General features: G+C 51.1%; 59 protein-coding genes, 1 tRNA gene and 1 pseudogene (2 of these 61 only partly in view). 37 read left to right on the forward strand and 24 right to left on the reverse strand.

Annotated elements, in window-relative coordinates:
- Positions 1-261, reverse strand: partial view of a phosphate-starvation-inducible PsiE family protein gene (locus ACIDE9_RS01470; protein WP_194753171.1) — the 5' portion only. It extends 195 nt beyond the left edge of the window; only the first 261 of its 456 coding nucleotides appear in the window; it begins with the start codon at positions 259-261; the stop codon falls past the left edge of the window.
- 36 nt (positions 262-297) lie between these two features.
- The gene (locus ACIDE9_RS01475; RefSeq protein ID WP_194753172.1) at positions 298-1,215 is read right to left on the reverse strand and encodes a LysR family transcriptional regulator; all 918 of its coding nucleotides are present in this window, start codon (positions 1,213-1,215) and stop codon (positions 298-300) included.
- A gap of 104 nt (positions 1,216-1,319) precedes the next feature.
- On the opposite strand from ACIDE9_RS01475, the gene ACIDE9_RS01480 reads away from it, so the two are divergent.
- From ACIDE9_RS01480 to ACIDE9_RS01590, 23 genes are all read left to right on the forward strand, one after another.
- A complete protein-coding gene (locus ACIDE9_RS01480; protein ID WP_411992170.1) occupies positions 1,320-2,030 on the forward strand; it encodes a pirin family protein in 711 nt (236 codons plus the stop codon).
- Positions 2,031-2,063: 33 nt separating this feature from the next.
- Entirely contained in the window at positions 2,064-2,636 is a 573-nt protein-coding gene (locus tag ACIDE9_RS01485) for a flavodoxin family protein (protein ID WP_411992172.1), read from the forward strand.
- 39 nt (positions 2,637-2,675) lie between these two features.
- Positions 2,676-3,248: a YceI family protein gene (locus ACIDE9_RS01490; protein ID WP_411992173.1), complete on the forward strand. Its 573-nt coding sequence runs from the start codon at positions 2,676-2,678 to the stop codon at positions 3,246-3,248.
- Positions 3,249-3,351: 103 nt separating this feature from the next.
- Positions 3,352-4,431: an alkene reductase gene (locus ACIDE9_RS01495; RefSeq protein WP_411992175.1), complete on the forward strand. Its 1,080-nt coding sequence runs from the start codon at positions 3,352-3,354 to the stop codon at positions 4,429-4,431.
- Between the two features lie 141 nt (positions 4,432-4,572).
- Positions 4,573-5,367, forward strand: coding sequence for a triose-phosphate isomerase (tpiA, locus tag ACIDE9_RS01500; protein WP_411992177.1), 795 nt, complete (start codon positions 4,573-4,575; stop codon positions 5,365-5,367).
- A gap of 53 nt (positions 5,368-5,420) precedes the next feature.
- Entirely contained in the window at positions 5,421-5,765 is a 345-nt protein-coding gene (gene secG / locus ACIDE9_RS01505; protein ID WP_411992179.1) for a preprotein translocase subunit SecG, read from the forward strand.
- Between the two features lie 6 nt (positions 5,766-5,771).
- Positions 5,772-5,856, forward strand: a tRNA-Leu gene (locus ACIDE9_RS01510).
- Positions 5,857-6,001: 145 nt separating this feature from the next.
- Complete coding sequence (locus ACIDE9_RS01515) at positions 6,002-6,331, forward strand: NADH-quinone oxidoreductase subunit A (RefSeq protein ID WP_019881811.1); 330 nt, start codon at positions 6,002-6,004, stop codon at positions 6,329-6,331.
- A 6-nt stretch (positions 6,332-6,337) separates the two neighbouring features.
- Positions 6,338-6,817, forward strand: coding sequence for a NuoB/complex I 20 kDa subunit family protein (locus tag ACIDE9_RS01520; protein WP_018985714.1), 480 nt, complete (start codon positions 6,338-6,340; stop codon positions 6,815-6,817).
- Between the two features lie 48 nt (positions 6,818-6,865).
- Complete coding sequence (locus tag ACIDE9_RS01525; protein WP_194740846.1) at positions 6,866-7,462, forward strand: NADH-quinone oxidoreductase subunit C; 597 nt, start codon at positions 6,866-6,868, stop codon at positions 7,460-7,462.
- Positions 7,455-8,708, forward strand: coding sequence for an NADH-quinone oxidoreductase subunit D (locus tag ACIDE9_RS01530; RefSeq protein ID WP_411992182.1), 1,254 nt, complete (start codon positions 7,455-7,457; stop codon positions 8,706-8,708). The genes ACIDE9_RS01525 and ACIDE9_RS01530 overlap by 8 nt, the downstream gene beginning before the upstream one ends.
- Before the next feature lie 57 nt (positions 8,709-8,765).
- The gene (gene nuoE / locus ACIDE9_RS01535) at positions 8,766-9,245 is read left to right on the forward strand and encodes an NADH-quinone oxidoreductase subunit NuoE (RefSeq protein WP_194753179.1); all 480 of its coding nucleotides are present in this window, start codon (positions 8,766-8,768) and stop codon (positions 9,243-9,245) included.
- A gap of 9 nt (positions 9,246-9,254) precedes the next feature.
- The gene (nuoF, locus tag ACIDE9_RS01540; protein WP_194753180.1) at positions 9,255-10,589 is read left to right on the forward strand and encodes an NADH-quinone oxidoreductase subunit NuoF; all 1,335 of its coding nucleotides are present in this window, start codon (positions 9,255-9,257) and stop codon (positions 10,587-10,589) included.
- A 26-nt stretch (positions 10,590-10,615) separates the two neighbouring features.
- Positions 10,616-13,048, forward strand: a complete 2,433-nt coding sequence (nuoG, locus tag ACIDE9_RS01545) for an NADH-quinone oxidoreductase subunit NuoG (RefSeq protein WP_411992185.1) — start codon at positions 10,616-10,618, stop codon at positions 13,046-13,048.
- 1 nt (position 13,049) lies between these two features.
- Entirely contained in the window at positions 13,050-14,078 is a 1,029-nt protein-coding gene (gene nuoH / locus ACIDE9_RS01550; RefSeq protein ID WP_194740850.1) for an NADH-quinone oxidoreductase subunit NuoH, read from the forward strand.
- Positions 14,079-14,117: 39 nt separating this feature from the next.
- Positions 14,118-14,609 carry an NADH-quinone oxidoreductase subunit NuoI gene (gene nuoI / locus ACIDE9_RS01555; protein WP_194753182.1) on the forward strand — a complete coding sequence of 164 codons (492 nt, stop codon included), beginning with the start codon at positions 14,118-14,120 and terminating at the stop codon, positions 14,607-14,609.
- Positions 14,610-14,626: 17 nt separating this feature from the next.
- Positions 14,627-15,253 (forward strand): NADH-quinone oxidoreductase subunit J, encoded by a 627-nt coding sequence (locus ACIDE9_RS01560; RefSeq protein ID WP_411992186.1) that lies wholly within the window; start codon positions 14,627-14,629, stop codon positions 15,251-15,253.
- Between the two features lie 2 nt (positions 15,254-15,255).
- Positions 15,256-15,561, forward strand: a complete 306-nt coding sequence (gene nuoK / locus ACIDE9_RS01565; RefSeq protein ID WP_019881823.1) for an NADH-quinone oxidoreductase subunit NuoK — start codon at positions 15,256-15,258, stop codon at positions 15,559-15,561.
- 5 nt (positions 15,562-15,566) lie between these two features.
- Complete coding sequence (gene nuoL, locus ACIDE9_RS01570; RefSeq protein ID WP_411992188.1) at positions 15,567-17,639, forward strand: NADH-quinone oxidoreductase subunit L; 2,073 nt, start codon at positions 15,567-15,569, stop codon at positions 17,637-17,639.
- Positions 17,639-19,147: an NADH-quinone oxidoreductase subunit M gene (locus tag ACIDE9_RS01575; protein ID WP_194753185.1), complete on the forward strand. Its 1,509-nt coding sequence runs from the start codon at positions 17,639-17,641 to the stop codon at positions 19,145-19,147. Before nuoL ends, ACIDE9_RS01575 begins: the two co-directional genes overlap by 1 nt.
- A 16-nt stretch (positions 19,148-19,163) precedes the next feature.
- Positions 19,164-20,609, forward strand: a complete 1,446-nt coding sequence (nuoN, locus tag ACIDE9_RS01580; RefSeq protein WP_194753186.1) for an NADH-quinone oxidoreductase subunit NuoN — start codon at positions 19,164-19,166, stop codon at positions 20,607-20,609.
- A gap of 2 nt (positions 20,610-20,611) precedes the next feature.
- Positions 20,612-20,893, forward strand: a complete 282-nt coding sequence (locus ACIDE9_RS01585; protein WP_194753187.1) for a DUF2818 family protein — start codon at positions 20,612-20,614, stop codon at positions 20,891-20,893.
- 109 nt (positions 20,894-21,002) lie between these two features.
- Positions 21,003-21,536: a phosphatase PAP2 family protein gene (locus ACIDE9_RS01590; protein WP_194740857.1), complete on the forward strand. Its 534-nt coding sequence runs from the start codon at positions 21,003-21,005 to the stop codon at positions 21,534-21,536.
- A 71-nt stretch (positions 21,537-21,607) separates the two neighbouring features.
- Here ACIDE9_RS01590 and ACIDE9_RS01595 read toward each other — a convergent pair whose 3' ends face one another.
- Complete coding sequence (locus ACIDE9_RS01595; RefSeq protein ID WP_194753869.1) at positions 21,608-21,877, reverse strand: DUF2798 domain-containing protein; 270 nt, start codon at positions 21,875-21,877, stop codon at positions 21,608-21,610.
- Positions 21,878-21,993: 116 nt separating this feature from the next.
- On the opposite strand from ACIDE9_RS01595, the gene ACIDE9_RS01600 reads away from it, so the two are divergent.
- The 3 genes from ACIDE9_RS01600 (at position 21,994) to infA (ending at position 23,687) form a co-directional block, all read left to right on the forward strand.
- A complete protein-coding gene (locus tag ACIDE9_RS01600) occupies positions 21,994-22,911 on the forward strand; it encodes a LysR family transcriptional regulator (protein ID WP_411992192.1) in 918 nt (305 codons plus the stop codon).
- Between the two features lie 245 nt (positions 22,912-23,156).
- Positions 23,157-23,363 carry a cold-shock protein gene (locus ACIDE9_RS01605; protein ID WP_018985697.1) on the forward strand — a complete coding sequence of 69 codons (207 nt, stop codon included), beginning with the start codon at positions 23,157-23,159 and terminating at the stop codon, positions 23,361-23,363.
- Between the two features lie 87 nt (positions 23,364-23,450).
- Positions 23,451-23,687 carry a translation initiation factor IF-1 gene (infA, locus tag ACIDE9_RS01610; RefSeq protein ID WP_018985695.1) on the forward strand — a complete coding sequence of 79 codons (237 nt, stop codon included), beginning with the start codon at positions 23,451-23,453 and terminating at the stop codon, positions 23,685-23,687.
- A gap of 10 nt (positions 23,688-23,697) precedes the next feature.
- On the opposite strand, the gene ACIDE9_RS01615 is transcribed toward infA, so the two are convergent.
- The 5 genes from ACIDE9_RS01615 to ACIDE9_RS01635 form a co-directional block, all read right to left on the reverse strand.
- Positions 23,698-24,177 carry an arsenate reductase ArsC gene (locus ACIDE9_RS01615; RefSeq protein ID WP_411992399.1) on the reverse strand — a complete coding sequence of 160 codons (480 nt, stop codon included), beginning with the start codon at positions 24,175-24,177 and terminating at the stop codon, positions 23,698-23,700.
- 1 nt (position 24,178) lies between these two features.
- Positions 24,179-25,216, reverse strand: coding sequence for an ACR3 family arsenite efflux transporter (gene arsB, locus ACIDE9_RS01620; RefSeq protein ID WP_411992194.1), 1,038 nt, complete (start codon positions 25,214-25,216; stop codon positions 24,179-24,181).
- Positions 25,216-25,551 (reverse strand): ArsR/SmtB family transcription factor, encoded by a 336-nt coding sequence (locus ACIDE9_RS01625; protein ID WP_411992196.1) that lies wholly within the window; start codon positions 25,549-25,551, stop codon positions 25,216-25,218. Before ACIDE9_RS01625 ends, arsB begins: the two co-directional genes overlap by 1 nt.
- Before the next feature lie 133 nt (positions 25,552-25,684).
- Positions 25,685-25,933: a DUF2798 domain-containing protein gene (locus ACIDE9_RS01630; protein ID WP_411992198.1), complete on the reverse strand. Its 249-nt coding sequence runs from the start codon at positions 25,931-25,933 to the stop codon at positions 25,685-25,687.
- Entirely contained in the window at positions 25,927-26,670 is a 744-nt protein-coding gene (locus ACIDE9_RS01635) for an SDR family oxidoreductase (RefSeq protein ID WP_411992200.1), read from the reverse strand. Before ACIDE9_RS01635 ends, ACIDE9_RS01630 begins: the two co-directional genes overlap by 7 nt.
- A gap of 133 nt (positions 26,671-26,803) precedes the next feature.
- On the opposite strand from ACIDE9_RS01635, the gene ACIDE9_RS01640 reads away from it, so the two are divergent.
- Positions 26,804-27,433 carry a TetR/AcrR family transcriptional regulator gene (locus ACIDE9_RS01640; protein ID WP_411992202.1) on the forward strand — a complete coding sequence of 210 codons (630 nt, stop codon included), beginning with the start codon at positions 26,804-26,806 and terminating at the stop codon, positions 27,431-27,433.
- Positions 27,434-27,494: 61 nt separating this feature from the next.
- Here ACIDE9_RS01640 and ACIDE9_RS01645 read toward each other — a convergent pair whose 3' ends face one another.
- Both ACIDE9_RS01645 and ACIDE9_RS01650 read right to left on the reverse strand, forming a co-directional pair.
- Entirely contained in the window at positions 27,495-28,049 is a 555-nt protein-coding gene (locus ACIDE9_RS01645; RefSeq protein ID WP_411992204.1) for a TetR/AcrR family transcriptional regulator, read from the reverse strand.
- A 58-nt stretch (positions 28,050-28,107) separates the two neighbouring features.
- On the reverse strand, positions 28,108-28,878 hold the full coding sequence (locus tag ACIDE9_RS01650) for a hypothetical protein (RefSeq protein ID WP_411992206.1): 771 nt from the start codon (positions 28,876-28,878) through the stop codon (positions 28,108-28,110).
- A 186-nt stretch (positions 28,879-29,064) separates the two neighbouring features.
- Here ACIDE9_RS01650 and ACIDE9_RS01655 point away from each other — a divergent pair, with 186 nt between their 5' ends.
- The 6 genes from ACIDE9_RS01655 to ACIDE9_RS01680 are packed head-to-tail and all read left to right on the forward strand — an operon-like array spanning position 29,065 to position 34,383.
- The gene (locus ACIDE9_RS01655) at positions 29,065-30,111 is read left to right on the forward strand and encodes an AAA family ATPase (protein ID WP_411992208.1); all 1,047 of its coding nucleotides are present in this window, start codon (positions 29,065-29,067) and stop codon (positions 30,109-30,111) included.
- Positions 30,108-30,968 carry a DUF58 domain-containing protein gene (locus ACIDE9_RS01660; protein WP_411992210.1) on the forward strand — a complete coding sequence of 287 codons (861 nt, stop codon included), beginning with the start codon at positions 30,108-30,110 and terminating at the stop codon, positions 30,966-30,968. The genes ACIDE9_RS01655 and ACIDE9_RS01660 overlap by 4 nt, the downstream gene beginning before the upstream one ends.
- A gap of 46 nt (positions 30,969-31,014) precedes the next feature.
- Positions 31,015-31,926 (forward strand): hypothetical protein, encoded by a 912-nt coding sequence (locus ACIDE9_RS01665; RefSeq protein ID WP_411992401.1) that lies wholly within the window; start codon positions 31,015-31,017, stop codon positions 31,924-31,926.
- A complete protein-coding gene (locus tag ACIDE9_RS01670; RefSeq protein WP_411992212.1) occupies positions 31,926-32,891 on the forward strand; it encodes a vWA domain-containing protein in 966 nt (321 codons plus the stop codon). Before ACIDE9_RS01665 ends, ACIDE9_RS01670 begins: the two co-directional genes overlap by 1 nt.
- A complete protein-coding gene (locus tag ACIDE9_RS01675; protein WP_411992214.1) occupies positions 32,891-33,427 on the forward strand; it encodes a hypothetical protein in 537 nt (178 codons plus the stop codon). The genes ACIDE9_RS01670 and ACIDE9_RS01675 overlap by 1 nt, the downstream gene beginning before the upstream one ends.
- Complete coding sequence (locus tag ACIDE9_RS01680) at positions 33,427-34,383, forward strand: vWA domain-containing protein (protein ID WP_411992217.1); 957 nt, start codon at positions 33,427-33,429, stop codon at positions 34,381-34,383. The genes ACIDE9_RS01675 and ACIDE9_RS01680 overlap by 1 nt, the downstream gene beginning before the upstream one ends.
- Before the next feature lie 9 nt (positions 34,384-34,392).
- Here the strand turns inward: ACIDE9_RS01680 and ACIDE9_RS01685 are convergent, their stop codons facing one another.
- Together ACIDE9_RS01685 and ACIDE9_RS01690 are read right to left on the reverse strand one after the other, a co-directional pair.
- On the reverse strand, positions 34,393-35,550 hold the full coding sequence (locus ACIDE9_RS01685; protein ID WP_411992219.1) for a metallophosphoesterase: 1,158 nt from the start codon (positions 35,548-35,550) through the stop codon (positions 34,393-34,395).
- 85 nt (positions 35,551-35,635) lie between these two features.
- Positions 35,636-36,493 (reverse strand): zinc dependent phospholipase C family protein, encoded by an 858-nt coding sequence (locus ACIDE9_RS01690; RefSeq protein ID WP_411992221.1) that lies wholly within the window; start codon positions 36,491-36,493, stop codon positions 35,636-35,638.
- A gap of 131 nt (positions 36,494-36,624) precedes the next feature.
- Between ACIDE9_RS01690 and ACIDE9_RS01695 the strand changes: the two genes are divergently transcribed.
- Positions 36,625-37,824 (forward strand): glycosyltransferase, encoded by a 1,200-nt coding sequence (locus ACIDE9_RS01695; RefSeq protein ID WP_411992222.1) that lies wholly within the window; start codon positions 36,625-36,627, stop codon positions 37,822-37,824.
- Between the two features lie 122 nt (positions 37,825-37,946).
- Positions 37,947-38,312 (forward strand): putative quinol monooxygenase, encoded by a 366-nt coding sequence (locus ACIDE9_RS01700; RefSeq protein WP_411992223.1) that lies wholly within the window; start codon positions 37,947-37,949, stop codon positions 38,310-38,312.
- 66 nt (positions 38,313-38,378) lie between these two features.
- On the opposite strand, the gene pstB is transcribed toward ACIDE9_RS01700, so the two are convergent.
- The 6 genes from pstB to ACIDE9_RS01730 all read right to left on the reverse strand — a co-directional run bounded on the left by pstB (position 38,379) and on the right by ACIDE9_RS01730 (position 44,053).
- On the reverse strand, positions 38,379-39,158 hold the full coding sequence (pstB, locus tag ACIDE9_RS01705) for a phosphate ABC transporter ATP-binding protein PstB (RefSeq protein ID WP_019881850.1): 780 nt from the start codon (positions 39,156-39,158) through the stop codon (positions 38,379-38,381).
- Positions 39,159-39,183: 25 nt separating this feature from the next.
- A complete protein-coding gene (pstA, locus tag ACIDE9_RS01710) occupies positions 39,184-40,122 on the reverse strand; it encodes a phosphate ABC transporter permease PstA (protein WP_019881851.1) in 939 nt (312 codons plus the stop codon).
- A gap of 79 nt (positions 40,123-40,201) precedes the next feature.
- A complete protein-coding gene (gene pstC / locus ACIDE9_RS01715) occupies positions 40,202-41,128 on the reverse strand; it encodes a phosphate ABC transporter permease subunit PstC (protein WP_194741132.1) in 927 nt (308 codons plus the stop codon).
- A 138-nt stretch (positions 41,129-41,266) separates the two neighbouring features.
- Positions 41,267-42,262, reverse strand: a complete 996-nt coding sequence (locus ACIDE9_RS01720; RefSeq protein WP_411992226.1) for a PstS family phosphate ABC transporter substrate-binding protein — start codon at positions 42,260-42,262, stop codon at positions 41,267-41,269.
- Between the two features lie 123 nt (positions 42,263-42,385).
- Entirely contained in the window at positions 42,386-43,387 is a 1,002-nt protein-coding gene (locus ACIDE9_RS01725; protein ID WP_411992228.1) for an inorganic phosphate transporter, read from the reverse strand.
- 9 nt (positions 43,388-43,396) lie between these two features.
- A complete protein-coding gene (locus tag ACIDE9_RS01730) occupies positions 43,397-44,053 on the reverse strand; it encodes a DUF47 domain-containing protein (RefSeq protein ID WP_194740879.1) in 657 nt (218 codons plus the stop codon).
- A gap of 170 nt (positions 44,054-44,223) precedes the next feature.
- Between ACIDE9_RS01730 and prfB the strand changes: the two genes are divergently transcribed.
- A protein-coding gene (gene prfB / locus ACIDE9_RS01735) for a peptide chain release factor 2 (protein ID WP_194753212.1) occupies positions 44,224-45,328 on the forward strand; the annotation gives its coding sequence in 2 pieces (ribosomal slippage) (positions 44,224-44,304 and positions 44,306-45,328; 1,104 coding nt in all).
- 54 nt (positions 45,329-45,382) lie between these two features.
- On the opposite strand, the gene ACIDE9_RS01740 is transcribed toward prfB, so the two are convergent.
- The 4 genes from ACIDE9_RS01740 to acs all read right to left on the reverse strand — a co-directional run bounded on the left by ACIDE9_RS01740 (position 45,383) and on the right by acs (position 49,952).
- On the reverse strand, positions 45,383-45,763 hold the full coding sequence (locus tag ACIDE9_RS01740) for a YchJ family protein (protein ID WP_411992230.1): 381 nt from the start codon (positions 45,761-45,763) through the stop codon (positions 45,383-45,385).
- 3 nt (positions 45,764-45,766) lie between these two features.
- Positions 45,767-46,243: a hypothetical protein gene (locus ACIDE9_RS01745; RefSeq protein ID WP_411992232.1), complete on the reverse strand. Its 477-nt coding sequence runs from the start codon at positions 46,241-46,243 to the stop codon at positions 45,767-45,769.
- Between the two features lie 23 nt (positions 46,244-46,266).
- A complete protein-coding gene (locus ACIDE9_RS01750; RefSeq protein ID WP_194740885.1) occupies positions 46,267-47,841 on the reverse strand; it encodes a peptide chain release factor 3 in 1,575 nt (524 codons plus the stop codon).
- Between the two features lie 134 nt (positions 47,842-47,975).
- Positions 47,976-49,952, reverse strand: a complete 1,977-nt coding sequence (gene acs, locus ACIDE9_RS01755; RefSeq protein ID WP_411992234.1) for an acetate--CoA ligase — start codon at positions 49,950-49,952, stop codon at positions 47,976-47,978.
- 109 nt (positions 49,953-50,061) lie between these two features.
- Here acs and glnE point away from each other — a divergent pair.
- Positions 50,062-52,794 (forward strand): annotated as a pseudogene (gene glnE / locus ACIDE9_RS01760) (bifunctional [glutamate--ammonia ligase]-adenylyl-L-tyrosine phosphorylase/[glutamate--ammonia-ligase] adenylyltransferase); the annotation flags it as partial.
- Positions 52,795-52,812: 18 nt separating this feature from the next.
- Here the strand turns inward: glnE and ACIDE9_RS01765 are convergent.
- Both ACIDE9_RS01765 and dhaK read right to left on the reverse strand, forming a co-directional pair.
- Positions 52,813-54,765 (reverse strand): diguanylate cyclase domain-containing protein, encoded by a 1,953-nt coding sequence (locus ACIDE9_RS01765; protein ID WP_411992236.1) that lies wholly within the window; start codon positions 54,763-54,765, stop codon positions 52,813-52,815.
- Between the two features lie 358 nt (positions 54,766-55,123).
- Positions 55,124-55,859: the 3' portion of a dihydroxyacetone kinase subunit DhaK gene (dhaK, locus tag ACIDE9_RS01770; RefSeq protein WP_411992238.1), read on the reverse strand. The gene runs 263 nt beyond the window's last position; 736 of the gene's 999 nt are visible here — the last part of the coding sequence; its start codon lies off the right edge, out of view; the stop codon is at positions 55,124-55,126.

Consider the following 55,859-nt stretch of genomic DNA (forward strand, 5'->3'; position numbering starts at 1 on the left):
GTAACGGATTTCTGCCGAGATCAGTGCCGAGATCGACCACAGCAACATCAGCGTGCCCAGTGCGCGCAAAAAGCCATGCACCAGGTTGTGTGCGTAAGCGGCTTCTTTCACATCCAGAAAAAACAGCCAGGTAAACATAATGACCGAGGTGGCCAGTGCCAGGCCGATGATAATGTGCGCCAGGCCGTTGAGCCAGAGCATGGCTTTGATGGCGATACGGTTAAGCGGTTCGAATTCTTCAGGCAGTTGTTCTTGCGACATGTGGCGTCCATTTCATCATACTTTGATGATGATAAATCATTTGCTCAGTAATTGCTCCAGCGGCAGTTGCGTACATTGTTTGAGCAACCATTGCATGGCTTTGCCCATTTCAGGTGGGCGTTGCTGCCGCCAGGCAATAAAAATGGGGGCGAGTGGTTTGGGCTCAGACACTTGCTTGATTAGTAGCTGCCCCTGGTTGGCAGCAGTCTGCGCCAGAAACTTGGGCAAGTAGCCAATGGCGATGCCAGAAATTTGCGCCTGCAACTTGGTGTGCATATCTGGCACCGTCAGGATGTCCTGGCCGGTGAGAATGCCTGAGGTCCGCGGCGGCAAGTTGCGTGAGCTGTCTGCGGCAGCCACGACGCGGTGCTGCACAATGTCACTGGCACTTAAAGGTTCTGGCAAAGCAGCCAGTGGATGATGGGGGGCAACTGCAAATACAAATTCCAGTTGACCGAGCAAGTGCGTGGAAAATACGCCGCCAGGCGGCGCGTCACCGGGCGCGCCGATGGAGATGTCAGCCCGGCCGGATTGCAAGGCGTCCCAACTGCCGCCATAGACTTCGCGCAGCAGTTTGACGCGGGTGCCAAAGCCTTGCTGGTAAAAGTCCTGCAGGATATGGAGAATGGGTTTGAAGTCGAACAGGTCGCTGATCGCAATGGTGATATCGGTTTCTACCCCCGTCGCAATGCGTTGCACGCGTTGCTCAAGGGTGTGGGCTGCGTCGAGTAAATAGCGGCCTTCTTTCAGTAGCTCAGCCCCGGCCGCAGTCAAGGTGGCGCGGTGGCCGCTGCGGTCAAATAGCTCCAGTCCCAGGTCTTCCTCAAGTCTGCGAATCGTATAGGTGAGGGCGGAAGGCACGCGATAAAGAGATTCGGCCGCTGCGGCGAAGCTGCCTTTACGGTCTATGGCGTCAATGACTTCGAGGGCTTCCAGGCTAAGTTTAATCGTCATGAGTGGTTAATCAAAAAAACTGAACAAGAAATGCAAAATGTTTTGCTATCAAAAGATTAAGTGTTTTTTTATCATACATTTAATCTTTCAAATGGAGTGAATAAATGTTACATGTTCGCCCTTCAAATGCCCGTGGTTACGCGAATCATGGCTGGCTGGAAAGCTTTCACAGTTTTTCTTTCGCCAGTTATTACGATCCTCAACATATGGGCTATTCCGTGTTGCGTGTGATCAATGATGACAAAATCGCGCCGACGACAGGCTTTGGTATGCATGGCCATCAGGACATGGAAATCATCACCTATATGCTGGCAGGCGAGTTGCGCCATACCGACAGCATGGGCCACAGTGAAGTGATTCGCGCCGGGGATGTGCAGCGCATGACGGCGGGCACGGGTGTGCGCCATAGCGAGATGAATGCCTCCGCAGAAACGACCGCACATTTGTTGCAGATATGGATTACGCCAGACACCTTGGGGCTGCCGCCCGGTTATGAAGACAAAAGCATTTCGCTCAAAGATAAGCAAAACCGCTGGGCGTTGATTGCCTCGCCCGGTGCGCAGGCAGGGTCATTAAAAGTACATCAGGATGTGTCACTGTATGCCACTGTGCTGACTGCTGATGCGGCATTGCCTGTTCATGTCATGGCCGGTCGCTCCGCTTATCTGCATATTGCCCGAGGCGAAGTAGAGATTGATGGCCAGCGCCTGCAAGCGGGGGATGCACTCATGGTGGATGCCGCGAGCGAGTTAAGTATGCGTGCGGTGAGCACGAGTGAAGTGTTGTGGTTTGATTTGCCGCAGGCAAGCGAATAATGTTTTTTTGAATTGTTGATAAGGAGCTAGAAAATGACTCAGGTTTCAATTGTTTATCATAGTGGTTATGGACACACGGCCGAGCAGGCCAAGGCAGTGGCGCGTGGTGCGCAAAAAGTGGCAGGCGTGACGGTGAACCTGCTAACCGTGGATGAAGCCCAGCAACAGTGGGAGGTGCTCAAAGCCAGCGATGCCATTATTTTTGGCAGCCCAACCTATATGGGCTCGGCTTCTGCGCAATTTAAAGCCTTTATGGATGCCAGCTCCAAAGCCTGGTTTACCCGCGATTGGCAAGACAAGATTGCAGCAGGCTTCACCACCTCAGCCAGCCAGAGTGGCGATAAATTGAGTACTTTGTCGCAACTGTCAGTGTTCGCCGCCCAGCACGGCATGATCTGGGTCAGCTTGGGTTTAATGCCGGGGAACAATCACAGCAATGGTTCGGTCAACGACTTAAATCGTTTGGGTAGCTTTTTGGGTGCCATGGCACAAGCTAACTCTGACCAGGGGCCAGACCTGGCACCGATTCAGAGTGATTTGCTGACCGCTGAACACTTGGGTGAGCGCGTGGCTACGCTGACTAAACGATTCGCTAAAACCGCATAACGCAGCGGCTTTACCTTTTGAAAACTAAGGAGACAATAAGTGAAAAAAATGATTCTTGCGCTGGCTTTGTTAACAGCTTCACAGGCCTGGGCAGCCACCGATACCTACAATATTGATGCGACCCATAGCTTTGCCAATTTCAGCATCCGTCATGTGGTGTCCAAAACCACTGGGACGTTTAACGATGTGACTGGCGTGGTAACACTGGATCCCACCAACCTGAATATGGCGACTGTACGTGCGGCGATTAATGTCAGCAGCGTGAATACCGGTTTTGGCAAACGTGATGAACATATCAAGGCGGATAAATACCTGGATGTGGGCAAATACACGCAAATTCTGTTTGAAAGCACCAAGTTTACCGCTAGCAGCCAGACGCAAGCTGTGATGCAAGGCAAATTGACCATGCATGGCGTGACCAAGATGGTTGATATCCCGGTGAAAGTGCTGGGTTATGGCGCAGACCCATGGGGCGGCCAACGTGCTGGTTTTGAAGGTCATTTGACCATCAAGGCTTCAGATTATGGTTTTGGTTGGGCAGCAGGTGCGAACTCGCCTGTGGGGGATGATATTGAAATCACCTTGCTCATTGAAGGTGTCAAGGCCAAATAATTGTTGCCATTTTAGATGGTCATTGCTGTGCGGATCTGGGCGGAAATGCCCAGGTCCGCACAGCTGTTTTCGCGCTCAATTTAAATAGATGATGGAGATGAGTATGGCATTGGATTTGTTTTCCCCAGTCAAGCTAGGCGGTATTGCCCTGCAAAACCGTGTGGTCATGGCGCCGTTAACACGTAATCGTGCGGGCGAGGGCGGTGTGCCGCAGGCAATGAATGTGACTTACTACGAACAGCGTGCAACAGCCGGATTGATTATTACCGAAGCCACGCCGATTTCACCCATGGCGCATGGTTATCCGGCATTGCCAGGCATTTATACCGATGCGCAAGTGGCTGGCTGGAAGAAAATCACTGATGCCGTGCATGCTAAGGGCGGCAAAATTGTGATTCAGTTATGGCATGTAGGCCGTATTTCGCATCCTAGCCTGTTGCCTAACCAGGCGACGCCTGTCGCGCCTTCGGCCTTGAAGCCTGCTGGTCAGGCGTTTACTTATCAGGGCTTGCAAGATTACGTCACGCCACGGGCGTTGGATGTTTCAGAATTGCCAGCGATTGTGCAGGATTATGTGCATGCCACTCGCTGCGCGATCGCCGCCGGGTTTGATGGCGTAGAAGTGCATGCGGCTAATGGTTATCTACTAGACCAGTTTTTGCGCGACGGTACGAATCAGCGCCAGGACCAATATGGCGGCTCACTTGAAAACCGTACGCGCTTGTTGATCGAAGTGGTGCAGGCCGTGGTGGATACCATAGGTGCTGACAGGGTGGGTGTGCGTTTATCCCCAGTGAATCCATTCAATGACATGCGAGACAGTCAGCCGCAGCAGACGTTTAATTATGTAGCGCAGGCATTGAATCAATTCAATCTGGCTTACCTGCATGCGGTGGAAGGTGGCATTCATGGCGGTGGCGAGTCCGAGCCGTTTGATTTTGCGGCGTTCCGTCAGTTGTTTAACAACGGCTATATTGCCAACCTCAGTTATGACAAGGCGCGCGGTGACGCGGCGATTGCCAGCGGCCATGCCGATGCGGTGGCTTACGGCGTACCGTTTATTGCCAACCCTGACCTGGTGGCGCGCTTTGCCAACAATGCACCACTCAACGCTGCAGACTCGGCCACCTTCTATGGTGGTACCGAACATGGTTATACCGATTATCCATTTTTGACCGCTTAATCAATGGGGGTGTCGCGCGAATGCCACTGATTCGTTGCGATATGCCCTGTTGTGCTTGCCGCTCACAGTGTGCGGGCGTAAAATTCGCGCAACGCGAATTCAATCGAGCTAATGCTCCGCACATTGTGAGTTAATTTCTGCATGTCCTGCCCTGAGATCACCCCCTTATCCCCACACAAAGTTGTTGTTGCCAACTGGAAAATGCATGGCAGCCTTGCCCGCAACCAGGTGCTGCTTGATGGCTATCTGCAAGGCTTGCAATCCTTGCCGCAAACCGATGTGGTGGTGTGTGTGCCTTACCCTTATCTGGCACAAATGCAATCCTTGTTGACCGGCACATCTGTGGCCTGGGGGGCGCAAAATATTGCCAAGTATGAAGAGGGTGCATACACCGGCGAAGTGAGTGCCGAAATGTTGCGCGATTTTGGTGCGCGTCATGTGATCATCGGCCATTCAGAGCGTAGTACTGCCTATTGCGAATCGGATGAAAACATTGCCGAAAAATTCATGATGGCCAAGCGCCATGGCTTGACGCCGATTTTGTGTGTCGGTGAAACCTTGCTGGAGCGTGAAGCAGGCGTGATGGAGCGTGTGGTTGGTAAGCAGCTTGAGACTATTATCCGCCTGTTTGGTGGTGAAGCGTTTGCGCATACCATAGTGTCTTATGAGCCGATATGGGCCATCGGTACCGGCCTGGCAGCTTCAGCTGAGCAAGCCGTGGCCATGCACCAGTTTATTCGTGACACCGTCGCCGCCGCAGATAAAACCGCGGCGGATAGCTTAAAAATCCTCTACGGGGGCAGCGTAAACCCACAAAATGCGGTACAATTATTAAATCAGAAGGAAATAGACGGCGCGCTGGTCGGTCGTTGCTCGCTAGATGTGGAGCAATTTATAAAAATATGTCAGGCCGTTCCTGAAAATAGCGTCATCTAGATAGCGAAGATGCCAAAAGCTTAATCGTTATTCAATCAATGGATTAAAGAAATATGGAAAATGTCATTCTCGTCATTCATGTGTTGGCAGCCGCTGCCGTGATTGGCTTGGTCTTATTACAGCATGGCAAGGGCGCCGATATGGGTGCCGCCTTTGGAAGTGGTGCCTCCGGCAGTTTGTTCGGGGTGTCCGGCTCTTCTAACTTGCTCAGCAAGCTGACATCGATTTTTATTACAGTGTTTTTTGCAACTAGCTTGACGCTGGCATTTATGTCCAGCCATAAAGCGGGTTCTGGCAGCGTGGTTAAATCTGCGTTGACACAACAGGCTCCGGCCAAAGGTGAGGCAGATGAAGCTGCTAAGCCAGTTGAAAATACACCCAAAGATATTCCTAATTAATACTTAGCCGTCGTGGTGGAATTGGTAGACACGCTATCTTGAGGGGGTAGTGACGAAAGTCGTGCGAGTTCGAGTCTCGCCGACGGCACCAGTCCCATGTTGTTTTGCGACGTGGCTGGATGGGAATTGGTTATTTGGGAGTATTTCAATGTGCTGTTGGGCAGGATGCATTGAAATAACTTGTTAACATGATCGATTAAGGCAAATCAGTGTTAGAAAACTATTTCCCAATTCTGATGTTTATCCTGGTCGGCCTGGGCGTAGGCTTGGGGCCGCTGATTGCAGGTAAAATTCTCTCTCCGCACAAACCTGATGCGGAAAAAAACTCTCCTTATGAGTGCGGCTTTGAAGCGTTTGAAGATGCCCGCATGAAATTCGATGTGCGCTACTATCTGGTCGCCATTCTGTTTATTCTGTTTGATCTCGAAATTGCATTTCTTTTCCCGTGGGCGGTGGTGATTCAGGAAATTGGATCCGCTGGCTTCTGGGCAATGATGGTCTTTTTGTTTGTATTGGTGGTCGGCTTCATCTTTGAATGGATGAAGGGCGCCCTTGAATGGGATTAATGCAAAATGAGCATTGAAGGCGTATTGGAAAAAGGGTTTGTCACTACCACGCTAGACACAGTGATTAACTACACGCGGACGGGTTCCTTGTGGCCGATGACATTCGGTCTGGCCTGTTGTGCGGTGGAAATGATGCACGCTGGTGCCTCGCGTTACGATCTGGACCGCTTTGGTATTGTGTTCCGTCCTAGTCCGCGTCAGTCAGATGTGATGATTGTGGCCGGCACGCTGGTGAATAAAATGGCGCCGGCTTTGCGTAAAGTGTATGACCAGATGGCTGAGCCGCGCTGGGTGATTTCCATGGGCAGCTGTGCCAACGGCGGCGGCTATTATCATTATTCTTATGCGGTGGTGCGTGGCTGTGACCGCATCGTACCAGTAGATGTCTATGTGCCTGGTTGCCCGCCAACCGCTGAAGCCTTGCTGTACGGCATTATTCAGCTGCAAAAGAAAATCAAGCGCACCAATACCATCGCCAGAACCTGATTCTTAAGCCATCCAGATCAAAAAACATTAAGCCCAAGAAATTAAACTATGTCCGCAAAACTCGAACATTTGTCCGCACAGCTCAAGTTGGCCTTGGGTGATGGTGTGGTCAGGCTAGAGCAGAAGCTGGGTGAGATCACAGTAGAAGTGCATGTGAAACACCTGCTAGCTGTCGCAGAAAAACTCAAAACACATGCCGAGCTTAAGTTTGAACAGTTGATTGATTTGTGTGGCGTCGATTATTCCGATTACGGGGATGGTCGCTGGGAAGGTCAGCGCTATGCTGTCGTGTTGCATTTGCTGTCTGTGAGCCTGAACCAGCGAGTACGTATCCGCGCGTTTGCCGCAGATGATGATTTTCCAGTATTCCCAACCTTGGTCGATATCTGGCCAGTAGCGAACTGGTTTGAGCGTGAAGCATTTGACCTCTATGGCATCATGTTTGAAAACCACCCTGATTTACGCCGCTTGCTGACAGACTATGGCTTTGTTGGCCATCCTTTCCGCAAAGATTTCCCCATGATTGGTAATGTTGAAATGCGTTATGACCCGGTGCAGCAGCGTGTGATTTATCAGCCAGTGTCTATTGATCAACGGAACAATGTGCCGCGCGTGATTCGTGACGAAGGGGCGCATCATGGCTGAAATTAAAAACTATACGATGAACTTTGGCCCGCAGCACCCTGCGGCGCACGGAGTGTTGCGCCTGGTGCTGGAGCTGGATGGTGAAGTGATTCAGCGTGCTGACCCGCATATTGGATTGTTGCATCGCGGCACAGAAAAGCTGGCCGAAAACCGTACTTATCTGCAAAGCGTGCCTTATATGGATCGCCTGGATTATGTGTCCATGATGGCCAACGAGCATGCTTATGTGATGGCGATTGAAAAAATGCTGGGCATAGACGTGCCTGTGCGTGCACAGTATATCCGCGTCATGTTCGACGAAATTACCCGTATCCTCAACCACTTGTTGTGGCTAGGTGCACATGCGCTGGACGTTGGTGCCATGACGGTATTCCTGTACGCATTCCGCGAACGTGAAGATTTGTTTGATGTCTATGAGGCCGTGTCTGGCGCGCGTATGCATGCAGCGTATTATCGTCCAGGCGGTGTTTATCGTGACCTGCCGGAAAAAATGCCGCAGCACGAAACTACCAAATTCCGCAGCGCAGACGAAATCAAAAAACTCAATGAAAACCGCCAGGGTTCCATGCTGGACTTCATTGAAGACTTTACCAACCGTTTTCCGACCTATGTCGATGAATATGAAACCTTGTTGACGGATAACCGTATCTGGAAGCAGCGTACGGTGGGTATTGGTGTGGTCACGCCTGAGCGTGCGCTGGCACTCGGTTTGACTGGCGCCATGTTGCGCGGCTCCGGGATTGCTTGGGATTTGCGCAAGAAGCAGCCGTATGAAGTCTATGACAAAATGGACTTTGATATCCCGATTGGTGTGAACGGTGACTGTTATGACCGTTACCTGGTGCGCGTAGAAGAAATGCGCCAGTCCAACCGTATCATCAGGCAATGTATAGACTGGCTGCGCAAGAATCCAGGCGCAGTCATCACTGATGATAACAAGATTGCGCCGCCAAACCGCGAAGGCATGAAAACCAATATGGAAGACTTGATTCACCACTTCAAGTTGTTCACCGAAGGCTTCCACGTGCCAGCAGGTGAGGCCTATGCGGCAGTAGAACACCCCAAAGGCGAGTTTGGTATCTATATGGTCTCGGATGGCGCCAATAAGCCATACCGTTTGAAAATCCGTGCGCCGGGTTTCCCGCATTTGGCCGCATTGGATGAAATGACACGTGGTCACATGATTGCTGACCTGGTGGCGATTATTGGGACACAGGATATTGTGTTCGGCGAGATCGACAGATAAGCCGAACGCATCAACGGAACGAAGAGATAGCACGGATCGAAAAGACAAGGTACAAGCATGCTCAGTGCAGAATCTATTGAAAAGATTGAATACGAACTGTCGAAATATCCAAAAGACAGACGTCAGGCGGCCGTGATGTCGGCCTTGCGGATTGTACAAATGGAACGCGGCTGGTTGTCTAAGGAAAGTATTTCCGAAGTCGCCAAGTATTTGCGTATTCCGGAAATCGCTGCGCTGGAAGTGGCGACTTTCTACAATATGTATGACCTGGAGCCAGTCGGCCAGCATAAGATTACAATCTGTACCAATATTTCCTGCATGCTGCGCGGCTCGGACGAGATCGTGGAACACTTGCAGCATAAACTGGGTGTTGGTTTTAACGAAGTCACACCAGACGGCAAGTTCTGCCTCAAAGAAGGCGAATGCATGGGCTGTTGTGGCGGTGCACCGTTATTGCATGTGAATAACAGCGAGATGCACGAATTCTTGACCACTGAAAAAGTGGATGCCCTCATTAACGAGTTGAACAAGGGCTAAGGAACTGACATGGCAAAGACTTCAAACGCGACAGTGAGCACTAAACCTGTGGTCAAAACCGAGTTGGCGGGTCAGACCCTGGTGACCTTGCGTACGCTGGCAGAAGACAATCCAGCCTCACTGGCAACTTATGAAAAACTGGGCGGCTATGTGCAGCTCAAGCGTCTGGTGGCTGAAAAAGTCAAAGCGCCTGAGATTATCAGCCAGGTCAAAGTCTCCAATTTACGTGGTCGCGGTGGTGCAGGTTTCCCCACAGGCCTCAAGTGGAGCTTTATGCCGCGTTATTACGACGGCACCAAATACCTGGTGTGTAATACCGATGAAGGCGAGCCAGGCACCTTTAAAGACCGCGATATTATCCGCTATAACCCGCACCAACTGATTGAAGGCATGGCCATTGCCGCCTATACCTTAGGTGCACGCGTCGGTTATAACTACATTCACGGTGAAATCTGGCAAGACTACGAGATTTTTGAAGCGGCGCTGGCCGAAGCACGTGAAGCTGGTTATCTGGGTGAAAACCTGTTTGGCTCCGAGTTCAGCTTTGATCTATATGCCGTGCATGGCTATGGCGCTTATATCTGCGGTGAAGAAACGGCACTGATTGAGTCGATCGAAGGCAAAAAAGGCCAGCCACGCTTCAAGCCCCCATTCCCGGCCAGTTATGGTGTGTTTGGCAAACCAACCAACGTCAATAACACCGAAAGCTATGCGTCTATCCCCTGGATTATGCAGCATGGCGGCCAAGCCTTTGCTGATCTCGGTGTGCCTAACTCCGGCGGTAGTAAATTGTTCTCGGTGTCTGGCCATGTTGAAAAGCCGGGCAACTATGAAATCAAAATGGGCACGCCTTTTAAAGACTTGCTCGATATGGCGGGTGGTATCTGGAAAGGTCGTAAGTTAAAGGCCGTGATTCCAGGCGGCCCGTCCACTGCGGTGATGCCAGCCAGCGCCATTGAAAATGCCACCATGGATTATGATGGCCTGAGCAAAGCAGGTTCCAGCCTGGGCGCGGGCTCCATGATTGTGATGGACGAAACGACCTGCATGGTGAAAACGCTCAAGCGTCTGAGCTACTTTTTTTATGAAGAAAGCTGTGGCCAATGTACGCCATGCCGTGAAGGCACGGGTTGGGTTTACCGCATTATTGAGCGCATCGTAGACGGCAAAGGCAAAATGGAAGATCTGGACCTGCTGACAGATTTAAGCAATAACATTTCTGGCCGCACCATTTGTGCACTGGGTGATGCGGCAGCGACGCCTGTATTGAGCTTTATCAAGCACTTCCGTCCCGAATTTGAATATTACATCCAGCATGGCAAGTCCATGGTCGATGGTAAATAAACGCTATCAAGCTTAACGGTAATCACATGCTAAACATCGAAATTGACGGCAAACCACTAGAAGTCGAACACGGCAGCACCATTATTGATGCTGCGGATACGGCAGGCATCGCCATCCCGCGCTTTTGTTACCACAAAAAATTGTCCGTGGCTGCCAACTGCCGTATGTGCCTGGTGCAGGTAGAAAAATTCAACAAGCCACTGCCAGCCTGTGCAACGCCGGTGGCCGATGGCATGAAGATTTATACCCGCAGTAAATCGGCGGTGGAAGCACAGCAAAGCGTGATGGAATTTTTGCTGATTAACCATCCGCTGGATTGCCCGATTTGCGATCAGGGTGGTGAGTGTGATTTGCAGGATATTGCCGTGGCTTACGGTGCCTCTGGCTCTCGCTATACCGAAGAAAAACGTGTGGTGTTCAATAAAAATATCGGTCCGCTAGTGAGCACCGATATGACACGTTGTATTCAATGTACACGCTGTGTGCGCTTCCTCAAAGAGGTTGGTGGCATGCAAGAATTAGGTCTGGTAAACCGTGGCGAGCATGCTGAAATTACCGCTTATGTTGACCAGTCTGTGAATTCAGAGCTCAGCGGTAACATTATCGATTTGTGCCCGGTGGGCGCATTGACCAGCAAACCGTTCCGTTATTCTGCCCGTAGCTGGGAGCTGGTACGCAGACCTTCGATTGCCCCGCATGATGGCTTGGGTTCACATATCGAAGTGCATGTTAAAGACAACAAGGTCATGCGTGTGTTGCCGCGTGAAAAAGAGTCGATTAACGAATGCTGGTTATCTGACCGCGACCGTTTCTCTTACGAAGGCTTGAACAGTCCTGACCGTCTTAAAGTGCCGATGATCAAGCACAACGGCCAGTGGCAGGAAACTGACTGGAAAACCGCACTGGAGTTTGCTGCAGGGCAACTCAAAGATATCACCAAGGAATACGGCGGCGATGCGCTGGGTGTATTGGTTTCACCAAACAGTACGATGGAAGAGGGTTACCTCATCAAGCAACTGGCTGAGGGATTGGGCAGTGGCAACGTTGATTACCGCCTGCGTCAGACCGATTTTCGCCTGGATGGTAAACGGACAGGCACGCCATGGATGGGCTGCAATATCCAGGAAATCGAAGAGCTGGATCGTATCCTGCTGATTGGTTCGAACCTGCGCAACGAGCATCCATTGCTGGCACAGCGTATCCGCAAGGCGGTGGCGAATGGTGCTGAGCTGTGCATTGTCAGCCCGCTGGATAACGACCCATTGATGGATATCGCGCATAAGGTCATTGTGCGTCCTAACGATATGGTGAATGTTCTGGGCCAGATTCTGAAAGCCATGTCCGGCTTGCAAAAGCTGTCACTGTGCTTGCCACCGACTCTGAATACATTGCTGGAAGAAATCCAGGTTCGTCCAAACACACAAAAAATTGCCGAATGCCTGGCTGGTATCAGTGAAGAGCTGATCCTGATCGCGCCTAAAGTCGGTATTTTCCTCGGCAATATGGCCTTGAGTGATCCCCGTTTTACCGAGATGTACAGCATGGCTGAAGCCATCGGTGGTATCACAGGCGCCAAAGGCGGCATTTTGCCACCAGCGGCCAACAGTACTGGTATGCATATGATGGGCGTAATGCCCTCCGCTACCGGTATGCATGCGCGTGCCATGATTGAAGTGCCACGCAAGGCCTACCTGCTGCTGAATATCGAGCCTGAGCTGGATTGCCAGCATGCGGCGTTGGCGAGTGAGGCAATGGCGAAAGCCGAGTGCGTGATTGCACTCACGGCTTATAAATCTGCTGCGCTGGATAACGCTGACATTTTGTTGCCGATTGCACCGTTCACTGAAACCTCTGGTACGTTTATGAGTATGGAGGGCCGCGTACAAAGCTTCCAGGCCGTGACTCGCCCACTGGGTGAAACCCGCCCTGGCTGGAAAGTCCTGCGTGTATTAGCCAATACCCTGGGTTTGCCTGGCTTTGACTACAACAGCTCAGAAGAAGTCAAAAACGCTATTTTCAATGGTGAAAAACCTTCTGCCGTGGTTTGGCGTAGCCTGAACAACAACTTGAAAGAGTTGGTAGAGATTCAAGTCAATATCAAAAAAGACGGCCTACAACGGATCGGTGAAGTGCCGCAATACGAATTTGACCCGATCGTACGTCGTTCTGCCCCGTTGCAAAAGACCAAATACAACATTCGCCCGATGGCGCGCATGCGTGCTGAGCAGTTGGCTGAGCTGGGCTTGCAGGATGGCGATATTGTGGTTGCCAGACAGGACAAGGGCAGTGCAGTACTCAAGGTGCGTGTAGATAACCATGTGGCCAAAGGCTGCGTGCGTGTCGCCGCGGCCCATCCGTTAACCGCGGGTCTGGGTGACCTCATGGGCGACATCACCATTGCTAAAGCCACGGCTGATCAAGTGGCGCTTTACGAAAAACAACTGACCGAGATGGCATAACATGCAATTCTTTGCTGAATTATTTGGATCCTACTGGGCAGACGTGCAACTGGTAGTGTGGACGCTGATCAAAATCGTGGCCATTGTATTGCCGCTGATGATCGGCGTGGCTTACCTGACCCTGGCAGAGCGTAAAGTGATTGGTTTTATGCAGGTACGTATCGGCCCTAACCGTGTGGGTTATTTTGGCCTGTTGCAACCATTGGCGGATGGTTTAAAACTGCTTTTTAAAGAAATTATCCTGCCAACCGCCTCTAACAAAGCGCTGTTTTTTATTGGGCCGGTGTTGGCAATTGCACCTGCGTTTGCGGCATGGGCTGTGATCCCGTTTGATGCAACCTTGGTGTTAGCCAATGTGGATGCTGGCCTGTTGTATATCCTGGCCATGACTTCAGTCGCGGTATATGGCGTGATTATTGCGGGTTGGGCCTCCAACTCAAAATATGCTTTCTTAGGTGCGTTGCGTTCAGCGGCTCAAATTGTGTCTTACGAGATTGCCATGGGTTTCACCCTGGTGGGCGTACTGATGTGTGCCAACTCCTTGAATCTGGGCAATATCGTAATGGGCCAGGAGGGCGGTTTCTGGCACTGGTATTTCTTGCCACTGTTCCCGCTGTTTGTGGTGTATTTCATTAGTGCCGTGGCCGAAACCAACCGTGCGCCGTTTGACGTCGCCGAAGGTGAATCGGAGATTGTGGCTGGTTTCCACGTCGAGTATTCCGGCATGGCGTTTGCCGTCTTCTTCCTGGCGGAATACGCCAACATGATGCTGGTTTCCATGCTGGCGGCGCTGATGTTCCTTGGTGGTTGGTTGTCACCAGTGCCTTTCCTGCCAGACAGCATTTTGTGGTTGCTGGCAAAAGTTGCTTTCCTGCTGTTCCTGTTTTTATGGTTCCGCGCGACCTTTCCGCGCTATCGCTATGACCAGATCATGCGTCTGGGCTGGAAAGTATTTATTCCCATCACACTGGTCTGGATTGTTGTGGTTGGGGCGATGATGCAGACGCAATGGGCTTATTTGTTCCACTAAACCGGGCGATGCACAAACAGGGATTTTGGAAACCTTACCATGTTGAATTCGATTAAAAATACATTAGGCAGTTTGATGTTAGTGGAAATGCTGAAAGGCATGGCCCTGACCGGACGCTATTTCTTTGCCAAGAAAATCACGATTCAGTATCCGGAAGAGCGGACGCCGCAATCGAACCGTTTTCGTGGCCTGCACGCATTGCGTCGCTACCCGAATGGCGAAGAACGCTGCATTGCCTGTAAATTGTGCGAAGCCGTTTGCCCGGCAATGGCAATTACGATTGAGTCTGACCAGCGTGAAGATGGCACCCGTCGGACCACACGCTACGATATTGACCTGACCAAGTGTATTTTCTGTGGCTTTTGTGAAGAGTCCTGCCCGGTAGACAGCATTGTGGAAACGCGGATTTTTGACTACCACGGCGAGCAGCGCGGTGACCTGATTTACACCAAGCAAATGCTGCTGGAAGTGGGCGATAAGTACGAGGCACAGATTGCAGAAGACCGTGCCCAGGATAAAGTCTATCGATAAGCGCAGACAGGATAATCATGTTATTTACCGATATTGTTTTTTACGTACTGTCAGCCATTTTGCTGTTCTCGGGTATCCGTGTGATTACTACACGCAACCCGGTGCATGCGGCGCTGTTCCTGGTGTTGGCTTTTTTTACGGCAGCCGGTATCTGGCTGCTGCTAGAAGCTGAGTTCCTGGCCATTGCCCTGATTCTGGTCTATGTTGGCGCCGTCATGGTGTTGTTCCTGTTTGTGGTGATGATGCTGGATATCAACCTCGACAAATTGCGCGAAGGGTTCTGGGAGTATCTGCCCATGGCGGGCCTGATCGGCGTGCTCATGGTGGTCGAGATGACCATGGTGCTGGCGGAGAAAAACCTGCATCCAAGTGAGGCCGTAGAGCTACCCGCCAATTACAGCAATACCGCTGCCTTGGGTAAGGTGTTGTATACCGATTATCTGCTGCCATTTGAGCTGGCTGCCGTGGTGTTGCTGGTAGCGATGATTGCAGCCATTGTGCTCACCTTGCGTGAACGCAAAGATAACAAGTCCATGAACCCGGCCGAGCAGGTCAAAGTGAAGCGCAACGACCGTCTGCGCATTGTGTCTATGCCTGCCGAAGTAGAAGAAGCCCCGGCAGAGCCGACAGAGGAGAAAAAGTAATCATGGTCGGTTTGTCACATTACCTGATTTTGGGCGCACTGATGTTTGCCATCAGTGTGATTGGGATTTTCCTCAACCGCAAAAACGTAATTATTTTGCTGATGGCCATCGAATTGATGCTGCTGGCTGTGAATCTCAACTTTATCGCCTTTTCACATTACCTGAACGATATCGCTGGCCAGGTGTTTGTGTTCTTTATCCTGACCGTGGCCGCTGCAGAGTCTGCGATTGGCCTCGCGATTCTGGTGGTGTTGTTCCGTAACTTGCGCACCATCAATGTCGACGATCTCGATCAGTTAAAAGGTTAAGCATAATGACAATAAAACAAATCTTGATGTTGATTCCGGTGCTGCCATTATTGGCCGCCGCCATCGTCGGTATTTTCCGCAACTTCCTGCCGCGCTGGGCCGGCCATGTGCTGACCATTGCGGGTGTCGGTGCTGCGTTTGTGTTGTCTGCCTATATTTTTAACCAGACCCTGAGCGGTTTTACCTTGAATGAAGCAATTTATACCTGGTTGGATTCAGGTGACGTGCATTTCGAGGTGGGCTTTCTCATCGACAACCTGAGCGCGATGATGATGGTTGTGGTGACCTTTGTCTCGCTCATGGTGCATATCTACACCATAGGCTATATGGCAGAAGACCCAGGCTATAGCCGCTTCTTTAGCTATATTTCATTGTTTACCTTCTCCATGCTGATGCTGGTCATGAGCAACAACTTTATGCAGTTGTTCTTTGGCTGGGAGGCGGTAGGTCTGGTGTCATACTTGCTGATTGGTTTCTGGTTTACGCGTCCAACCGCGATTTACGCCAACCTGAAAGCGTTCCTGGTCAACCGGGTAGGGGACTTTGGTTTCTTGTTGGGTATCGGTATGGTGCTGTATTATTTTGGCAGCCTGGATTACGCGACTGTGTTCCAGCGTGCACCTGGCCTGGCGGAGACACAGATCAATTTGTTGGGTAGCTGCAACTGGTCATTGATGACCGTGACTTGCCTGTTGCTGTTTGTTGGTGCCATGGGTAAATCCGCACAAGTGCCTTTGCACGTGTGGTTGCCAGATTCAATGGAAGGCCCAACACCGATTTCAGCCTTGATTCACGCGGCGACCATGGTAACAGCTGGTATCTTTATGGTGGCCCGTATGTCGCCGCTATATGAGTTGTCGACGACTGCTTTGTCCACTGTGATGGTGATCGGTGCGATTACTGCATTGTTTATGGGCTTCCTCGGCATTATCCAGAACGATATCAAACGTGTGGTGGCTTACTCTACCTTGTCACAACTCGGCTATATGACAGTCGCACTGGGTGCGTCTGCCTATTCAGTGGCCATTTTCCACCTGATGACGCATGCGTTCTTCAAAGCGCTGTTATTCCTCGGTGCCGGTTCAGTGATTATGGGCATGCACCACGATCAGGATATCCGCAATATGGGTAACCTGAAAAAATACCTGCCGATTACCTGGATTACCTCATTGATCGGTTCATTGGCCTTGATCGGCACGCCATTCTTTGCTGGTTTCTACTCTAAAGACAGTATTATCGAAGCGGTAGAATTGTCCCATATTCCTGGTAGCGGCTTTGCCTACTTTGCTGTGATCGTTGGTGTCTTTGTCACTGCCTTCTATTCTTTCCGCCTGTATTTCCTGGTGTTCCATGGTGAAGAGAAATGGCGCCATGCCAAACATGACGACCACGCGCATGCCGCCCATAGCGATGCACATGCTGACGCCCATCACGATGACGACCATGCACACGATGAAGAGCATCACCATGGCCTGGGACCAAACGATAACCCGCATGAGCCGGGTTGGGTGGTGACCTTGCCATTGGTATTGCTGGCGATTCCATCACTGGTGATTGGCTATATTGCGCTGGAACCGATGTTGTATGGCGATTTCTTCAAGAATGTCATTTTCGTCAATCCTGAAGCACATCCGGCGATGGAGCATCTGGCACACCATTACCACGAATTCATGCATAGCCCGGCGGGTATGGCGATTCACGGCTTTACCAGCCTGCCATTCTTCCTGGCGGCCTCAGGTGTGTTGCTGTCATGGTTCTTCTATATGAAGCGCCCGGATATTCCGGCAGCCATCAAGGCGCGTTTTATCGTGATTCACAATATCCTGGAAAACAAATACGGCTTTGACAGCTTTAACGAGAAGTTCTTTGCTGGTGGCTCACGTTGCCTGGGTAGCCTGTTGTGGAAGTTTGGCGATATCACGCTGATTGATGGCGCCATGGTCAATGGCACCGCCAACACTATGGGTAAGATCGCAGCCAAAATGCGCAACCTGCAATCCGGTTTAATCTATCACTACGCCTTTGCCATGATTATCGGCGTATTCCTTCTCATGACTTTCTTTATCAAAATAAACTAATGATGCAAGCCGACCTCACAAGTATTTCCTGGTTAAGTCTGGCCATCTGGCTACCGGTGCTCTCCGGCGTGCTGGTATTGCTGCTGGGGGGTGACCATAAGGCCACATTGACACGCTGGCTGGCATTGGCGGGCAGCCTGGTCAGTTTCCTGGTGACGCTGCCGCTGTACACCTTGTTTGATGTGCAGGATGGTTTCTTCCAGTTTGAAGAGCTGTTGCCCTGGGTGCCTGCATTTAATATGCATTACCACCTAGGAGTGGATGGTTTCTCCATGCCACTGGTGTTGCTGACCAGCTTTACCACCGTCATTGTGGTGCTGGCGGGTTGGGAAGTGATTACCAAGCACATTGCCCAGTATATGGCGGCTTTCCTCATCATGAGCGGTATCATGATTGGTGTGTTCACTGCGCTGGATGCCATTCTTTACTATGTATTCTGGGAAGCGATGCTGATCCCGATGTTCCTGGTCATTGGTATCTGGGGCGGTCCAAATCGCGTTTACGCAACGATTAAGTTTTTCCTGTATACCTTGCTCGGCTCATTGCTGATGCTGGTGGCGTTCATCTACCTCTACCACCAAACCGGTAGTTTTGAGCTGGCCGACTACTACTTGTTGCCACTCAGCATGCAGGCACAGATTTATATCTTCATTGCCTTCTTTATGGCATTTGCGGTGAAAATTCCGATGTGGCCGGTGCATACCTGGTTGCCAGATGCTCACGTGGAAGCGCCAACCGGTGGTTCTGTGGTGTTGGCGGCGATTGCGCTGAAACTCGGTGGCTATAGCTTCCTGCGTTTTGCCATGCCGATTGCACCGGATGCGGCGCATTATTTCAGTACCGCCATGATCGTGCTGTCACTAATCGCTGTGGTCTATATTGCGCTGGTCGCCCTGGTACAAAAAGACATGAAGAAGCTGATTGCTTATTCATCTATCTCACACATGGGCTTTGTCACCCTGGGCTTCTTTATGTTCAGCCAGTTAGCCCTTGAGGGCGCCGTAGTGCAGATGATTTCGCATGGCTTTATTTCCTCGGCCATGTTCCTCAGTGTAGGCGTGCTGTATGACCGCGTGCATAGCCGCGAAATCTCGGCTTATGGTGGTGTGGTCAATAAAATGCCGGTGTTCGCTGCCTTTGCGGTGCTGTTTGCCATGGCGAACAGCGGCTTGCCAGGCACCTCGGGTTTCGTTGGCGAATTTATGGTGATTCTGGCAGCGGTCAAGTTTAACTTCTGGGTAGCCTTTTTCGCGGCCACGACCTTGATTTTTGGCGCGGCGTATACCTTGTGGATGACCAAGCGCGTGTTCTTTGGCAACGTGACCAACCACCACGTGGCTGAACTGAGCGACCTCAACAAGCGCGAGTTCCTGATTTTGGGTATTTTGGCCTTGCTGGTGATTGGTTTCGGTGTCTATCCGCAACCACTGACTGAAGTGATGCAGGCCACCAGTGCAGAGTTCCTGAAACACATGGCGATTTCCAAATTGCCCGTCACAGGCTATTAAGGCAGGATTTTAGAAAATGGATAATATGCAATTCGATTTGCTCGCCCTGTTGCCGGAACTGGTGGTGTTGGGCATGGCCATGTTTATTTTGTTGCTGGACTTGTTCATCCTGCCACAAAATCGTTTCATGATTTATGGCCTGAGCCAGTTCACCCTGTTTGCTGCAGCGTTCTTTACCTTTAAAACACATACGCCTGCCGTTGGCTTTGCCTTCTCGCACATGTTTATCGACGACACCTTGTCTGATGTCATCAAACTCATGATGTATCTAGGCACGTCGCTGATTCTGGTTTATACCCGCAAATACCTGCAAGACCGCAACCTGTATCGTGGTGAATTTTATGCCATGGTGTTGTTCGGCCTGTTGGGCATGATGATTATGGTGTCCGGCCATAATATGCTGACAATCTACATCGGCCTGGAGTTGTTATCCCTGTGCCTGTATTCATTGGTGGCGTTTGACCGTGATAATCCTAGAGCGTCTGAGTCTGCCATGAAGTACTTTGTACTGGGTGCATTGGCGTCTGGTATGTTGCTGTATGGCATGAGCATGCTGTATGGCATGACCGGCAGCCTGGATGTGAGTGATATTGCTAATAGCATTGCACAGCAACCAAAAAGTCCGGTGCTGATCCTGGGTCTGGTGTTTGTGGTGGCAGGGCTAGCTTTTAAGTTTGGTGCGGTGCCATTCCAGATGTGGGTGCCGGATGTGTATCAAGGTTCACCGACACCGATGACCTTGCTGATTGGTTCAGTGCCCAAGCTGGCGGCTTATGCCATGACTGTACGCTTGCTGGTACAAGGCCTGCACCCGCTGGCGTTGGACTGGCAGGACATGCTGGTGCTGATGGCGGTGTTGTCTATCATCATTGGTAACTTCAGCGCGATTGTACAAACCAACCTCAAGCGTATGCTGGCATACTCCACCATATCGCATGTTGGTTTCATCATGTTCGGCATGATGAGCGCCAATGCCAACGGCTTTGCCTCTAGCTTCTTTTACATCAGCACGTATGTACTGATGTCGATCGCAGGTTTTGGCATTATTCTTTTGTTGAGCCGTCAAGGTTTTGAGGCCGAAGAAATCAATGACCTCAAAGGCCTCAATCAGCGCCATCCATGGTTTGCTTTCCTCATGCTGATCATCATGTTTAGCATGGCAGGTATTCCGCCTACCGTTGGTTTTTATGCCAAGTTTACCGTGCTGCAGGCTGCGTGGCAGGCAGGGTTTACCTGGCAAGTGGTGCTGGCCGTATTGATGGCAACCATCGGTGCGTTTTACTACCTCAATATCGTGCGCAAAATGTACTTTGATGCGCCTGAAGACCACACACCACTGACAGCCCCAGTTGATATGCGCTTTATTCTCAGTGTGCATTCACTGGCTTTGCTGGGGCTGGGCTTGTTCCCGGAAGTGTTGCTGGGTGTCTGTGGTCACAGCTTGTTAATTAGTCTGCAATAATCATGGCCGCAAAACTTATTTTTTTACTGCTCATGCTGTTTATGGCCAACCTGGGCTGGGTCTCAGATAAATGGCTGGGCCTGGCAGGGACGATTACCCAATTGTGGCAGCGCTTTGCCGTGCTGTTACCTGCCTATTTCATTACGCTGGTCATTGCCTACCTGGTTGAGCGTTTTGTCATGGGGCAGGTCTGGCCACAAGGCTGGGAGTTTTACAGCGTGACGCTGTGCGTATTCCTGGTGCTATCTTTCCCTGGGTTTATCTACCGCGTGCTGTGGAAGTAATCGCACGTCACATTAATTTCATCAATTCTTCACGATAGTTTCAAGCATCGCAGTCAGACTATGCTTACCCAAGAGCATAGTCGGGGGTGAGCCCCGGAAAGGACTTGAGATGCTGAAACTACAACAAACCCTGGGATGGGTGCAGTCGGTAGACAGCCGGTTGTGTGTCAAAGTCAGCCATACCGGGCAATATCGTCTCATTCGCAACGTGTTCCGCGCCATTTCACGCATGGGTGATGGCATGTTCTGGTACCTGCTGATGCTGGTCATCGCAGTGACTCAAGGCCAGCACGGACTCTACGTCTGTCTGCATATGTTGACAGCAGGACTCACTGGTACTTTGGCCTATAAATGGCTCAAACATCGCACCAGCCGCCCAAGACCGTTCCAGGTTCGCCAGGATGTGTTGTTAAGTGGCACGCCGCTGGATTACTTTAGTTTTCCCTCTGGTCACACCCTGCATGCGGTGGCCTTCGGTATGGTCGCCGTGCATTATTACCCACAATTGTTTCCTATCGTGTATCCGTTTGTCGTATTGGTGGGGATGTCGCGCGTGGTACTGGGGTTGCATTATCCTAGCGATGTGCTGGCTGGCGCGGCTATTGGTTACTTGATTGTTGCCTCCTACGCACCGCTGTTTTAAGCTAGGTTCTGAATAAATAAAAACGGATGCCTAGGCATCCGTTTGTTGTTTTACGTGGTCAGTTATTGGGCTTATTGGGCATCGACCAATCTTGCCACCAGATGCATCACAATCGGCCTCACAACCAAGACACAACAAAACGCTACCGGCATTGCCAGCGCATAAGCATGCAATACGTGTAACACATAGCCTGTTTGTATACCGCTATTGGCGGCGACAATCACCATGGACATTAAAAATGCCATGATGCCTGCCATAAAAAAGGCAAAGACATAAGGCGTAAATCTTTTAGGGACCTTACGAAAGATAGTTTTGCGTAAACCGTTTTTTGTTTGCGTCATCATGCTCTCCAATCAGTGTTGTCACTATAGAGTGATATATCCACTGCGAGTAGCCGCTTGAGTATTGAATCAATATAAAGATAAACTATCGAATCATATTATTAATTCGATAGTAAATGGATACCTTAAGAAGCATAGAAAGCTTTGTCAAAGCCGTGCAGGCTGGCAGTATTGCCGCTGGTGCCAGATTACAGGGCATCACAGCTGCTGCTGCCAGCCAGAATATTCAGCGGCTGGAGAAATCATTAGGCGCACGTTTGCTGGTTCGCACGACACGCAAATTGTCGATGACAGAAAGCGGGGAGCTTTATTATGCTGAAGTGCAGCCAGTCATCGCCGCACTCAGCCGCGCACAAGCGGTCATTACCGAGTTTCATGGCCAACCACAAGGCCGCTTAAGGATAGGCTCATCGGTGGCCTTCGGCCGACATGTGCTGATGCCGTTGATCCCGGCCTTTACCCGCCAGTTTCCTAAAGTCTCTATTGAACTCGTATTATCTGACCATAGCCTCGATCATGTCACAGAAGACATTGATATCAGTATCCGTTTTAATCAGCAGTTGGAGCCCGGTCTGGTCGCGCGCAAGATTGCCAGCGTGCCGGTATTGTATTGTGCTTCGCCCGCGTACCTTCAAAGAAAAGGCACTCCGGGCAGTCCGGAGGCGCTCACCCAGCATGATTGCCTGCTGTTTCGCGTGCCTGTGGATGGGCGGCTCTTGAGTTGGGTGTTTGATCGGCAGGGTATGCACTATGAGCCTGAAATCAATCCCAGTATTATTTGTAACGATATTGATTCGCTACGCCGCCTGGCGGTTGAAGGTGCAGGAATCGCACGCCTGGCAGCTTTTGTGGCCAATGATGATATTCGGCAGGGGAGTTTAGTGGCCTTGTTTCAATCCGACGCGACGCAGTATGATTCGGTGCAATCCATCCCTTTATCCTTTTATGCCTGTTACCGTGATCAGCATGCCATGACCAACAAGGTGCGGGCTTTTATGGATTATCTGGTCAAAGCGATGCCGAGTAGCTGGTAAGCCCTGCGCAGTGCAATAACACATTTTTTGTCTCTTATCAGCAACGCACAGTCTGGATTGCTTATTTTTATTAAAATACTTGTTGCTAATATTCAATATTGCGTGCATAGTACACCCTCACGAAGTTCAAGTAGTGTTGTTGTTCTCCGGTTCTATCTTTTGGTTCTATCGTTACTTCTCGCCATCTTGATCCTCGTTTTTAAGGGTATTTACCCGCTTTTTTATATTTTATCCAAGGATTTATTATGGTGACAGGTTCTGTTAAATGGTTTAACGACTCTAAAGGTTTTGGTTTCATCACTCCGGACAACGGCGGCGAAGATTTGTTTGCACATTTCTCTGCAATTCAATCTGCTGGCTTCAAAACTTTGAAAGAAAACCAACGCGTGAGCTTTGAAGTAGCAACTGGCCCTAAAGGCAAACAAGCTGCAAATATTCAAATCATTGAATAATTCAAAGCCTGTCCGCTGAGTTGCTCAAGTGACTCACCGGAAAAAGCCCGGAGTCCCCGGGCTTTTTTATTGTTAAAAGGATGCTTAATGGCAAAAGAAGAGTTAATTGAAATGCAAGGTGCAGTGACCGAGATCCTGCCAGATGCACGCTATCGCGTGAAACTGGACAATGGGCATGAGTTAATCGCTTACACTGGCGGTAAAATGCGTAAACACAAAATCCGCATTTTGGCTGGCGATAAAATCACTATCGAAATGTCCCCTTATGACATGGACAAAGGCCGTATTATTTTCCGTCATTTAGAGCCACGCAAGCCGTTCTAATCTCTCTGAGTCATTTGGACTCAATCTGACCAATGGCTTGCAACCTGGTTTGCAAGGCCTCACGGTCATTCAATATTGATGGATCTAACTGCAAAAAGGCCTCGATACGAGCTCTGAGTAGGCGATAAGCCTGTTCAAAGCTGGCTTGTATCTGTGCGTCACTGCCTGTGGCTTTAGCTGGATCATCTACGCCCCAATGCGCGCGCATCACATCGCCTAGATAAGCTGGGCAGGTTTCTCCTGCGGCATTGCTGCACACTGTAATCACGATGTCCGGTTTGACCGGGAGATTGTCCCAGGACTTACTCCGGTAACCTTCTGTCGCAATGCCTTTGGCTTGTAATAATGCAATTGAGCGCGGATGCACTTCGCCGGTTGGCTGGCTCCCTGCACTCATCGCACGCATGGATGGCGGTGCGAGATGATTAAACGTGGCTTCGGCAATAATCGAGCGACAGGAGTTGCCGGTACATAAAAACAGGATGTGCATATTAAGCGCTTTCATACCAATGCTTGGAGCGGTTGACGATGGCTACAATGGATAGCATGACGGGGACTTCAATTAACACACCCACCACGGTCGCCAGGGCTGCCCCAGAGTCAAAGCCAAATAAGGCAATTGCCGTCGCTACAGCCAGTTCAAAAAAGTTTGAGGCTCCTATAAGTGCCGAAGGTCCTGCCACGCAATGCGCGACTTTTAATTTTTTGTTTAACCAGTAAGCCAGCAGGGCGTTAAAGTAGACCTGAATCAGGATAGGCACTGCGAGCAAGGCAATGATCAGCGGTTGTGCCAGAATCTGCTGCCCTTGAAAAGCAAACAGCAGGACCAGTGTCAGTAATAATGCCGTCATGGAAAATGGTTGTATGCGTTTTTGTGCCACATCAAATACCGCCTGGCCTTTTGACAGTAGCCACTGCCGCAACCATTGGCTTAATATGACAGGCACAATAATGAACAAGCCGACGGAAGTCAGTAGTGTCTGCCAGGGCACGGTGATGCTGGACAGGCCAAGTAATAAAGCCACGATGGGGGCGAAGGCAAACAGCATGATGGTGTCATTGATCGCCACTTGTGACAGCGTGAATCTGGGTTCGCCATGACAGAGGTTGCTCCACACAAATACCATGGCAGTGCAGGGGGCTGCCGCGAGTAGAATCAGCCCGGCAATATAACTGTCGATTTGGTCTGTGGGCAGCCAGGGGGCGAATAGCTGCCGAATAAATAGCCAGGCCAAGAGGGCCATGGTGAATGGTTTGACTAGCCAGTTAATCGCCAGTGTGACTGCAATGCCTTTGGCATGGCCAAATACTTCACGCATGGCACGAAAGTCTACTTTAACCAGCATGGGGATAATCATGACCCAGATCAGCGCTGCCACAGGCAGGTTGACCTCGGCCAGCTTGGCTTCGCCTATTTGGTGAAAGAACGCAGGCGCTATTTTGCCCAGGAGTATCCCTACGATAATACAGCCTATCACCCACCAGGTGAGGTGTCGTTCAAAGCGGTTGATGCCTGGGGTTGTTGTCATCAGTCGTTTTCTTTCGTTGGCTGGCACTGCATGTCAGGGCAGCATGCCGCCTGGCCTGCGCAGCAGTTGTCGGTGAGGTAGGTTAATAATGCATTCATGCTTTGGTAATTAGCCGAGTAGTAAATAAACCGGCTTTCTTGTTTGGCACTAATCATTCCGGCATGGCTGAGTTCTTTCAAGTGGAATGACAGCGTGCTGTTGGGGATATGCAGCGTTTGTGAAATGACCCCTGCAGACAATCCTGCCGGTCCTGCTTGTACCAGGCATCTGAAAATATCTAGCCGCGCTTCCTGGGCGAGGGCGGAGAGTAGTGTGACTGCTTGTTGTGAGTTCATTTAACTATATTTCCATAAATATGGAAATATAGCAAGGCATGCTGGATGTTTGTGGTGCAAGAGGTACAGTAAGGCGATGTTGAAGAAAAGCGTTACCACAGGGCAACGCTTTTCTCATGCAAAGGGGATGGCCTTAAGATGGGTCTTTAACCAGCCATTCCGTCAATCGTAATAATGATGGCGCAATCAGCAGGATGCTGATGAACACAATCGGCCAGGCGACGCTGATACTGGTTAACCATTTCTCAAACAATATGGCTGCTGGTACATGATTAATCAGCAGAATCGACAGTGTCACAATATTGACCGTGACCAGTGACATCAGCAGCGCAAATACCAGCTTGCGTTTTAACGCCACGCGTTTGTCAGTGCTGTTTACCATGGCAATAGCTGGTCTTCATGGAAATAAGCACCGGTCGGGCCTTGCTCATCCAGTGTGGCCAGCCTGACAGAGGTTTTCCAGCTGTCACTGATCTCCATAGGTGCATTGGGACCGCCCAGATCTGTTTTCACCCAGCCTGGATGCGCAGAGTTCACCTTGATGTGGCTATCTTTTAAAGCGTGTGCCAGATGGATGGTAAACATGTTCAACGCAGACTTGGAGGCGTTATAAGCCAGGCCTTTGGCGACCTCAATCGGTGAATCGGGTGCACTGTGCAAGGTTTGCGAGCCCAGGATGCTAGACAAGTTCACGATACGCGCGGCAGGGGCGCGTTGCAGCAAAGGAATCAAGGCCTGTGTCAGGGCGACCACCGCAAAGAAGTTTGCTTCAAAGGTTGTTTTCAGTGTGTCCTGATCCACATTTAAGGTGTTGTTCTGGCCGATCAGTTCTTCTTTGAGGATGCCCGCATTATTGACCAGGATATCCAGCTTGCCGAAACGTGATTCCAATGCTGCGGCCACGGCTTGTGGGGAGTTAGCCAGTGCTGCGTCATAGTGCAGGTATTCTGCGTCTATCCCCAGGGATTTCAGTTCGACCACGGCCTGCTCACCTTTCAGAGCGTCTCTGGCACCGATAATGACTTTAATGCCTTGTTCCCCCAGTTTTTTGGCGGTTTCAAAGCCAATGCCACGGTTGCCACCTGTAATCAATGCAATGCGTTGTTGTAAAACACTCATGTTTAGCTCCTTGTCAGTGATGCGTTGTTTATTAAATACCAATCGGTAAATAAATACTAAAGCATGGTTGATAAAGTTGTCAATATATTTTTTACCAAGTGGTATAATAATTAAAAAATACCTCAGGTAAATGATGATGACAGCAGACATACTTGCAAAAAAACGCGGCAGGCCAGTGGCCTTTGATTACGAGATTGCCTTGCAGAATGCTATGCATGCTTTTTGGCAACATGGCTATGAAGGCACTTCCATGAGTACATTGATGGCGGCGATGGACATGAATAAGGCCAGTATTTACGCCGCTTATGGCAGTAAAGAGGCTTTATTTAAAAAAGCCCTTGAGCGTTATGTGCAAGGGCCAGCCAGTTTCCTGGCAGCGTCACTGGCGCAGCCAACAGCGGTGGCGGTGGTGCAGTTAATGTTATCGCAGGCGGCACAGATGCTGACAGATCAGTCACATCCTGTTGGTTGCCTGGTGACGCAAGGCGCGTTGGCGTGTAGTGACGAGTCTGCTGACATCAAGACATTATTAGGCGGCTATCGGCAGACGCTTGAGTTGCAACTGGCACAGCGTTTTACACGTGCTGTCAGCGAACAGGATTTATTGGCGACGACAGACCCGGTGGTATTAGCCAAGCTGGTGATGACGGTGCATCAAGGGATGGTGGTGCAGGCCGTGGGGGGGGCAACACAGGCTGAGTTGTTTAATGTGGCCGCGATGACGACACAGTTAATTTCACAGGCTTATACAACAGTGTCTTAAGGTCAGCGATGGGAGTGTGAACGGCGGGCTGCCATCTGGTGACAGGCCGCCGCCGTTGTGATTACACCGCGTTACGTACTAGCGTGATGGCCGCGAGTTTGGCGCGGCTGGCTGCGCCGCTGTTAGGGACCAGGCGCTCAACCAGCGCGGCGCCTTCAAACAAGATGGTCAATTGCTGGCCCAGGGCTTCCGGGTCTTTAGCGCCGGCATGACGCGCGATCTTGCACAGATAACCTTGCAGCTCGGCAGACAGTACGACGGAATACTGGTTGATCGGATGTTCTGCTTCCGGAAACTCCACCGCTGCAATATGGAAGGGCAGGCCGCGGAATTCCGGCTGGCTGATCCATTGCGCCATCAGTTCACATAACAGTAACAGTAACTCCAGCGATTCTGCTTTCTTGTCGGCCAGTTGTGTATTCAGCCAGGCATAGAATTTATCAGACTTGTCACGCAAATAAGCCGTGATCAGCTGGTTTTTGCTGGGGAAGTGTTTGTACAAGGTCGCCTTGGCTACACCTGCCTCCAGAATGATAGTGTCTACGCCAGACGCCTGAATTCCTCTGCTGTCAAACAGGCTGCTGGCTATGTTCAGTATTTTTTCTCGCATGTTCATCGCTTATCCTTTTATCCCGATTTTCAGGGTTCCCGATCTTTCGTGTGTACCTTCTCGCTTATTCCCTAGGTAAGCGGTCGCGTCCTTGTGGCCGCATCAATTCTTGTGGGTACAGGCAACTGACGTACCCCAGTGCTTGCCGTAAAGGCTCTACCTGCTCTGCATCAACCTTGCCTTCTGTGACAAACATGATGAAGGCCTGGCGTTGTGTTTCTGGCAGCATCGCTGCCTGTGGCAACTGGCAACTACCATTTTGCATTTTCTGGTAAGCCAGGTTGAGCAAACTCAGCGTCACCGGGTCTACCGTTCCGCCCAGCTGCCTGGCTGGTGCGCTTTCCAGCGGTGATAACTCAGGCTGGGCCTGTTTGTGAGTCACTGGCACGACAGCCATCCAGACCACACATAAACTCACCAACAAGCCGAACCATAACGAGCGGTAAAGTGCTGGCGTTGACAACTGGCTATGCACCGACTGGTCAAATAAATGCCAGGCCTGGTTGCTGGCCGTTTGTGACTGCACTTGTACCGCACCCACAGCCAGGAAAAACCACTGGTCGAGCAGGGTGGTGGGCAATTGGGCCACTGACTGCTGTTGCGCAGATTCCAACATCCGACGGATGGTAGAAATATCCTGCATATTCAGTGCCGCTGCCCCGTTTTGCTGCAGGCGGAGCATATTCCAGCCCATTAATTCATCACGTAGCCGGTAAAACGGCGCGTGCCTGCCCCATTGTTTTAAGCCGAGCTTCCACAAGCCATGCGTGGCATATGCCTTACACGCGCGGCCGTATCGCTGTCTGGTCTGATTCACGATCGCTAATAAATTCACGCCAATAACCCCTAAAAAATCCGCTTGCTTTTATTTCGATGGCTGCAGTAGACTAGAAAAAAGTGAACAGACCTGTCTGCATATTAGCGTGGTCACACGCAAAATGCAACTGGTTGTCAACACACTCTATTCCAGAAGCTACTTTGGCATCATAGCGCTGGCCGAATTTGTAAACAAGGGATCATCATGACATCTGTCTCTATCGCAACACAATTGGCGGATTGGCGCGACCATGCGCTGACGCTGGAAAACGAAGTGAAAAAGGTCGTGGTTGGCCAGGATAAGGCCATCCGCGCGATTAATATTGCTATCTTCGCCCGCGGCCATGTGCTGCTGGAAGGCGGCGTAGGCGTCGGTAAAACCACCTTGCTGCAATCGATTGCGCGTGGCTTGGGCGGCGCTTATGAGCGTATTGAGGGCACGGTGGATTTAATGCCTAATGACCTGATTTACCACACCTTTTTAGGTGAAGATGGTCGTCCGAAGGTTGAAGAGGGCCCGTTATTGCGTGCCGGTGAACAGTTGTCGGTGTTTTTCTTTAACGAGATCAACCGCGCACGGCCGCAAGTGCATGCCCTGATGTTGCGTGTGATGGCTGAGCGCCATGTACATGCGTTTAAAAAAGAATACCGCTTGCCGCATATGCTGGTGTTTGCCGACCGCAACCAGGTTGAAAAGAACGAAACCTTTGAAATTCCTTCTGCTGCGCGTGACCGCTTTATGATGGAAATCCCGATTGAGATTCCGGAAGACCGTGATTTGCGCAAGGCGTTGATGTTTGACGTCAAGTTCCAGCACGCCGAACGCCTGACCCAGCAAGTGCAAGGCGGGGTATTGGCCTATGACCAGCTGAATGCGTTTTCAGATGTATTACAGAGCCATATCCGCGCCAGCGATGTGCTGGAAGACTACGCGCTGGACTTGTGGCAAGCCACACAAAATCCGGCTAACTTTGGTATCCAGCTGGATAGTGTGGATGTGACCCGCCTGATTCATACCGGTGCCAGCCCACGCGGTATGGGCATGTTGCTGAAAGCTGCGCGTGTACACGCCTGGCTGATGCAACGCGACAGCCTGTATCCAGAAGATATTCATGCCGTGTTCCACGAGATTATCGCCCACCGCCTGGTATTGAACCCGATGTTTGAGAGCCGCCGTACCCAGCTTTCACGTGAACTCACCAACCAGATTCTGGCCAATGTCAGCGTGCCAGCACGGGCCAAAGCAGCATGATTCCAGCCAACGCACAGCCGTTTTTTTACCAGGTGCCATGGCGCTCGGCCAGTGTGCATGCCGGTGAGCATTTAGGCATACAGCGTGGCCCTGGCGATGAGTTCAGCAAGCATGTGTCATTGGTAGATTACCCGGATGCCAGGCGCGTAGATTTGCGGCAAACCTTGCGCGACCCTTATGAGCAGGTGCAGGTGCGCGTATTCAAGCAGGAAGCCTCGACACCGTTGTATGCGATCTGTGATTTATCCAGTTCCATGCAGTTTCAGGGCCAGGAGAGCAAGCTGGCGACTGTGCAAGCGGTTGCGGCGTCCATTGCCTGCTCCGCCCATGAAAACAGCGATTTGTTTGGCATGGTGAGCTATGACCACGCCGTGATTCCGCAACTCAGTCTGGCCCCTGGTCATCATGCGCACCAGTCATTTGCCACCATAGACCAACTGGCCGGGTTTCATAATTCACGCAAGGATGGCCAGGGCATTGTGGAAGCGACCGGCTGGCTGGGCCAGCAAAAAGGCTTGGTGTTCTGGATTTCGGACTTTCACTTGCCATTGGCCTTGATCGAACGTGGCCTCAATGGCATGTCCAGCCACCAGGTCATCCCCGTGGTGTTATGGGATCCGCAAGAGTATGAGCGTTTGCCGCGCTTTGGCTTTGGCAATTTACAAGACCCCGAGACCGGCCTGCAAAAAACCATCTTCTTCCGCCAGGCTGTACGTGCCCAGTTTGCCGAGCAGTTTGAACAGCGTAAACAGGCGCTGGACAAGCTGTTTGCACGCTTTGATATCCGTCCACTGTATGTGGCCGGGCGGTTTGAAGCCAGCTTGCTGTCGGATTATTTTGAACAACTTATTCATTAGAGTGCCATGCTGGTGAAGGTATTGGGATGAAGCAGAAAGTATCGTGATGAAACAGATTTTTTTAGGATGGCTGGCGACCTGTCTGATGACAACGCCCGCTTGGGCCGACACAGACACGCCCACAAAATCATTGCCCATGGTCAAGGTCGTGAGCGTGCATAATCCGACGCAATATGCCGGTATACAGCTGGGGGATGTGTTGCAGCGTCGCATACAGCTTGCCGTTGCCGCGCAAGATCAGCTCAATGACAGCAGCTTGCCGCTGAAAGGTCTACAACGGAATGGCATCGAGTTGCGCCAATTGCAAATCAGCAGTGCGTCACAGGCGGACAAAAAAATATACACACTGGTATTTGATTACCAGGTATTTGCCAGCAGCGGTAAACCCACCCAATTACAACTACCAGCTGAGCGTATTAGCTTTAACAGTGGTGCCGCGGCAGAGTTACCGGCCTGGCGTTTTTGGCTGATGGCACAATTACCTGACCGTTTGCAACCAGCCAAACCAACTGTGATTGCCCAATACCACGCCAGTGTGCTGGAGACCGACAGCACGCAGCGCTGGCTGGTTTTAAGCCTCTTGCTGGCAGGGATTGGCAGCCTGGTATTGCTTTACCGCAATGCTGATTGGACCTGGTTGCCGATGATGAATGGCCACTTTGCCAAAGCCTACCATCGCTTGAAGCGTTTACCGGCGACGGCAGAAGGGCAGAAGCAGGCCGCGCTGATTGTGCAGCATGCGTTTAACCAGCATTATGGCCAGCAACTGCTGGGCAGCCAGGTGAGTACGTTTGTACAACAGCAACCGGTATTTCAATCACTGGAAGCACAGATACAGGCCTTCTTTGTACAGGCAAATGCCGTGCTATACGGCGGGCAACTGCCTGCTGCGGCTGAATACCTGCAACAATGTAAAACACTGACACGCCAGTTGCGCGATTGTGAACGGAGGGTGTGATGCATTGCTTACACCCGTGGTTTTTGCTGCTATTGCCAGTAGCAGCAGTACCGTTCCTGCTCAAAAGTCGTCATGCGCAAACTTACTCCTGGCTGGAGATGGTGCCAGCAGATGCATTTTCTGACCGCATCAATCTGTTGGTAAAGGCGGCCACCAGCCTGTTATTGCTATGCCTGGTACTGGCCTTGGCCGGGCCGCAAGGCGATAGCCATCAGGAGCAAAAAATCGGCAAGGGCGCGCAAAGTGTGTTCGTGATTGACCGCAGCGTGAGTATGGATCACCCGTTTGCCGGGCAGGCCACCGGTGGCCATGCAGCTGAAATCAAGTCGGCTGCGGCCAGGCGCCTGATCACTGCCTTTATTGATTCACGTCCTGACGACATGATGGGTGTGGTCGGTTTCACCAATTCCGCATTGTACGGCATGAAAATCACCACCAACCGCGACGGTATCCATGCGGCGATTCAGGCTGCGACCGGGCCAGCGCTTAACCAGACCAATATTGGGGCGGGCATCACCAACGCGGTGACCCTGTTTGAAAATATTGCCAGCACGGGTTCACGCGCCATTGTGTTGTTGTCAGACGGTGCCGGGAAATTGAGCCCACGTGTCAAATACCAGATTCGCAAGCAATTGGTCGGTAAAAAACTCAATTTATACTGGATTGTGCTGCGCGAACCGGATGACATCAGTATTTTTACCGGCAATGTCTACGACGATGATCACCTGCCGGAAGCGATTGCACTGGATCGTTTTTTCCAGTCATTGAATGTGAAATACAAAGCATTCGAGGCGGATAACGCCACTGCGCTGGAATCTGCATTGCGCGAGATTGATGCCAAAGAAAAAAATGTGATTCAGTACGGTGTCATTATTCCTGGCCATGATTATGCCAAAGACTTGATGATTATCGCTTTCATTCTGGGCCTGGGCCTGGTGTTGATTAAACAGATAAAGGTGTATTAATGACAATTTACCGAAAAAATGCCAATTGGCTATGGGCTGGCCTGACCATACTTGGGCTGTTAGGCGTGTTGTATTTTGGCTGGCAGTTGCATCAGTTGCGCGCGCTGAATCAGCAGATTCAAAGCGGTGTCGTGATCAAGCAGGGCGGTTCACCGGCGTTGCAGAAATTCACGGCCGCCTATGATCAAGGCTTGCATGGTGATTACAAGCACGCGGTACAAACCTATGGCCAGGCGCTGGAGTTGTCACCACCTGCCAGTGAGCTGCCGCATATCCATTTTAATATCGGCAATAACTTGTTTTTATCCGGCCTGGTGCGCACGGTGAATGAAGATGGCACCTTTCAGGATGAGGCGCGTTATGCCTTTACCCAGGCCAAAATTGCCTATGAACAGTCACTGCGTTTGCAGCCAGACGACAAAGCGGCCAAGTTCAACCTGGCCTTGCTGCATTCTGTGATGGCGCGCGGTATGCAAGGCGCGAGCAAAGAGCAATCGCATATGGAACTGAGTAACCTGCCGATAGGATTGCCATAATGAAGTGGATGACATGGTTAAAACAACATTATGAGCCAGTGTTGTACGGGCTGGCCTTGATGTTACTGCTGCTGGCGCTGGTTAAACCAGAAATCCAGCTGCGACAACAGGTGCAGCACTACTTGCTGGTGGCCGATATTTCGCAAAGCATGAATGCTGAAGATGAAACGCTGAAGCAGCAGGCGGTGAGCCGCCTGGCCTATAGCCAGCATTTGATGAAGCAACTGGTGCATAAAGCCCCTTGCGGCACTTATTTCAGCCTGGGCATTTTTGCCTCGGACAATATTGCCATGCTGCAAACGCCGCTGGAGGTGTGTAAAAACCTGGATGTGATCAGCGATGGCATAGATCACCTGGAATGGCGCATGGCGTGGAAAGGTAATAGCCGCCTCAGTTTTGCCGTGCATGCGGCGACGCATGTGTATGATGCGCTCAATCAGCCCGCTCAAATGCTGTTTTTTACCGATGGCGATGAGGCACCACGCGTGAATGTGACGATCAAGCAGGACTTGAGTGGTGTACAGATTGGCGAGTTTTTTACCTTTATTGGCGTTGGCGGCCCGCAAAAAGTAGCGATTCCACGCTACAACTCCGCCAACAAACGCGTTGGGGATTGGCCAGTCAGTGACAATAACAACGCCGGGGCTGTAGGTGTGACGTATGCGGACCCGAGCCAGGATGAACCGGATCCGCCCGTGGCCTATGCCGAGTATGACCGCATGCTATCGCAGCTGGAGGAGGATTACCTGAAGTCGCTAGCCGAGGAGTTTAAGGGCAGCTATTTAAAAGGTGCCGATACTGACGCGTTTTACCGCGCCTTGGCAGACAAGCCAGCCACCGCCAGCTTTGTGACGGACTACCCGTTGCGCGCTATTTATCTGCTACTGGCCTTATTGCTGATATTGGCCACTTATCTGCCTGACTTGCGCTTCCGGCGCCAGGCAGCGGCCACTTAAGGTATTAGTCTAATCGTTAGCAGCTACCAACGTTAAGCAGGTGATTTCCGACGGTGAGCCAAAGCGGTTAGGCGGGCCCCAATAGCCGGTGCCACGGCTGACGTAAATCCACAGGTCTTGCAGGCGGTGCAGGCCTGCGACATAAGGTTGTTGTAGCGGTACAAAGTATTTCCATGGCCAGAATTGTCCGCCGTGAGTATGACCAGACAGTTGCAAATCAAACCCAGCGGCTTCTGCAGCCTCTGCGCTGCGTGGCTGGTGCGCCAGTAATATCTTGGGCGCATCTGCGGGTGCACCGGCAATCGCTGCCTGTGGGTCACTGTGATGGTCGTCATAAAAACTGCCTGCGGTATAGTCAGTCACGCCAGCCAATATCAGGGTGGCGCCTTCATGCGACAGTTGTACGTGCTCATTCAGTAACACACGCACACCCAAACGTTCTAGCTCATTAATCCAGGCCAGTGCGCCTGAGTAATACTCATGGTTACCGGTCACAAAAAAACTGCCATGACGTGCTTCTAGCGTTGCCAATGGGCGTGTATGTTCTGCCAGTTCATGCACGCGGCCATCGACCAGGTCGCCGGTAATCGCAATCAAGTCTGCTTCTAGCGAGTTCACCTGTTGCACGATGCGGGAAAGATAGCCTTGCTTGATGGTTGGGCCAACATGAATATCGCTGATCTGCACAATCCGGAATCCCTGCAAGCTCGCTGGCAGATCGCGTAGTGGCACGGTGACATTGACCACGCGCGCCAGTTTGCGCGCATTAAAGAAGCCAATGATGCTAATGACAAAGGCTGCCGTGACTGCCAGTAAGGCTGACTGTTTTTCCAGGGCGGTGAAATCAATTTGCACCACATGTAATGCATGCAAGCCTGCTATCACCAGCAGTAATACATCACGCAAGACCGTGAATACCAGCAGAGACGAGAATAGCCCCATCACGGTCATCGCCACCCAGCTTACGCCATCACGCAAGGACTGGTTGTTGAAGCCACGTGCCAGAAATGCCACGGGTTGTAACAACGCAGAGGCGGCTAATCCCGCCCAGCCCAGCCAGAGAACAACACTTGGCCATGGGAGTTGCCCTAACAGGCGCGAACCAATGTAATAGTGTAAAAGACCTACCAGCGTGGTGGTGACGATCAGAAAGCTGAGTGGTGGCATGCGTATGGATCCAGAGGAGCGTCGAAGGCGAGCTAGCTTTTAGATGGCGCCAATGCCAATAGATTCAAGTCCTGCGGCTATTTCGCTAACAATCTGGCTGGTTAGACCATTGATGCTGATAATGCTCAAAGGCACTAATGGCACGTGTCGGCCGCAGGCGGGCATCTTGCAGGCATTTACGGCGCCAGTCATCGAGTTGCTCCATGCCCAGGTTGATATGCTCGGCATGCAGTGATGGGAAGTGGCCGTTGAGCAGTTGTGGCAGGTCCTGCAACGCTAGTGTGACCTGGTCACGGTAGTAACCCAGCTTGTGTTCAAACTCGTTATCCAGCCTGCAGTAACGGCGCAGCAGGTATTGTGGAATACGTGACAGGCGCAAGGCCTGGTCTGCACTGGCCAGGCGGGATAACGCTTTATTGACAATGTTGGCTTCGCATTGCAATGATTGTGTCAGCGTCTCTACAATGGTTTTACGGTGTATACGCAGCAGTTTGCCAGGGGTAGGCAGGTCTGGCATATGCAGGTAGGCATCCATGGCCCACTCGGCAGCGGCATGGGTGAGCAGGCTGTGATGCTGCCATTTGGCCTCAAACGTCGGTACAAAATGCTGGTGGGCAACCACGTCTGTCAGCAAGTGCAGGTTGTAACCGATGCCCAGTGCCAGTTGCCTATCATTTTTAGTGTGTAGCAATTGTTGGCCCATGCCCCAGCCATGGCTATGGTTAAAGGTGCGCGAGACCACGGCCAGGTCGGGCAGGCAGGCACCTGCCATCACCAGCGTCGGATAGCGCCGCATGACGCCTAACCACGGCAGTGGCAACAGTGGCAAGGCTTGCAGCCATTGATGCGTGTAGGCAACATGGGAGTACAAGCCCCAGGCATGCGCCTCACTTGGCATGGCCAGCAGCAGTAGCAGGAATATCATCAGGGGGCGGAGTGACATGCGCGCACTTTGCGCCTGCTAAATGACAGTCAGATGAAATCTGTATGACGTTGATATGAAAGCAGTTTTTGTCATAAAAGCATCATGAGCTCTTGTTAAGCTATGTGAGATTTGTTAACTCGGAATCCTGCATGAAAATATTGATGATTTCAGATGTGTATTTCCCGCGCGTGAATGGCGTATCTACCAGCATCCGTACCTTTGCTGAAAGTTTGCGCGAGCAGGGCCATGTCGTCCATCTGATTGCACCGCAGTATCCTGTCCAGCCGGGCCAGCCACTGTCGGCAGACGAGGCCTGGATTACCCGCATAGACGCCCGCAAAATCGTGTTTGACCCAGAAGACTATTTAATGAAATGGTCAGCGTTGGTGACTTATATCAATAGCTTGCACCCGGGCGACTATGACCTGGTGCATATCCATACGCCTTTTATTGCGCATTATGCCGGGCTCAAGATTGGCAAGCGTTTGCAGGTGCCCGTAGTGGAAACCTACCACACCTTTTTTGAAGACTATATGCATCATTATTTGCCGTGGGTGCCACGCAAATGGGCGGTGCGCATTGCGCAATCGGTGTCACGCAAGCAATGCCAGCAGGTGGATACCGTGGTATCTCCTTCAGCACAGATGCGCGAGGTCTTGCAGCAATACGGTGTTACCACGCCTATCACAGTCATCCCGACCGGGCTGGATGCTTCACGCTTTATCCCCGGTGACGGTGCGGCGTTCAGGGAGAAGTATGGTATCCCGGCACAACGTCCTTTATTGATGTTTGTTGGCCGCGTGGCTTATGAAAAAAACATACAGTTCTTGCTCGAAATGCTATCGCTGGTGATTCAGGATCATCCTGAAGTATTGCTGGTGATTACTGGTGAAGGCCCGGCCGAGGCGATGTTGAAAAAAATGGCGCGTGATAACGGCTTGCAGTCGCACGTGATGTTCCTCGGTTACCTGGACAGGGCGGTTGGATTAAACGCAGCTTATCAGGCGGCAGATATTTTTGTGTTTGCCTCCAAGAGCGAAACGCAAGGCCTGGTCTTATTGGAAGCCATGGCGCAGTCGACGCCGGTGGTGGCGATTGCCGAATTGGGCACTGCGTCCATTTTACGCCAGGAGCAGGGTGCCTTAATTGCGAAAGATGATGAGTTGCACTTTGCCGAGCAAGTACAAACCTTGCTCATAGACCATCAATTGCGTGAGCGCGTTGGTAAGCAAGGCAAACGTTATGTGGAGCAAGTATGGTCCAGCGATGCACAAGCGAACAAACTGCTTGAGTGCTATGAGCGCCTGATGTTGACGCATATGCCTATGGCCGCGTCTGCCGCTGCCTAAGCATATCGGTCTCATTAAAATCCTGATTTTGTGCCGGGAGGCTTGACGGTCAATCGCCTGCCCGCCAAGATATGGGCAGACTTGTATTGATGCAAGCGCAACCCTATCAGGAGAAATTAACCATGTTTACCCCAGACACCTGCTGCACGCTGGTTCCTTATTTTGAAGTACCTGCTGAGAACCTGGCTGCATTTAAGGCGCTAGGTGCCCAGTTTTTAGACAAGACTCGCAACGAAACCGACTGTATGCACTATGCATTCTCATTCAGCGGCAATATTGCGCATTGCCGTGAAGGTTATGCCAGTGCAGCTGGCATTCTTGCGCATCTGGACAACGTGGCTGAGCCACTGGGGGAAGCACTTAAACTGGCCAAATTGATTCGCCTGGAAGTGCACGCACCGGCGGCAGAAGTGGAAAAGCTCAAAGCGCCTTTAGCCGCATTGAGCCCACAGTTTTTTGTGCTAGAAGCAGGCATCCGCCGACAGTAAGATTGATGCCAGTGGGCAATAAAAAAACGCCACATAGTGTGGCGTTTTTTTATTCGAGTTTTTAAATTAACCAAACTTGCCAGTAATGTAGTCTTCGGTTTCTTTACGGCCCGGATTGGTGAAGATTTTGTCGGTATCGTCATACTCGATCAACTCACCCAGGTACATATACGCTGTGTAGTCGGATACGCGCGCTGCCTGTTGCATATTGTGCGTCACCACCAAGATCGTCAGCTTGCTGCGCAACTCGACCATCAGCTCTTCAATGTTAGCGGTTGCAATTGGATCCAGTGCTGAAGTGGGCTCGTCAAACAGCATGATTTCCGGGTCTGTGGCCAAGGCGCGGGCAATACACAAACGTTGTTGCTGGCCGCCGGACAGGTTAAATGCCAGGTCATGCAAACGGTCTTTGACTTCGTTCCACAATGCCGCACCTTTAAGTGCTTCTTCTACCTTGTCGTCCATGATGCGCTTGTTGTTTTCACCACGTACGCGCAGGCCGTAAGCCACGTTTTCGTAGATGGACTTTGGAAACGGGTTAGGTTTCTGGAACACCATGCTGATACGCATGCGTACTTCAATCGGGTCTACACCTGAATCCAGCACATTGGTGTTGTCCGGGTGCATCACAATCTCGCCCTGGTATTTATTGCCAGGATACAAATCGTGCATACGGTTAAAACAGCGCAGGAAGGTAGATTTTCCGCAACCGGATGGGCCAATCAGCGCCGTGATTTTGTTTTCATACAAAGGCATGGAGATGCCTTTGAGTGCGCGTGCGCCGTTGCTATAAAAAAAGTTTAAATCGCGTGCTTCGGCTTTTATTGCAGTTGTGACAGTGGCCATGGAGTTTCCTAAATCTTATGTGGCATTACCATTTAATATTTTTACGAATTTTGTAGCGCAACCAGATGGCTGCACCGTTCATTAACAGCGTGACAACGATAATCAGTGCACCGGTGGCAGCCGCATTGACATGGAATGCATGATCAGGACGCGACAACCAGTTAAACATTTGAATCGGCATCACGGTAAAGCCTGAAGACAGCCATTCAAAGTTGAGAAATGGTGGTTCAGTCGTGATCGGGCTTGGTGGCAAGAAGGCGATAAACGTCAGTGCACCAATGGTAATAATCGGCGCAGTTTCACCCAGTGCACGTGCCATGCCGATAATGATACCGGTCAGGATGCCGCCGTAAGAGTATTTGAACACGTGATCGTAAACGACTTGCCATTTGGTTGCACCGACGCCATAAGCGGCTTCGCGGATAGACACCGGGATGGCGCGGATGGCCTCACGGGTCGAGACAATGACAATCGGCAGAATGAGCAGGCCCAAGGTTAAACCGGCGGTTAGAATGCTTTGGCCGAAGTCCAGCATGTAGACAAACAAGCCCAGTGCCAGCAAGCCGTAAATGATAGAAGGCACGCCTGCCAGGTTAGACACGTTGATTTCAATCAGGTCGGTAAACCAGTTTTTTGGTGCGTATTCTTCCAGGTATAAGCCAGCCGCGACACCAATCGGTACGGCGGTCAGAAACGTGACAGACATCACCAGTAACGAGCCTACCCAAGCTGAAAGTAGACCGGCGCGGCCAGCACGGCGCGAAGGGAATTCAGTTAAAAAATCCAGGTTGAATTTTGGATGTCCATCAGCGATCAATTGCCAGAACAGCAACATCAGTGTCATTAAACCCAGCATCAGGCAAATCAGGCCCAGGGTGGCAAATAATGTGTCATTGCGCTTGTGGCGTTTAATCATGGCGCGGACATCGGCCAGATTTTCGAGAACAGAAGCTTTATGTTCCATGATTTTTTATTTCCGCATTGGCCAGTAGTCTGGCTACTGGCAGTGTATGGTGGTTATATGTCAGCAATGAGACAGTGTATTAGTAGCTTTCGCGGTATTTCTTACGTACCCAGTGGCCAAAAATGTTGAATGACAGCGTCATTGCCATCAATACCAGGCCTGCTGCAAAAATACTTTGATAACCGATACTGCCATGTGGCAAGTCACCCATGGCGACCTGTACGATATAAGCGGTAATGGTCGCTGCACTATCCAGTGGGTTAAAGGTCAGGTTAGGTTGCTGACCCGCGGCAATCGCAACCACCATGGTTTCGCCCACTGCACGTGAGATGGCCAGGATATAAGCAGCCACAATGCCGGAAATCGCTGCAGGGGTGACTACTTTAATCGCCGTCTGGAAGCGCGTCGCACCCATGGCATAAGAGCCTTCACGCATGCTCATCGGCACGGCGCGCATGGCATCTTCAGACATGGAAGCAATGTACGGAATAATCATGATGCCCATCACAATACCGGCACCCAGCATGTTGAAGCTCGGTAGGTCAGGGTAGATGCTTTGCAGCAAAGGGGTCACAAAAAACAGGGCGAAATAGCCGAATACAACGGTAGGTACACCGACTAATAATTCCAGGATAGGTTTGATGATTTCGCGTGTTTTATGTGAAGCGAATTCAGACAGGAAAATGGCTGAAATAGTACCAATAGGCACGGCAACAGCCAGTGCAATGGCCGAGGTGGTCAAGGTGCCGGATACCAGCGGCATAATGCCGTAGTGCGCATCTTCAAATAAGGGCGTCCATTGCGTGTCTGTAAAAAACTCAATGACAGAGACTGTTTTGAAAAAGCTCAGTGATTCGTACAGCAACACACCAACAATGGCAAACGTGGTAGCGACAGCGACCAGGGCGGCCATCATCAGGATCAGTTCAATAATCCGTTCTTTGACATTGCGGCGGATATTTTTCGCCAGTCTGGGGCTGATGGTCAGTTGCGCGGGAGCTTGCATTGCTTGAGTCGCCATAGTGTGTTGATCTTTTACTAATGATCAAGAGTATTGATCTGCCAGGGAAGAATTTTAGCGGATAATCCGCGGTTCAGGCCGAGTCATCACTAAAAAAGGGGCATTGCAGCCCCTTTTTTATGATTACTTGATGCGGGATAACAAGTCAGTAATCTTGATACCGACTTCTGAGGTACCGTTAAAGCCAGTGCCTGGTTTCATCGCCTTGAAGTGTTCTTTCACGGCAGTGTAATCTGCTTTTGGCAGTGGTACGTATTTCACTTCTTTCACCAGTTCTGGCGCATTTTCCAGATAGTAATTTACGAAAGCTTTGATTTCTGGCTTGAACGCTGCAGAAGTCGCGTTCACGTAAATGAACAGCGGGCGTGACAGTGGTTGATAGGTACCATCCATCACCGTAGCTTCGGATGGCAACACCGGTTTACCACCTTCTTTAGCCACTACAGGGACCGCTTTCAGCTTGTCCGTGTTTTCCAGGTAGTAAGCCAGGCCGAAGTAGGCCATGCCGCCTGCATTACCGGCTACGCCTTGTACCAATACGTTGTCATCTTCTGATGGTGTGTAGTCTGTGCGGCTGGATTTGGCTTTGCCGTTAACTGCTTCGGTGAAGTAGTCAAAAGTACCAGAAGCAGTCCCTGGACCGTACAAGTTAATTGGCTTGTCTGGGTAAGTCGCATTCACTTCTTTCCAGCTTTTCACTTTGGAGCCTGGCTCCCAGATTTTTTTCAGTTCTGCGACGGTGATTTGTTTCACCCAGTCGTTTTTACCGTTCACTACCACGGTCAATGCATCGTAAGCGATAGGCAGTTCAATAAACTGTACGCCGCCTTCTTTACACGCATCGATTTCTTTTTGTGAAATAGGGCGGGAAGCATCCGAAATATCAGTTTCGCCACGGCAGAACTTCTTGAAGCCGCCGCCAGTGCCGGATTCGCCGACAGTGACCTTAACGCCTTTAGCACGTTGGAATTCTTCAGCCACGGCCTCGGTAATCGGGTAAACCGTACTGGAACCATCAATCTTGATGATTTTGTCCGCAGCCGTTGCTGAGTGCGTGAAGCTAAATGCCTGAACAATCAGACCGGCCATTAAAGTATTGCGGAACAAACGGGTTTTCATCTATACACTCCTGTGTTTGGTGTTGTCTGTTGTGATGCACGAAATCATAAAAACTTAATATGACAGAAATGTGACAAAAAATAAAAAAGGCGCAGTCTGCGCCCTTTTTATCGTTGATTTTCCTTACAGCAAGCTTTCACCAATATGGTAGGCAATGGCGGCCATGATGGCGGCGCAAGGGATGGTCAGCACCCAGGCCCAGACGATGCGAGATGCCAGGCCCCAGCGTACAGCCGTCATGCGGCGTGATAGGCCGACACCGACAATCGCCCCGGTAATGGTATGGGTGGTTGAGACCGGAATGCCTAAACTGGTCGCCAGGAACAAGGCGATTGAGCCCGAAGTTTGGGCGGCAAAGCCACCGGTAGGACGGATTTTAGTAATGCCCATGCCCATGGTGCGTACAATGCGCCAGCCACCAAACAGCGTGCCCAGGCCCATCGCCAGCTGGCATGAAATCACCACCCAGAATGGCACGTGGAAGTCGCCGTGCAAATAGCCATTGGCAAACAGTAAGACGGTAATGATGCCCATGGTTTTCTGTGCATCGTTGGCACCATGGCCCAGGCTGAATAATGAAGATGAGATAAATTGTAGCTTGTTAAACCGGCTTTCGATTTTATAGGGCGATGATTTTTGAAACACCCACATAATGCCAATTGACAGCAGCAGCGCGAGTATCATGCCAAACAGTGGCGACAGGATAATGGCAATACCGGTACTGATTAGCTTGCTGCCGATAATCACGCCTTTGGTGCCAGAATGTGCCATGCCAGCGCCAATCAGGCCGCCAATCAGTGCGTGAGATGAAGAAGAGGGGATGCCGAACCACCAGGTGATGACATTCCAGGCGATGGCGCCGAATAGCGCGCCAAAAATGACCGTGTTATTGACGATGTTGGGGTCAATAATGCCTTTGCCCACGGTGTCGGCCACGTGCAGGCCAAAAAACAAAAAAGCGACAAAGTTGAAAAAGGCAGCCCAGATCACTGCCGCCTGCGGGGTGAGTAAACGGGTGGACACCATGAGCGCAATCGAATTGGCCGCATCGTGAAAACCGTTCATAAAGTCAAAAATCAGGGCGACGAAGACGAGCACCGCCATGACCAAAATCACATGATCCATGGCGGGTTCCTAAATACGCTCTAAGACGACGCCATGAATGACGTCGGCAACATCTTCACAGCTATCGACGGCTTCTTCAAACAGGTCATACAATTGTTTTGAGCGGATGAGTGTGCGCGCATCATGGTCTTCTTCAAACAGTCTGTGCATGCCTGAGCGCATGATATGGTCGGCTTCGCCTTCAATCTTGCTGATTTCTTCACAGGTGCGCAAAATACGCTCGGCATTTTTCATGTCGGACAGCATGTGCACTGCGTCCTGTACTTTTTCAGAGGCACGCAGCAGGATTTGCGCCAGCGCCACCATTTCTGGCGTGAATTTGCTGTTGCCGTAAATTTCGACGCTTTGTGGAATCGCTTCCATATAGTCGATGATGTCATCGAGTGCCATGGCCAGTTCGCGAATTTCGCGGCGGTCAAATGGCGTAATAAAGGTTTTATGCAAGGACAGCAGAATTTCCTTGGTGTACTCATCTGCTTCAGACTCGATGTCGCGGATGTCAGAGAAATGTTTTTGAAAACTTGCCTGGTCGACTTCTGCTGCCATCAGGGCCAGCACTTTGGAACCACGCACCGCACAATCGGCCAAACGGTTAAACAGTACAAAATAGTTATCGTTTCTGGGGCTGATTGCAGCCATGATGCGGCCAAAAGTGGCATTCGCCATTGGGTACTCCCTGGTGGTTTCAAAGTTTTGTGACAGGGATTTTACTATTTTGTGACAATGTTTGTGACAAAAATCTGTATCTGAAATGGAATACCAGGCATGTTTTGGCGCTGAATCGGGGTTTTAGCTGCGGTATAATAGCGGTTTTTACACAATTTAAAATCAATCACATGGAAGCAGAACAACTAAATGCCATCGCCAATGCGTTGAGCGATTTGACCCAACGTCACCATGCCCTCCGGGGGTATCTTTGACTACGAAAACAAAGAGCAACGTTTAGCCGAAGTCAACGGCCTGCTTGAAGATCCTAAAGTCTGGGATGACGCCGAAAAAGCGCAAAAACTGGGCAAGGAAAAACGCATGCTGGAAACCGTGGTCACTACACTGGATGCTGTCGCCCAATCGCTGACGGACAGCCAGGAATTGTTTGACATGGCACGCGAAGAAAACGACGACGATACGCTGCTGAGCGTGAATGAGGACGTGCAAAAGGTTGAAAAAACCATCGCCGAGATGGAATTTAAACGCATGTTTTCGCAGCCGATGGATGCCAATAACTGCTTTATTGAGTTTCAGTCTGGCAGTGGTGGCACTGAAGCGCAAGACTGGGCGGGCATGTTGCTGCGCATGTATTTGCGTTATGTGGAGCGCAAAGGCTTTACCGTAGAAGTGCTGGAAGAGTCCGAGGGGGATATTGCCGGTATTAAAGGCGCCTCTATCAAAGTCAGTGGCGATTATGCATTTGGTACTTTGCGTACCGAGAGCGGCGTCCATCGCTTGGTGCGTAAGTCCCCGTTTGATGCTAACTCCAAACGCCACACCAGTTTCGCCAGTGTGCAGATATTCCCTGAGGTGGATGATTCGATTGAAATCGAAATCAACCCGGCGGATTTGCGCATTGATACCTACCGTGCCAGTGGCGCCGGTGGCCAGCATATTAACAAGACCGACTCCGCGGTGCGTATTACCCACTTGCCAACGGGTGTTGTCGTGCAATGCCAGAATGACCGTTCACAGCATAGAAACAAAGAAGAAGCGATGAATATGCTGAAAGGGGCGTTGTATAACCTGGAGTTGAGCAAACGCAACGAAGAAAAACAGGCGCTGGAAGATGCCAAAACCGATATTGGCTGGGGACACCAGATCCGCAGTTACGTGTTGGACCAGGGCCGTATTAAAGACCTGCGCACCAGCGTCGAGATCGGTAATACGCAAGGCGTGCTCGATGGCGACCTGGATCCATTTATTATGGAAAGCCTGAAGCAGGGGCTGTAATTTGACCTAATAAAAAAGGCAGCGATTTAGCTGCCTTTTTTATTGCCGGGTCATTCAATCAACCTGCCCGTCAATATATAGCCATTGCCCACTTTCACGGCTAAAACGGCTGTGCTCGGTTAATTGCTCTTTCTTCTGTTGGCCACTCTGGAAGGTCGCCACAAACTTTACCAAAGCGTTATCCGTATCCACTTGCGTATGCGACAGCACTTGCAGCTTCAACCATTTAATACCCTTGAGGTCCTCTTGCGTGAGGTTTGCTGGTCGGGTATCCGCATGCCAGGTGTGCAAGATATAGTCTGGTAACTTCAGTGCATAAGCGCTGTAACGTGATCGCATCAGGCGTTCTGCATCTGGCGCGGTCAGTCCATTATGTAATGGCTGGCAGCAGTCGGTATAGGTTTTTCCGCTATAACAGGGACAGGCGTTCTTCATGGCTTAAAACAATTCCGTTTGTGCTGCAGGCGGCGCAGCCCGCAGTTGGTCGATATCAATTTCGAAAATCCCCAGCTTGCCAGCGCATGGCATCAGCGGTAACGGTGTCGCCTGCGCAAATAAAAAACCGTAATACTCCTGATGCACACCACCAAAATGCGCGCGTTGCTCGCGGCTAATGCCTGCTGGTAATTCTCCAGGCTTGCTGCATAGCACTAGCCTGGCGATACCCACCACGCCACCATATTGCAGTTTGTCTTTGTCGGGGATGGGAACATCGGTATGGGATTTGATGTATTGGTAGTATTCCTCATACAGGCCTTTGCTGGCGTGAATGAGCATGGGGCCGCGATATTGCGTGCCCCAGCTGCGGTCGTCTACCAGTAAGTAACCGTTGGCGATTAACCAGGCAAACGGTTGCTTGAACGATAGGGCCTTGATTTTTCCTGACGGGCGGCCAGGCTGCGCGAGCGTTGACATGGTCTGGCCGTCGCTGCTTCAGTTTAGGCAATTTCCCGTGTTTCCATAAACTGGATATCCGGGTAACGCTCTTGTGCCATTTGCAGGTTAACGCGGTTAGGCGCCAGGTAGACGTAGTCATCGGCACTATCCAGGCCGACGTTAAAGCCATACTTATCCGCAATCGCTTTCAGGTCGGCGTCACTGCCCTTGAGCCAGCGCGCGGTGTAGCAGTCATATGGTTCAAACACCATGTCGACCCCATATTCGTGTTCCAGACGGTGCGCTACGACGTCAAACTGCAGCATACCTACGGCGCCCAAAATCAGGTCGTTGGATAACAGCGGGCGGAACAATTGTGCTGCACCTTCTTCGGATAACTGTTTGAGGCCGATTTGCAGCTGCTTCATTTTCATCGGGTTTTTAATGCGTGCGCGGCGGAAAAATTCCGGTGCAAATGACGGAATGCCAATGAATTTAAGGGCTTCGTTCTCGGTAAAAGTGTCGCCTAACTTGATAGTGCCGTGGTTAGGGATACCGATAATGTCACCGGAATAGGCTTCATCCATAATGGTGCGGTCTTGCGCCATAAACGTAATAGCGTTGTTCACGTTAAGCATCTTGCCCGAAGCCACTTGTTTGATTTTCATGCCACGCTCAAAACGGCCGGAGCATACGCGCAAAAACGCAATACGGTCGCGGTGTTTGGGGTCCATATTGGCCTGGATTTTGAACACAAAACCAGCGAATTTTTCTTCGTTAGCAGCCACCGCGCGGGTAGCTGTTTTGCGGGCTTGTGGTGGTGGCGATAAATCAACCACGGCATCCAGCAAGGATTGCACGCCGAAGTTATTCACGGCCGAGCCAAAAAATACCGGCGTTTGTTTACCGCTTAAGTAACGTTCTTTATTAAATTCGTTAGAAGCACCACGTACCAGTTCGATATCGACGCGCAACTCTTCGGCCTGGTAGCCGATCAGTTCGTCCAGGCGCGGGTTATCCAGGCCTTGAATGGTCTCAGAAGTGCCTTTTTCAGCACGCGGGTCAAAGAATAAAATGGAGTCATTGACCAGGCTATATACACCACGGAAGGTTTTACCCATGCCGATTGGCCAGGTCATGGGCGCACATTCCATGCCCAATGTGGTTTCGATCTCATCCAGCAACTCAATCGGTGCACGGCTCTCGCGGTCCAGCTTGTTGATGAAAGTAATAATCGGTGTGTCGCGCATGCGGCAGACATTTAGCAGCTTGATGGTTTGCGCTTCCACGCCGTTGACCGAGTCAATCACCATCACCGCAGAGTCCACGGCAGTGAGCGTGCGGTAGGTATCTTCCGAGAAGTCATCGTGACCTGGGGTGTCGAGCAGGTTGACCATATGTTCGCGGTACGGAAACTGCATGACGGAGGAGGTGACAGAAATGCCACGTTGCTTTTCCAGTTCCATCCAGTCTGAGGTGGCATGACGCGCCGCTTTACGGCCACGCACTTCACCGGCCACCTGGATCGCACCACCAAACCACAACAGTTTTTCGGTAAGGGTAGTTTTACCTGCATCCGGGTGCGAAATGATGGCAAAGGTACGGCGGCGTTCGACTTCTTGCTGCAAACTGGACATGAAAAAATAGCGCTTTTGAAAAAAGCGCTATTCTAACCTAATCAAACACTTGGCCGGATTATTTTCGCATCAGGAAGATGGCCACTGCTGCGAAAATAATCAGGATAATCAAGCCTTCCATGGTGTGTGGAGTACTAATTCACAGCTTGTTTCAATTGATCCAGAATGGCGGGATTGTCCAGGGTGGAAATATCGGAAGTGATTTCTTCACCTTTCGCCAGGCTACGTAGTAAACGGCGCATGATCTTGCCTGAGCGGGTTTTGGGCAGGTTATCGCCAAAACGGATTTCATCAGGTTTGGCAATTGGGCCAATCTCTTTACCTACCCACTCGCGTAGTTCGGCAACGATCTTTTTGGCTTCTTCGCCTTCCGGGCGCTTGCCTTTGAGCACTACGTAGGCCACGACGGATTCACCTTTAATCGGGTGCGGCTTGCCGACCACGGCGGACTCAGCCACCAAGTGGTTGGCGACCAGTGCCGATTCGATTTCCATGGTGCCCAGACGGTGACCAGAGACGTTGAGCACGTCATCGATACGGCCCATGATAGTGAAGTTGCCAGTGTTGACATCGCGTACTGCGCCGTCGCCAGCGAGGTATAAATTGCCACCCAACTCAGCCGGGAAGTAACTGGCTTTATAACGCTCAGGGTCGTTATAAATGGTACGTATCATGGAGGGCCATGGCTTTTTAATCACCAGCAGGCCGCCGCTGCCCCAGGGAATGTCTTTGCCGGTTTCATCCACCACGTCGATATCAATGCCGGGGAAGGGGAGGGTACAGGAGCCTGGTACCAGTGGCGTCGCCCCTGGTAATGGGGTGATCACATGGCCGCCAGTCTCTGTTTGCCAGAAAGTATCGACAATCGGGCAACGGTTGCCGCCGACCTGTTCGTAGTACCACATCCAGGCTTCTGGGTTGATCGGTTCACCGACGGTGCCCAGCAGACGCAGGCTGGATAAGTCAAAATGGTTGGGATGTGTAGTGAAGTCAGTTTCACCGGCTTTAATCAGTGAACGGATCGCTGTCGGCGCGGTGTAAAACACGCTGACTTTGTGGCGCTGGATCATTTCCCAGAAACGCCCAGCGTTAGGGAAGGTAGGGATACCTTCAAACACAATTTGTGTGGCGCCCATGGCCAGTGGGCCATAGGTCACATAGCTATGGCCGGTAATCCAGCCCACATCGGCCGTACACCAGTAAATATCATCCGGCTTGATATCAAATGTCCAGCGCATGGTGTTCATGGCATGCAGCAAATAACCTGCTGAACTATGTTGTACGCCTTTGGGTTTGCCAGTAGAGCCTGAGGTATAGAGCAGGAATAAGGGATGTTCGGCATCGACCATTACAGGTGCACAGGTGTCGGCCTTGTCAGCGATCAGGTCATGCCACCAGGTACATTTATTATCCCAGGCCACGTCCTGGCCGGTTTTCTTGAATACCACCATATGGCGGATGCTGTCACAGCCGCCCATGGCAATGCCTTCATCGACCGCTTGTTTCAGTGGCAAGGTTTTGCCGCCGCGGTATTGGCCGTCAGAAGTGATGACGGCGACTGCACCGGCATCGATAATCCGCTCATTCAGGCTCTTGGCTGAGAAACCGCCGAATACCACGGAGTGGATAATGCCCAGGCGTGCACAGGCCTGCATGGCGACGATGGCTTCAATGCCCATCGGCAGGTAGATAATGACGCGGTCACCTTTGACCAGATTGAGCGACTTCAAGCCGTTGGCGAACTGGCAAACCTGGTGATACAACTCTTTATAAGTGATATTTTTCACATCGCCATTATCTGCTTCAAAAATAATGGCGGTTTTATTCGGGATGGTTTGCAGGTGCTTGTCCAGGCAGTTGGCGGAGACGTTCAGCTCGCCATCTTCAAACCATTTATAAAATGGCGCATTGTCCTGGTTCAGCGTTTTGCTGAATGGCTTGTGCCAAATCAATAACTCGCGTGCCAGTTTGGCCCAAAATCCTTCGTAATCCTGCAATGCTTCTGCATGCAGACGCTGGTATTCCTCCATGCTGCCCACGGCGGCCTGGCTGGAGAAAGCCTTGCCCGGCGCAAATACGCGGTGTTCATGAAGTACAGATTCGATAGACATAGCGTCCCCCAAAAATCAATGTCGAAAAATGAAAGTGTGAGCGAACCTCAGGTATTATTGTTTTGGTTCTGATTGACAAACTCTCCGAGCACACAACTCATTACAAGAGCAAAAACTCATGCAACAGCTTGCACAAATTCTAACAGAAAAGCAGGTCGCGTCTACAGAGGCCGCCTATTTGCTACATGCAGCAGCCTGCAGCCCATTTTTTGCCAGATTCGTTACGAAACATACAGATTTTATAACTGATTTGTTAGATAACTTATATAAGACATATAAGACTGAAGATGTTAACACTTTGTTTTTATATGAAAAAGATATTGAAGAATCTGTTTTTTTGCAACAAATCAGGCTGATTCGGCAACGCTTAATGGCACATATGATTGTCCGCGATTTGAATGGCCTGGCAGACTTTGCTGAAGTGGCAGAAACCACCAGTGCACTGGCAGAGTCGGCGATTACTGCAGCAGTCGATTTTTATCACGCCCGTTTGGCAGAAACTTATGGCAACCCGCGCGATGCCCAGGGGCAGGCACAACGCATGATTGTGGTCGGGATGGGCAAACTGGGTGGCCGCGAGCTCAATGTGTCGTCTGACATAGACCTGATTTTTGCCTATGAGCAGGAGGGCGACACCGACGGTGCAAAATCCATCAGTAACCAGGATTTTTTTACCCGGCTAGGCAAAAAAGTCATCGCGGCGCTGGATGATGTCACTGCCGATGGCTTTGTCTTTCGCGTGGATATGCGTTTGCGACCGTTTGGCTCAGAGGGTGCGCTGGTGTGCAACCTGGATGCGCTGGAAGATTATTACCAGAATTATGGCCGTGAGTGGGAACGTTATGCCTGGATTAAAGGCCGTGCCGTGTGCGGGCCTGACGCAGCGCTGACCAAGGTCATGAAGCCTTTCGTGTTCCGCAAATACCTGGATTTCAACGCCTATGCGTCCATGCGGGATCTGAAAGTGCAGATTCAGCGCGATGTGGTGCAGCGCCGTTTGTCGGACAATATCAAGCTGGGGCGTGGCGGTATCCGCGAGGTGGAATTTATTGCACAGGTGTTCCAGTTGATCCGCGGCGGGCAAGTGCCAGATTTGCAGATCAAACCCACATTGGCGGTGCTGGATTGTCTGGCAACGCGTGGCATGTTGCCAGCTGACGATGTCGCGGCGTTAAAAGAAAGCTATATTTACCTGCGCAATCTGGAACATCGCCTGATGTATATCGATGACCAGCAAACACAGGATTTACCGGACTCTGAGACTTACCGTGACTATTTGTTGCAGATGGTAAAGCAGCCAGATTGGGCCAGTTTTATTGCTGAGCTGAATATCCACCGTGACCGCGTGCAACGTTTTTTCGACGATACATTTAAAGACGAGCAAAGCAATGACTTGCAGCAGGAAACGGCGCTGTGGCAAGGCACCGTGAGCGGCAACGAAGCCGGGCAATGGCTGGTCCAGCACGGTTACACCCGGGCCGATGATATTGTGCATTTGCTGCAGCAAACGCGTAATAGCCAGCGTATCCAGCAGTTGCCTGAGCAGAGCCGTCGCCGCCTGGATCAACTCATGCCTTTGTTGTTACGCGAAGCGAGCCAGCAGCAAAGCACTACGCCGGATATGGCACTGATCCGTACGCTGGATTTGCTGGAAAGCATCTGCCGCCGTGCGAGTTATCTGGCGTTGCTGGCCGAGTTTCCGGATGCGCTGGCTTTGATTGTGAAACTCTGCGCCGCCAGCCCGTGGATTGCGCAGTATGTGTCGGCGCACCCGATTTTGCTTGATGAGTTGCTGAATAAGCAAACGCTGTTCAAACGGCTGGATGCGGCGCAATTAAAGATTGAACTCACGCGCCATATGCAGCAACTGGCGGGCGATGTGGAGGCGCAAATGGACGCCATGCGCCATTTCAAGCATGCCAATGTGCTTAAGATCGCCGCCCAGGATTTGATGACGGCTTTGCCGCTGGAGGCGATTTCAGATGACTTGAGCGCGCTGGCGGATGTGATTTTGCAGGTGAGTGTGCAAACGGTGTGGCAAAACCTGTCGTTTAAACATCTTGAACTCCCGAAGTTTGCCGTGATCGGCTACGGCAAACTGGGCGGCAAAGAGCTCGGTTACTTATCTGACCTGGATATTATTTTCCTGTTTGAAGATGAGGCCGACAGGGCACAGGAAATTTATGCACGCTTTGCCCAGCGCCTGAATACCTGGTTTAACACCTTGACCAATGCCGGCCTGTTATATGAAACCGATTTGCAACTGCGGCCGGATGGTAACAGCGGCTTGCTGGTGAGTACGGTGCAAGCCTTTGCCGAATACCAGCAACACAAAGCCTGGGTATGGGAGCACCAGGCGATTACACGTGCGCGGTGTGTGGCGGGCGATGCTGTGATTGGTGCATCGTTTGAACAGATACGCCACCAGATTATGTGCCAGCCACGCGACACTGCTGCACTCAAGCAAGAGATTGCCCAGATGCGCGAAAAAATGCGCGAAGCGCATAAACCCAAAGCGGGGCGTTTCGACGTCAAACAGGGCGTCGGCGGTATTATTGATGTCGAGTTTATCGTGCAATACCTAGTGTTGGCACAATCGGCGTATTATCCTGAGTTGACCGACAATATTGGCAATATTGCCTTATTGCAGCGTTGTGCCCAACTGGGCTTGATTGCGTCAAGTGCGCTGGCTGAAAGCGTCGCGGATGCTTACCGCGAATATCGTACCTTGATCCACCATGCCAAACTGCAAGGTCAGGACGCAGTGGTGGCCGATGATCAATTGCAAGCCGAGCGGGCTGCCGTCGTGCAATTATGGCAGGCGTTGTTCGTTAATAATTAATGGTGCTGCGAGCGCAGTCTAGTTGTCGGGTGTATGTTCCTGTAGCGTTGCGTTGCCGTTGTAGGTAATCACCAGGTTGCGGCCGGACTGCTTAGCTTCATAAAGCGCCAGGTCGGCATGCTTATACAGCAACTCATAGGCATAAATAGTCTCTGTCGCACAAGAGATGCCGATGCTGATGGTGGTGTGGAAGCTTTGTATTCGTTGCGTGGTATAAAACGACAACTCGGCAATCCTGACGCGGATGCGTTCGGCAATCACGCGTGCTTCTTCCAGGCTGGTGTTGGGCAAGACCACGGCGAACTCTTCGCCGCCTAATCTGCCCAGCAGGTCTTTTTCACGGATGGTGTTTTCTATGGTGCGTGCGCAAGCGACCAGCACCTGATCGCCTTGTGGATGGCCGTAAGTGTCGTTGATGACTTTGAAAAAATCGATATCCAGCATCAGGAAACATAACGGCTCGCCAGCATGATCTGCTTGTTGCAATAAGGCCTTGGCTCGGTTGTAAAAAGAGTGGCGGTTGGGGATTTGCGTCAGGCTATCAATCGTGGCCTCTTTTTCGGCCTTGTCTTTTGCGCGTTGTAATTCACGCGTCCTCACCTTGACTTGGTCCTCCAGGGAGTGGGTCAGGCGCTGCATGTCGCTACGGAAGAGCTGCAAACTGCCGGACATGCTTTTGAACAGTTTGGCCAGTTTGCCAATTTCATTATCCAGGTGGTCAGGCAGGGGCAGCACATTACCGGTGATTTTTTCGTAACGCTGCCCTTCAATGGCGCTAGACGCGTCCATAAAGGTTTCCAGCGGCTGAACAACCTTTTTCATCATCACCAGATACAGCATGATCAGTTCAATCACCAGTGCAAACAGGCTGACAATCAGGATAAATTTGGCAGCCTTGAGCGATGGCGAGGAGAGCAGCGATTTGGGGTAGACGGTGACAAACCACCAGCCCGGGCCATCAATTTTGGTCACTGCAAGAAACTCGTCATCTGATTCGACAATAAAGTAATTCTTTTGTTTTTTCTGGATATTGGTTTGCAGCGTTTTAAAGTAATGTTGCAGTTGCGTGTCTTTAAGCTGTGAAATCATCAACATGCCGCGTGTCCGGTTCATTTCTTTGATTTTTTCCGGGTGTGCAATCAGGCGGCCGTCATCCCGGAAAATAAAGTTATAGGTGCCGGACAAATGGTCGTTAAACACGCGGTCAAACAAGGCGTTCAGCAAGATATCGTGGCCGATATTCAGGGTATTGGTCGGTGTAATATCAATCGGTGTTTCCAGTGACACCATCCATTCCAGCGCAGTTGGGTCGTAGTACAGGCCGGTCCAGACGCTTTTGCGTTCGGGATTATTTTGCCGCGTGGTGATATAGACCCACTCTTCACTCAGTACATTCAGTTTGCTGGTGGCGTTATCCGCCCACCTCACGCCTGGCCAATACACAATGTTGACGTTCTCAGGCATGGAGACGTAGAGGTTGGCAAACTGCTGGGTCCAGGCGACACCAAAGTGGTCCACCATGGTGTAGGCAAGCAGCAGTTTCTTTCTAAAGGCATTGTTTTCAATCGGCGCATTGGCGCCAATATAGGCGGTGACATCCTTGCTGAGCAGGCCGGAGTGATTGAAATAACCATCGTAGGCTTTTTTCTGTAAGCGGATGGTCTGGTCTGGTCTTCTTTCAAACGCATGCCAAAAGAATTGGTCGTTATAGAAGAAGTCCTGCTGCCAGTGCGCCAGGTAAGTTGCCCTGAATATCTGGTGATTCGATTCCGCCAGTTTGAAAATCCCGCTCTCCCGCTGCCCGCGCTCCTGAATGTAGTGCTCCAGGCCGTCTATGGTTGAACTGACCAGGGTTTTGTAAATGTGCCAATAGGTGAGGGCGCTGACGGCAATGATGACGATGCTGACCCTGACGGCCATCTGCAACATCACATCCATGGTCAACGATTGTTTGTAGTTCGGGAAACGCATGATCAATCCGGGAAAGCTATATTTCTGAAGGCAGTGAAAAACTTTCTGAATATGAATTCACGGAGAATGGCAGATGGTTATTGCAGACATACACGCTCAAATCTTGTATTTATGTTGTTTTGTTTTATATCAATCCGCCTGTGGCAAGGATTGTTTCGCAGCTCTTAGAGTCAACATACTCCTGCGCTTGCAGGGATGCAATGACTAAATAAGACTAATTGCATTGCGTGTGGCGGATTGCTGCAATTATGCTGATTTTGTTGAAAACGAGCGGGAACGGGTATGGTTGAGAGCGTCGGCCTGCAAGTGATGCTGAAGCCTGCAGGCCGATAGAGTAGGAGTATGGAGCAGTCGGCCTTTAGCAGCCCCAGCGTAAACCGGCCGTGTGTACCGGGCTATCCCAGTGTTGTTTGATCTCGTTATCCAGCAGGCATACGGTGAGTGAAGCGCCTGCCATGTCTATGGCGGTAATATAGTTACCGACCAGGCTACGGGCAATGCTGAATCCTTTTTCTGTGAGCAATTTCGCCGCCGTGTTGTAAATCAGGTATAGCTCCATGAGTGGCGTGGCGCCCAGGCCATTCACCAGCAGCAAAATGTCGCCTTGGGTCGGTAATTGTTTGGCTTCGAAATCGTGCACGATGGCATTCACCATGTCTGCAACCATGGCATCCGCAGTACGCATCGCTTCGCGGCGACGGCCGGGTTCACCGTGGATGCCGACACCCATTTCGATTTCGGTATCGTTGATGTCGAAGGTGGGTCGACCGGCGGCAGGCACTGTGCAGCTAGTGAGCGCGACGCCTATGCTGGAGGTACGCAGGTTAATTTTATCGCCCAGCGCCTTGCAACTGGCGAGGTCGGCGCCGGTTTCTGCCAGGCTGCCGACACATTTTTCGATAATGACGGTGCCTGCTACCCCTCGGCGGCCAGTGGTGTACGTACTGTTGACGACGGCACAATCATCCGAAGTAAGTACCGTGGCATGTTCAAATGGCAGCATTTCGGCAGCCATTTCAAAGTTCATGACATCGCCGGCATAGTTTTTAACAATAAACAGCACGCCTTTGTCGGCGTGTACTGCTTCTGCCGCT

The sequence above is a fragment of the Methylophilus sp. 'Pure River' genome (assembly GCF_046765995.1).
GTDB lineage: Bacteria > Pseudomonadota > Gammaproteobacteria > Burkholderiales > Methylophilaceae > Methylophilus.

Excerpts from the sequence above, each read along its gene's own strand:
- ACIDE9_RS01635 (WP_411992200.1), bottom strand. The coding sequence starts at position 26,670 with ATGAGTGTTTTACAACAACGCATTGCATTGATTACAGGTGGCAACCGT.
- ACIDE9_RS01525 (WP_194740846.1), top strand. The coding sequence starts at position 6,866 with ATGTCCGCAAAACTCGAACATTTGTCCGCACAGCTCAAGTTGGCCTTG.
- ACIDE9_RS01585 (WP_194753187.1), top strand. The coding sequence starts at position 20,612 with ATGGCCGCAAAACTTATTTTTTTACTGCTCATGCTGTTTATGGCCAAC.
- ACIDE9_RS01685 (WP_411992219.1), bottom strand. The coding sequence starts at position 35,550 with ATGCCACCACTCAGCTTTCTGATCGTCACCACCACGCTGGTAGGTCTT.
- ACIDE9_RS01560 (WP_411992186.1), top strand. The coding sequence starts at position 14,627 with ATGTTATTTACCGATATTGTTTTTTACGTACTGTCAGCCATTTTGCTG.
- ACIDE9_RS01475 (WP_194753172.1), bottom strand. The coding sequence starts at position 1,215 with ATGACGATTAAACTTAGCCTGGAAGCCCTCGAAGTCATTGACGCCATA.
- pstB (WP_019881850.1), bottom strand. The coding sequence starts at position 39,158 with ATGGCCACTGTCACAACTGCAATAAAAGCCGAAGCACGCGATTTAAAC.
- ACIDE9_RS01720 (WP_411992226.1), bottom strand. The coding sequence starts at position 42,262 with ATGAAAACCCGTTTGTTCCGCAATACTTTAATGGCCGGTCTGATTGTT.
- secG (WP_411992179.1), top strand. The coding sequence starts at position 5,421 with ATGGAAAATGTCATTCTCGTCATTCATGTGTTGGCAGCCGCTGCCGTG.
- ACIDE9_RS01675 (WP_411992214.1), top strand. The coding sequence starts at position 32,891 with ATGACAATTTACCGAAAAAATGCCAATTGGCTATGGGCTGGCCTGACC.
- nuoF (WP_194753180.1), top strand. The coding sequence starts at position 9,255 with ATGGCAAAGACTTCAAACGCGACAGTGAGCACTAAACCTGTGGTCAAA.
- nuoE (WP_194753179.1), top strand. The coding sequence starts at position 8,766 with ATGCTCAGTGCAGAATCTATTGAAAAGATTGAATACGAACTGTCGAAA.
- ACIDE9_RS01575 (WP_194753185.1), top strand. The coding sequence starts at position 17,639 with ATGATGCAAGCCGACCTCACAAGTATTTCCTGGTTAAGTCTGGCCATC.
- ACIDE9_RS01680 (WP_411992217.1), top strand. The coding sequence starts at position 33,427 with ATGAAGTGGATGACATGGTTAAAACAACATTATGAGCCAGTGTTGTAC.
- ACIDE9_RS01520 (WP_018985714.1), top strand. The coding sequence starts at position 6,338 with ATGAGCATTGAAGGCGTATTGGAAAAAGGGTTTGTCACTACCACGCTA.
- ACIDE9_RS01750 (WP_194740885.1), bottom strand. The coding sequence starts at position 47,841 with ATGTCCAGTTTGCAGCAAGAAGTCGAACGCCGCCGTACCTTTGCCATC.
- ACIDE9_RS01670 (WP_411992212.1), top strand. The coding sequence starts at position 31,926 with ATGCATTGCTTACACCCGTGGTTTTTGCTGCTATTGCCAGTAGCAGCA.
- infA (WP_018985695.1), top strand. The coding sequence starts at position 23,451 with ATGGCAAAAGAAGAGTTAATTGAAATGCAAGGTGCAGTGACCGAGATC.
- ACIDE9_RS01600 (WP_411992192.1), top strand. The coding sequence starts at position 21,994 with ATGGATACCTTAAGAAGCATAGAAAGCTTTGTCAAAGCCGTGCAGGCT.
- ACIDE9_RS01700 (WP_411992223.1), top strand. The coding sequence starts at position 37,947 with ATGTTTACCCCAGACACCTGCTGCACGCTGGTTCCTTATTTTGAAGTA.
- pstA (WP_019881851.1), bottom strand. The coding sequence starts at position 40,122 with ATGGAACATAAAGCTTCTGTTCTCGAAAATCTGGCCGATGTCCGCGCC.
- nuoN (WP_194753186.1), top strand. The coding sequence starts at position 19,164 with ATGGATAATATGCAATTCGATTTGCTCGCCCTGTTGCCGGAACTGGTG.
- nuoK (WP_019881823.1), top strand. The coding sequence starts at position 15,256 with ATGGTCGGTTTGTCACATTACCTGATTTTGGGCGCACTGATGTTTGCC.
- ACIDE9_RS01495 (WP_411992175.1), top strand. The coding sequence starts at position 3,352 with ATGGCATTGGATTTGTTTTCCCCAGTCAAGCTAGGCGGTATTGCCCTG.
- nuoG (WP_411992185.1), top strand. The coding sequence starts at position 10,616 with ATGCTAAACATCGAAATTGACGGCAAACCACTAGAAGTCGAACACGGC.
- ACIDE9_RS01730 (WP_194740879.1), bottom strand. The coding sequence starts at position 44,053 with ATGGCGAATGCCACTTTTGGCCGCATCATGGCTGCAATCAGCCCCAGA.
- ACIDE9_RS01480 (WP_411992170.1), top strand. The coding sequence starts at position 1,320 with ATGTTACATGTTCGCCCTTCAAATGCCCGTGGTTACGCGAATCATGGC.
- ACIDE9_RS01530 (WP_411992182.1), top strand. The coding sequence starts at position 7,455 with ATGGCTGAAATTAAAAACTATACGATGAACTTTGGCCCGCAGCACCCT.
- ACIDE9_RS01745 (WP_411992232.1), bottom strand. The coding sequence starts at position 46,243 with ATGTCAACGCTCGCGCAGCCTGGCCGCCCGTCAGGAAAAATCAAGGCC.
- acs (WP_411992234.1), bottom strand. The coding sequence starts at position 49,952 with ATGTCTATCGAATCTGTACTTCATGAACACCGCGTATTTGCGCCGGGC.
- ACIDE9_RS01595 (WP_194753869.1), bottom strand. The coding sequence starts at position 21,877 with ATGACGCAAACAAAAAACGGTTTACGCAAAACTATCTTTCGTAAGGTC.
- ACIDE9_RS01660 (WP_411992210.1), top strand. The coding sequence starts at position 30,108 with ATGATTCCAGCCAACGCACAGCCGTTTTTTTACCAGGTGCCATGGCGC.
- ACIDE9_RS01690 (WP_411992221.1), bottom strand. The coding sequence starts at position 36,493 with ATGTCACTCCGCCCCCTGATGATATTCCTGCTACTGCTGCTGGCCATG.
- ACIDE9_RS01655 (WP_411992208.1), top strand. The coding sequence starts at position 29,065 with ATGACATCTGTCTCTATCGCAACACAATTGGCGGATTGGCGCGACCAT.
- ACIDE9_RS01515 (WP_019881811.1), top strand. The coding sequence starts at position 6,002 with ATGTTTATCCTGGTCGGCCTGGGCGTAGGCTTGGGGCCGCTGATTGCA.
- ACIDE9_RS01625 (WP_411992196.1), bottom strand. The coding sequence starts at position 25,551 with ATGAACTCACAACAAGCAGTCACACTACTCTCCGCCCTCGCCCAGGAA.
- ACIDE9_RS01590 (WP_194740857.1), top strand. The coding sequence starts at position 21,003 with ATGCTGAAACTACAACAAACCCTGGGATGGGTGCAGTCGGTAGACAGC.
- ACIDE9_RS01740 (WP_411992230.1), bottom strand. The coding sequence starts at position 45,763 with ATGAAGAACGCCTGTCCCTGTTATAGCGGAAAAACCTATACCGACTGC.
- ACIDE9_RS01645 (WP_411992204.1), bottom strand. The coding sequence starts at position 28,049 with ATGAACATGCGAGAAAAAATACTGAACATAGCCAGCAGCCTGTTTGAC.
- nuoH (WP_194740850.1), top strand. The coding sequence starts at position 13,050 with ATGCAATTCTTTGCTGAATTATTTGGATCCTACTGGGCAGACGTGCAA.
- pstC (WP_194741132.1), bottom strand. The coding sequence starts at position 41,128 with ATGCAAGCTCCCGCGCAACTGACCATCAGCCCCAGACTGGCGAAAAAT.
- ACIDE9_RS01630 (WP_411992198.1), bottom strand. The coding sequence starts at position 25,933 with ATGGTAAACAGCACTGACAAACGCGTGGCGTTAAAACGCAAGCTGGTA.
- nuoI (WP_194753182.1), top strand. The coding sequence starts at position 14,118 with ATGTTGAATTCGATTAAAAATACATTAGGCAGTTTGATGTTAGTGGAA.
- ACIDE9_RS01640 (WP_411992202.1), top strand. The coding sequence starts at position 26,804 with ATGATGACAGCAGACATACTTGCAAAAAAACGCGGCAGGCCAGTGGCC.
- arsB (WP_411992194.1), bottom strand. The coding sequence starts at position 25,216 with ATGACAACAACCCCAGGCATCAACCGCTTTGAACGACACCTCACCTGG.
- ACIDE9_RS01605 (WP_018985697.1), top strand. The coding sequence starts at position 23,157 with ATGGTGACAGGTTCTGTTAAATGGTTTAACGACTCTAAAGGTTTTGGT.
- ACIDE9_RS01725 (WP_411992228.1), bottom strand. The coding sequence starts at position 43,387 with ATGGATCATGTGATTTTGGTCATGGCGGTGCTCGTCTTCGTCGCCCTG.
- ACIDE9_RS01485 (WP_411992172.1), top strand. The coding sequence starts at position 2,064 with ATGACTCAGGTTTCAATTGTTTATCATAGTGGTTATGGACACACGGCC.
- ACIDE9_RS01695 (WP_411992222.1), top strand. The coding sequence starts at position 36,625 with ATGAAAATATTGATGATTTCAGATGTGTATTTCCCGCGCGTGAATGGC.
- tpiA (WP_411992177.1), top strand. The coding sequence starts at position 4,573 with ATGTCCTGCCCTGAGATCACCCCCTTATCCCCACACAAAGTTGTTGTT.
- nuoL (WP_411992188.1), top strand. The coding sequence starts at position 15,567 with ATGACAATAAAACAAATCTTGATGTTGATTCCGGTGCTGCCATTATTG.
- ACIDE9_RS01665 (WP_411992401.1), top strand. The coding sequence starts at position 31,015 with ATGAAACAGATTTTTTTAGGATGGCTGGCGACCTGTCTGATGACAACG.
- ACIDE9_RS01615 (WP_411992399.1), bottom strand. The coding sequence starts at position 24,177 with ATGCACATCCTGTTTTTATGTACCGGCAACTCCTGTCGCTCGATTATT.
- ACIDE9_RS01765 (WP_411992236.1), bottom strand. The coding sequence starts at position 54,765 with ATGCGTTTCCCGAACTACAAACAATCGTTGACCATGGATGTGATGTTG.